Below are 57,671 nucleotides of genomic sequence, written 5' to 3'. Positions count from 1 at the left end.
TGCTGAGCAGGACAAGGCCGCAGACGGACAGAGCGATGCCCGCCAGCTTGATAGGGGTGAGTTCAGATTGGAAGATGAGCATCGCGGCGAATACGATGATCACCGTTTCGAAAGCGCGGATTCCCGTGACGTAGCCGGGATTGGGTGCTGAGCGGATGGCGCTGACGACACAGTAGTTCGCTACGACAGCGATCAAGGCGATGGCGACGAACAGGGGCACAGATTCAGGTCGGGGCAGCAGCCGAGTCTTGCGGACGGCTAAGAGGACGAGGAATCCCACTGTGGAAAACAGGAAGAAGTAAAAATTGATTACTTCCGTCTTTGGCTCCAACTGGGTAAGCCGCTTGAAAATGAGCTGCATGGCGGCAAAGCCCAGCATAGCCACAAACGAATAGGCGACCCAGTTCACACGCTCTTTCTTGTTCGCTGCTGGAGGAGGTTGGGCCACGTGGCCTTATCTCGCGCAATGAAGCTCGCAGACTATCACGGCAGTGACCCAGTGGCAAGCGACTGACTCCGTTTGTGAAATCGCAGGGGAGAGCCTTCGCATCGGGACGAGATCTACGCTAAGTGCAAGAAGGTACGGGCTAAACCGCTACCCCTGCCGAAGATTGGAGTCACGACCGATGCAGAATGCCAATGCAATCATCAGTGCCCGCAGCATCGCCGCACTGGGCGACGGCGCTTCGCTGAACCACCATCGATTCCGTTCTGAGCGAGGTATGGGCCAGTCGCGCGATAGTCCCCTCTACGACGAACTGAACGCGAGCGAGTTGACTGTTGCAGTAGAGGCAGACTCCCCGTTGATAGCTGTGGCGACTGCCTCTATTGCAATATGCACCCGCGCCCTGTTCAACACGTGCCGGATAAGCTCACCGATAGGCATCTAGCCGAGCCTGCTGGGCAGGATCCTTCAGCCGGTTCAGCCCCTGCACAAGCAGTTGCTGGACGCGTTGGTGGGAGATGCCGAGAGCCTCAGCGATCTCCGCCTGCGTCATCGCGGCGCACCCACCGAGCCCGTAGTACCGCCGCAGCACTAGCGCTTCCCGCTCACGCAGGGTCCCGAGCACCGCATCGATCCGCTCCGCGCGCTCGCGCAGGTATGTCTCCTCATCCGGCAACGGCTGGCTGGGGTGCGGCAGGCGCTCCAGCAGCAGGTCGTCGCCGGTGCCGGTCCTACGCGCGCCGGTCAGGTTCAGGGCGTGCGCGGCCTCTACGACCTCCACTCCGGCGGCACCGGCGAGCTCCGTCAGCGTCGGCTCACGGGCGTAGAGCTGCGCCAAGCGCGCGGCCTGCTTGCGGATGCGTCGGAGCTTCTCCTCGTTCGCGCCTTTCGGGCGCACGGTCACCGCGCGATCCAGCGCCCGGTGGATACTCTGGCGCACCCACCAAGAGGCGTACGAGACGAACCTCGCCCCGTTCTCCGGATCGAACTTGGTCGCCGCGTGGACCATCCCGACGTTGCCTTCGTTGATCAGGTCGGAGAGCGGAAGCCCGAGGTGCTGGTACTTCTTCGCGATCATCACGACGAAGCGCAGGTTGCAGGTCACCAGCGCCTCGGCTGCGGCGGCGTCTCCCGCGCGGGCGCGACGGCCGAGTGCCCGTTCCTGTGTCGCGGTGAGGGGTGGGTAATCGCCAATCTCCCGGAGGTACAGGTCGAGGGACGTCGGGCTCTCCGGGTCGTAAGCTCGCCGCATGCTCATGCGGCCGTGCCGAGGCGTGCGGCGCCGACCACATCCGGGCAGGGGATCTGGATCACCTCCCGATGGGAGGCCGGCATGAACGGAGGCCGCGTCTCCACGTAGGCGTCGGTCGCCCCGCCGCGGGCGCGGCTGTGCCCGGCATAGGCCTTCAGCACCCCGTCCGGCAGGTGGGGCGCGGCCCAGGAGAGATGCGTCGCCCGGAATCCGTGGGTTGCTTTCCGGTGCCGCTTGAGTGCGGCCTGGGCTTCGACTTTCCCCAAGCGGGCGCCGTACGTCTTCCGGCTGGGCCGCTTGAGCGGCTGCCCCCGGCGTACGTGCAGCACGTAGGCATTCGGCTCGGGGTATCCGCCATGCAGGGCGCGCAGCCGATCCAGCCAGGGCCGCAGGCTCCGCTGCATCGGGATCCAGCGCGGTGCGCCCGCGCTCTTGGTCCCCGGGATGAAGATTGCTTCCTCCTCGAAGAGGACGTGCTTCCAGCGCAGCAGCATGAGCTCGTCGATCCGCGCGGCCGTGCAGACCAGCAGGGCGATCGTCTCCGCCGTGTTCGGGAGCCAAGGGAGGAGGCGGAAAGCGGTTCTGTCGTATTGAACGGCCCGCGCCAGCAGCGAGGTGATCTCGGCCAGCGTGTACGACTTGCTCGTCGTCATCCCGGCGATCTCTCCGGCTTCGGCGGCTTCGCGCCGGCGCCGGCTGACGCCGCGCTCGGCCATGCTGAGCGTGCCGAAGGGCCAGGCCGTGTCGGGGTACGTGTGATTCCAGAGCGCCTGGAGGGTGGAGCGCACGTTCTCCTTGGTGCGGCGCATCGCCGGCATCTCCTGCAGGATCCCGTGCTCCCACTTTTTGACCTGCAGACCCTCCAGGAACTGGCGAAGCCGCTTGCGCGTGAGCGCGGCCAGCGGCACGTCGCCGAAGGCCGGCTTCAGGTGCACGCGGACGACGCTGCGCCGCACGCTGACGGTGTTGTGGTCGGCCCCGAGGAGCTTCGTCAGGTCTTCGAGGTACGTGTCGCAGGCCTCGGCGACGGTGAGGCCGGAGTCGGGTCCGTCCTCGTTGATCTGGAGCTTCCGTTCGATCCAGGCGGCGTAGTGGTCGCGGAGCCACTGCTCGGCCACGGCCTGGTCCAGGGTCGTCGCGCCTTTCGCCGGCCAGCCCTCGTCACTGGGATTCCGCAGCGTCAGGAACCCGGACCTGGCCGGGCGCGCGCCGGACCAGTCGCGCCCGCGCAGGTCCAGCACGAACACCGCACCGTGTGCGCTCGGTCGCGTCTTCAGCCGCGTGAGCAGCCGCTCCGCGAACGGGGTGGTGTCGCTTTTTTTCTTCTTTTGAGCCATGGGCGCGCGCACTCGTGGGGCCGTGACGGCCGTTCTCGTCCGGGGCGTTGCCCCTTCCCGTAAGGGCGGACGAAAACGCGGCACCGGCGGCGCGCCGGGTGGGCGGCCTGGGGGGAGCGCAATCCGGGGGTGGACAGGCACGGCTCACTCTCCCGGCGTTTCCGGCAGGACGTGCCCCGCGGCCGCGAGAAAGGCGAGCATCGCGTCCGGAGAGGCCATGCGGGCACCGTGGTCGCGGCCGTCCGGCTTCGGATGCCAATCCAGGCGGCCGTCGTCCGCGGCACGTAGAAGTTCCCGGTGGGAGACTCCGGGGAGCATGGCTGCCCACTCCTTGAGCTTGATTCCGGGCTCGCCGTGCTCGCTTCTCACCCATTCGACGATCTGCAGCGGGCCCCATGCATTCCGGACGACTGTGTCTTCCACCGGCTCTTCGGCGACCGGTGTGTGGACGGTGATGTGAACGAACTCCAGGCGTGTGCCTGGTGGAGCGCCTCGTACCAGTTGCTCCAGTTCTGCGATGTGCATCGTTTCCTTTCGAGTGTTCAGTTGTGGATCGTTCGCGTTCGGGAAGGAGAACCAAACCGTCGGTCCCGGGGGTGAAATCCGCTTACCGCAGGAAGGCGGCGTTCCCGCCTTTGGTCGAGCCTGCGTGGACGCGAAACGGCCCATCCACCTGGGGGTGGACGGGCCGCTTTCATTCCCGTACCGACTGGCTCAGCCGAGGTTGATCATGTCCGCCGGGAGCAGCCGGAGTCGTGACAGGTGCTCGAGCGCTTCCTCGATCGCGTCGTCATGGAACTCGCGAAACCCGAACTTGCTGTCCTGCCACGCGCTTTCCTCGAGGATTCCGATCTTCACTGAGGCCAGGTCGATGACACCGCCGCGTTCCGCGAGCCGCTTTCCGACCAGGTGGATTGTTTGCCAAGCCCCGAGCGTCCATCCGCTGAACCGTCCAATCAAGGTAAGGAACTCTTGGGCGAGGCCGGCGTCGGGCAGGTAGTCCCGGGCCTTCTCGGTGGCTTCAGCGGTCTTCGGTCCGGGCAAGAACAAGTCGGGCCGATCCCCTACCTTTGGATCGATTTCAATCCAGCCGGAGCGGATGCCTCTCTTCTCGGCATCGTCTTCGGCGTGTTTCAGGTCAGCATCGAACAGACCGTAAGTGGTCACCTCGAAGGATGTGAACACACCGGGGCCGACGGCCTCCTCGAGAAGGTAGAGCGATTTGTAGAGTTTGACCCGGTCCACCCATGGGTCCCGCTCGTACAGATGGTGGACCGTGAACGCCATGAGCAGGGCGCGGGCATAGTTCCGGGTGCTGCCTTCCGGAAGCGGCTCGCGCCGCGGGACGGCCGTGATACGGCGGCCAAGCTTCATCTCGGTGACGCGGAGCTTCGCTTCTCGACCCGCATCCGCGATCGCCCGCGCCGCCGCGGTTTCGTACGCCTCTTGCTCGCCCGGTGCCCAGTCGGGCACAGGGTCTTCCTCGATTCCGGCGAGCACAAAGTCCTGGATTTCGGACGCATATTCCGGAAATTCCCGCAGCCAGCGGCGCGAATCGAGAAACCCGCTCTCTTCGAGCTCTCGCTGCATCCGGCTCCGTACCTCTTCGAACGTCTCAGCCATGGTACTGATTCCTTTCGGCTATTCTCCTTCCGACCTTGTCCTGTACCCGATTTTTCTCAATTCCTCAAGTAATAGTGGATCGCGTCGAAGGAGCTCCCGCGCGTTTCTCCGGTAGTTGGGGATCGAACGCGGGTCGCAGTCAAGCTCCCTGGCCGCGTCCTTGTTGGGGATCAACCGGCCGACGTCGTCCACGGAGTACGCGAGGCGCCACGCAGGGTGTGGAAGCCGGGAGATGGCTCGTTTCAAAGCGGCTGCCGCTTCCCTAATGATCGTTGCCTCGTCTGCGGCTTCGAGCAGGTCGTGCGGTGTGTCGCGGGCTACCAGCACGGTTGGGTGTACCCGCTCGATGTCCACCCCCTCTCCTGGCGTTCCGCTGCGCGCGATCTCGCGCTTCGTAAGTTTGACGACGTTCCAGAGCCGGTCCCTGAACCTCATGCCGAACCGCTCCTGCCAGAGGAGTTCGCCGGCTTTTGTTGACTCCACGGCTGCAAAAATCATCGTGGACGCAACGTGGAAGAAATCTTCGAAATCTTTTCCCGTTCTCGGCAGCCCCGCTCGGCGGACGGCCTTCCGGACTATGGCACTGACGAGGACCCCCGCGCGCGGTCGTCTCGCGCCCCGTGCGGCGAGACCCATCAACGCCGAGCTGCAGGCCTCGTACAGTCCCTCGTCGTAGCAGAGATCATCCCGCAGTTGCTGCCGCAAGACGTAGACGAGTAGCTCCGCGCGCAGACGTCCACGGTGCCTGTACACGCAGTTCCGGTTCTCCGGACGGGTGAGATCACCGATCAGGGCTGTTTCCTTCTCGACGCGCCGCTTCGCTCTTGCTGTACGCTCAGCGTTTTGGGGCCGTGGCTTCCGTTTTCTCTTGTCGCTCATCAACTCCCCACGTTTGACGCCAATGGATGCGCGACAACCTGAGGCCTGCACCCGGTGCGGGGCAAGTTTTCACCCCTTCGTTTCTCCGGTTGGTTCTCCGCGGTGATCGGAAGCGCATGGTGTGCTGCCGGCAACCAGACACGGAGACGACACAGTGGGACGAGCAGAAGGATACGAAAAAGCGGCGCCGCGGCAGTGCGGCACGAGCAGGTTGTTCGAAAAGCGGCAGGGGTGCCGCGCTTTCGTCCGCCAAGAGGGGAGAACTGAGCATCGGTGCTCTGCCGCACCGGGAATGAACCCCTACTCCTTGGCGGCGACGTGCGGCGCCGGCGAGCCTGCGGAACAGTACATCTCACACGATGCCGTACGAATCTCGGCTACCGGACGGGAGCCCAGCCATACCCCTGTTGCAAGCCTTGGCGGCCGCGTGGCGCGAAGAGGGGGCTGGGCTACGCCGGCGGTATGGCATGAGCCAGCTGGCGAGCCTTTGCGAGGCGCACGCCGCGGAGCTGGAGGAAGCGCTGGCCCGGTCAGACGGGCGGCTGCTGACGCTACGGGAGGCGTCGGCCGAAAGCGGCTACAGCGTGGCGCACCTGAGGGTGCTGCTGGCTTCGGGTGCGCTCACGCAGGCGGGCCGGCGTGGCGCGCCGCGGGTGCTGTCGTCCGAACTGACGCGGAAGCGGGAGGCACGGGTAACCTTCGATCCGGCGGTAGCGGCACGACAGGCGGTGCGCGCGTCGAGCGCCGCTGCGCACGAGGAGGCCAGCGATGCCTGAGGCGACAGGAGGCGCTACCGAGTGCGCAGAGTGTGTTGCCGTGGTGGAGGCATTCGGGTTCGCAGTCAGCGTGGTGCGGTGGCCGGGCGAGAGGCGCCTCCACCTGGAGGCGGTCATGAAGGGGGCGATGGGCCCCGTGTTCCAGGCCGACGCCGGAACAACCGATGTGCCCGCGGCGGAGGCGAACGCAAGGGGTTTCGCTGCCGGGCTGGCGGTGGAGCTCGCTCCAGCCGAGGAACTCGGGCCGTCGCTCGTCCGGCCCACGTACCAGCAGCTTCAGAACGAGGTCCGTCGCCGCGGGAAGGACGTGAACGGGCTCCTCAGCAGGCTGCGGCTATTCATGCGTACGTTCGGCCTGGAGGAGCAGGGGCAGGTCGGACCGGAGCTCGGGGTTGAGCTTCCGAAGTACCAGGAGGAGTTCCGCGCGGAACTCATGCGGCAGGGGAAGTCGGCGGCGACGATCGGCCCATACCTGTCAAAGGTGAACAGGCTCGCCGAGATCGCCGGGTCCATCACCGTCTTCGAAGGGGATGGGCTGACGTTCGGCGAGACCATACGGCTAGCGGCGGAACGGCGAGGCCTTTCGGTGTCCGAGTTGGCGCGGCGGGCCGGCATGTTCGGGGCTACCCTCCAAGGCTGGGTAACGGGAAAGTGCATGCCAGACCGGCGGGGCCGCGGCGTTTTGCCGGTCATTGAGAGAGAGCTGGGGCTTCCGCAGGGCACCCTTACGGACCTCGCCTGCGCCCTTCGCCCGATGGCTCCGCTCCGCCAGCGCGAAGGGGCGGCGGCGTTCGCTGCGGCACTGCGGGAAGCGCTGCGAGCGGAGAGGATGAGCGCATCGCAGCTGGCCCGGGATCTTGGGTTACCGAAGCCCACGGTGCACCACTGGGTCGATGGCAGAGCCGTTCCGGGTAAGGAGAACATGGCCGCGAAGCTTCCGCTGGCGGAGGAGCTCCTGCGCCTGCCACCGGGCGCGCTGGTGCATCTCGTGCCGCGTACCAGCCGACGCGCCGAGCCCTACTCCTGGCGGATGACGGAGGAGCAGAACCGGGAGTGGGAGCGGCTCAAGGCACACAAGACCAATCGGACTCCGGCCAACCGGAGTACCCGGGCAGGATCGTTCTGGAAGGTGTACGAGGATGGGGAGTGCCCCTCCGCGGAGCGCGTGCATGGCGATATCCGGTATTTCTTTGGATTCCTTGCGTTGCCGGCGGATGCGGCCGACCCGTGCAGGCGCGGCCGCGGCAGGGACGGTACGACACTTTCGCTGCTCGACCTGGCCAACCCGGAGCTCATTGAGGCCTATGTCTTTTTCCGGGCCCGGAGGACTGGCTACAACTCGGGGATCCTTTCTTTCCTCTGGTGGCTCCGCGCGCTGCTGTACGAGAGGAACGGCTACTTCTGGCAAGGCTGGGGCGTTGAGTGGAGAGCGTTCCCGCCCGAGTTCCTCCTCCTCGGTGACGGGGTGGAGCCCGACGGAACACTCGAGCAGTGGCGCTCTCACTGTGTCCGGATGAGGGAGTGGATCGACGAGAAGCTGGAAGATCTGCAGGACTCAATAATCCAGACGCGCGACTACAGGCATATCCAGGCCATCCTCGATCTGGATCGTCCCGTTGATGCGCTCAAGCTCCTGCTCGAGCGCATGGAGGCGGACTACCGGGCCAGGCTGGTGTACTTGTCGCCGGGGTCCCGCGCGTTGCTCACCCGGGATCTCCTGTTCGTCTCCATGCTTGTGCGCAATCCGCTCCGGAGGAAGCACTGGCTGCGCATGACGTGGCGGCCGGACAACACTGGGCAGCTGCGTAGACGCAAGGATGGGAACTACGAGATCTTCCTCCCCAGGGTGCAGTTCAAGGCATTGGCCGGCTTCCGCGATGAGGACTATCTCGCGCGGGTGGACCCGGCGCTGACACCGCTCATCGAGGAGTATCTTCTCTGCTGCCGACCCCTGCTGCAGGACGCTGACAAATGCGACCTCGTCTTCAGACCGGGGACGGTTGGGCGGCGGCAACGGGTGATCGGCCCGGTGGAGAACAGCACGTGGCTATGCCGGATCGTCGCGCGCCACATCCCGGAGTATGCGCCGCGGGGCTTCTCGCCCCACGCGGTGCGACACATCATCGCGACTCACTTTGTGCGTAACTACGAGGATGGGATCGACCGCGCGGCTGACGCTCTTCACAACACCCGCTGGATGATCCTCAAGACGTATGGGCGTCTGCGAGGGCGGGACCTGACGGACAGAGCCCAGCGCATCATATGGACGGAGTTCGACCGGTAGCCGGCCCAGGGCAGGAGATCCTGGCGCGGAGCCCTCACCCCAGTGCGGTGGGGGCTCTTTGTTCATTTATGCCGCCGCGGTAGGGGGCGCGGAAGGATCTCGAAAAACCAGAGATTTTGGCCTTGATTAGCACTTCTGACAACGCGTGCTGTTAAACTACCTCTCCACAAATACTTACAGAACAGCCGTGCATGGGGGATCAGCTAACGGAACTCCTCCTCGAACATCGCTGTATGTTGCCAATTGCTAGTGAAAAATCATTAATTTGCTCGATGTGCCTGATAAGCCCAGCCCCTGCCTCACCCGTCCGTCCATCCTCATCTTCCCACAGTTGTCTCCCAGCCGTGTCTCGCCTCGCTCCTTCCCACCGCCGAGGCACGCGAATCTTCTGGCTCCCCCGTCACATCCGTCGGCGAAGCCGCGGCAGAGTTTCCTCCAATCGACACGCGAGCCCGCACCGGACGCCGGTGCGGGCTCGTCTTGCATGTGCGTGCCCTGCCTTCTCACCACGAAGGCACTCACGCAGGCATCACCACTTCGTGAATACGTACCCGGTCACCCCCTCGCTCACCCAACCCGAACTGATCGCGCTCTGCCGCTCGGTGTAGCTGATCGTGTAGAAGTGGTCACCGTTGGACCGGTTGTAGAGGCGATAGAGCGGTACGGTCCCGGCGACCTGCCACTTCGCGATCCGGCCGAGCATCGCTTCCTTCACCATTCCCTCGCACGTCGAGTGCGTGGACAGAAAGTGGTCGCCGGTGGCGGGGACCAGGCACCGGTACAGGTCCGCGTACTCCGTCCCGGTCCGAGGCGTCAGGTAGAAGTAGTTGCGCCCCTCCAGGACGTAGCCGAGCGAAAGCGCCTCGCGCGGATCGGGGCCATACATGTGGTCGCCGCTGCTCGCCCGGAAGAGCCGGTGGACCGCGATCCCGAGCGGCGTCCGAACCAGCGTGTTGAGCGAGGTGCCCAGGTTCGTGAGGCGCCCCACCGTCGAGTTCTTGAGCAGGACGTCGCGCACGATGCCCGGCGTAGCGCTCGGGTCCCGCTCCAGGTAGAGGGCCACCGTCCCGGTAACGTGGGGAGCGGCCATGGACGTACCGCTTTTCAGCACGCCCATCCCCCCGCTCAGCCCCGCGGACGCGATCCCCACCCCGGGGGCGAAGATATCGATGCAGCTCCCCTGGTTCGAGAAGTCCGCGCGGGCGTCGCCGGCCGTGGTGGCGCCGACGGTGATCGCGTCGGGCACCCGCGCCGGGGTGCGCTCGCAGGCGTCCGCGCCGTCGTTGTTGCCGGCGGCCACCACGTAGCTTACGCCCGCACGAATGGAGTTCTGCACCGCCTCGCCGACCGCGTCTCCGATCCACCACTGGTACGTGAACGAGAGCGACATGTTGACCACGGCCGGGCGCCTGTAGTTCAGCGTCACCCACTCCACCGCCTTCACCACCCCGGAGCGGGTCAAGTCGTCCTTGCAGCTGGAGACACGGACGGCCACCAGGTTGGCGGCCTTGGCCACACCGTAGACGCGGCCGCCAATCGTGCCGGCCACGTGCGTGCCATGCCCGTGGCAGTCCTGGCCGGTCCCCCCGTTCACGTCCATTCCGACCCGCGCCCGGCCGCCGAACTCCGCGTGGGCGGTCTCGATGCCGCTGTCGATCACGTAGACGTTCACGCCGCGGCCCGTGCTCTGGTAGCCGTACGTGCCGTTGAGGGGGCGGTCAAGCTGGTCCACCCGGTCCAGTCCCCAGGTCGCGCCGTACTGCGTGGCGAGATCGAAGGCGGCGATGCCGTCGGGCTCGATGTACTTTACGCGCGGGTTGCGCCGCAGCGCCTCCACGGCCTTCGGTGGGAGCGTGACGGCGAAGCCCTTGAGGACGTGCTCGTACGTGTAGTGAACAGCGGCGCCCGGCTCCGTCGTGACGCGCCGGGCGAAACCCGGAACGTCCTTCTCGTCGTCCTTCAGCACGACGATGTAACGGTCGGGGATGACCCGCCCTGCCTGCGGGGAAGGCGACGCCTGTGCGGCGGGCTCCGCCACCGGCATGGCGTCCGGCAGGGCCGGCTGGTCGGCGCAGGCCGCAGTGGACAGACCTGCGGCGGCGATGGCGAAGACCCTCTGAATCCAGAGGATCCGCTTCGATCGTTGGGTGTTCATGTCGATAGAGAGTTGCGAGGTTCCGAAGTGGGGCCGGCACGCAGGATTGCGCCCGCTCCCCAGGGAGTTCGGGTGACTTCCACACCATCCTCACATCCTCCCCTGCTGGAATGGCTTACGGCAGCAGGCGCTGACCGTACGCGGGCATTCACCCCAGCCCGCGTCCAGAAACACTTGATAGAAGAGCGGCTCACCTCCCGTGAAGCAGTGCAGTCAGGATAGCGCCTTGTCGGGCGGGCGCTGGTGGTCTGATCATGGCCCGCACGGATTCCCGTCCGCGCGGGCACAGCGCGTGCACTTATGATGTTACAATCATTGGAGTTAGAAAATGGGTGTTTTACCCATTGCGTTATCGGCGGAGGGACCGATGGATAGGCGACGGAGCGGGAAAGAGCTGGACAACATCAATGCGCTCAAGCAACTGCTCGCTTCACCGGGGATGTACAACCCGGATGGCGAGTGGCAGGATCTAGTCATCGATCGATTGCGCGCTTTCCTGCGAGCCGATTACGGGCTGTTCATCCTTGGCGACGGCGGCCCGCCGAGATTCTCCTCCGCCGGGATCCGTCCGGACGAGATCGAAAACCGCTCTGCGTTCCTCGAGAACAACGAGGGCAATCGACGGATGCAGAAACTCGGGCATACCGTCTGGACCAAGGATGCGATCGTAGCCGGAGAGTGGTCGCGGTACTTGGATTCACGCGAGTACCTCGAGCTCTTCCAGCCCAACCGGTTCATCGACGGGGCCGGGTGCAACTCCATAACTCCGCACGGTGACTTTGCAGTCCTGGCACTCTTCTCCGAACGGGAAGGAAGTCTCTCTCGTTCAGAACCGCTGCTGGAGGTTCTGAGCGATCTGGCGCCGGATTGGAAAGCGGGGCTGACAGCACTCAAGTTGTTCCGTGCCAGCGTCGATCTACTCCTGGCCGCGAGCGATGCGGAACGGCGTTCGGCGTTTCTGTTCGAGCCGAACGGAACTCTCGTGGCTCTTTCCGAGAATGCCGAAGACCTGATTGCGGACATTGAAGGAAGAACGCTGTTGGAGGAGGCACGCCAGCTCGCGCGCGATCTGGGCCGCAGTCCCGGTGAGTACCGCCCCTCCAAGGCCGCTCGTTGTCCGGAGCTCTCGGTTTGTCCCGAAAGATGGAAGCGGACTCCACACGGTCTCTATCGCCTGGTCGGGACGTTCATGGAAGTTCCCGGTACCTGGCGCCGCCGGATCCTTGTCTCGATCGATCCATGGACGCGAATTCCGCTCTCAGGTGAGGAGCTCCGCAGTCTCTGGGGGCTCAGTGCACCAGCGATCGAAACCGCTGAGCTTTTTGCCCGCGGAATGTCCGACGGTGAAATCGCTACCGTACGTGGCGTGTTGCAGAATAGCGTGACCAGAAGCCTGGAGAAGCTCCGGGACAAGCTCGGGGCGCCAAGCAAGCGTGAGATGCTCAAGATCCTGAGGGGCGAATACCGCGACCGATTGGAGGACCGCACCTCGTATCGTCGGCATAGCGTCCCGAGGCGACGGAACCGCAGGACACGCTGACGTTTCGCACCGCAGATGACCGCGGTGTCAACGCCGGGTGAAAGTCTGACACTTCTGGCGGTCGAAAATCTGACAGCCGGAGGCGGGTGACGAGCCCGTTGTACGTCGCAGTTCAGAGAGATTGATCTTCCGTTCTCACCCCGAGTGAGTCGGGGCGAAGGCCCCGAGGCCCTTCGGGCTCAGCGGAACGCGCGAACCCTGCATGGTGGCGCATTCGGTAGCTGTTGCCGCGGACGTTTACGATGTGGCAGTGGTGCAGGAGGCGGTCGATGAGCGCCGCCGCCATCACCTCGTCACCAAAGATCTCGCCCCACTCCTCGAAGCTCTTGTTGCTGGTCAGCACCGTCGAAGCGCGTTCGTACCGGCGGCTCATCAGCTGGAAGAAGAGCATGGCGCCCGTGCGGCTGATCGGCAGGTACCCGATCTCGTCGACGACCAGCAGCGACGGGTAGGTCAGTGTCTTCAGCCGCGGAACGAGCTTGCCCGCGGCCTGTGCATCTTCCAGCGAACGGATCAGCTCGCCCAGGCTCCCGTAGTAGACCCTGCGGCCGCTCTCGGCGGCGGCGATGGCCAGGCTGATGGCCAGGTGGCTCTTGCCCACGCCCGGTGGCCCCAGGAAGACCACGTTCTCCTTTCGCTCTACGAAACCGAGCTCGTGCAGGCTCTCGATCTGCTCGCGCTTCAGGCTGGGCTGGAATGCGAAGTCGAAGTCGGCGAGGGTCTTCACCGCGGGCAGTCGGCTGCTGCGCATGGCGGCCTCCAGCCGCCGCGCGTTGCGCAGCGCGATCTGCGCGCCGAGTACGCGCTCAATCGCCTCGGCCGCGGTCACGGCGCCTGCGTCGATCCCGCTAAGGATCTCGTCCAGCGACTCCAAGGCGCCGGGCATCTTCAGGTCCGCCAGCTGGGCCCGGATGCGGTCGCGGCGCGAAAGTGGTGCGCCCCTCATGCAGCACCTGCCGCCAGTGCCGCGTACGACGCCAACGAGCGGCGCTCCACCTGGACCTCAGCCTTCGAGGACGCCTCCGGCTGCGGAGCCTGCGCGGGCGCTGCCTTCTTCGGCAGGAGGATGAGCGAGCGGTACGGCCGCTCCGCCAGCGCCTGCAGCACGTGCCGCTCGTCGCGCTCGAAGCGCTCCCGGGGCCGCTCGCGCGTGGTTGCATGCACGCGCACGTTGGCCGTGCGCTCCTGCCAGCGCTCCCGCTCCGCGTCCAGGTGCTCGTCGCCCAGGAAATCCCTCGCGTAGACGAAGTTGTCGCGGATGTAGTAGATCGGCCGCTCCACCTTGCCCTTCGTCTGCGCCCGGTACGGCCGACAGGCGCGCGCCTTGAAGCCCCAGTGAGAGGCGAAGCGCAGGAACTCCTCGTTGATCACCAGCTGCCCGCCCAGCAGCCGCAGATCCTTCGTGATCACCGCCTTCATCTGGTCGAAGAGCAGCTCCCGCGGCACACCGCCGAAGAACGCGAACGCCTCCTCCAGCCCCTGGAACAGCGTGCGCATGTCCTGCCGCTTGAAGAACCGCAGCCACAGCAGCCGCGAGAACCCGAGCACCACCACCAGCGCGTAGCGCTTCCCCCACGGGAACTTGAACTCCCCGAAGTCCACCTGCGCCTGATGCCCCGCCGGCGTCTCGAACCGCACCACCGGCTCCGGCGTCTCGCGGGGGCGTACCGTCCGCACGAACTCCTTCACCTGGGTGTAGCCGCCCGTGTACCCGGCGGCCCGCACCTCCTCCAGCAGGCGTACCGCCGACAGCCGCGGGTACGCCTCCAGTCTCGCCAGGATCATCGCCCGGTATGGCCCCAGCTTCGTCTGTACCGCGGGACGCGGCGTGTAGCGCACCGGCTCCGCATCCAGATCACGATCCAGCTGGCCCGTACGGATCAGCCGGTGGATCGTGTCCCGGCTGACGTCCAGCCGGCGGGAGATCTCGCTCTTGCTGAGCCCCTCTTCCAGGTAGTGTCTGAGCAGCATCCGCTTCTCTCGTCCGATCACGGGCGTTTCCGCTTGAGGTGGAGACACCAAAGTGCATGGAGTGGCCTGCTCCCGCTTCGTCCGGGAGCCGACCCGAGTGCGATCTGCCGACTGTCAGATTTTCACCCGCCGGAAGTGTCAGATTTACATCCGCCGCTAACACGCGGTACGAGCCGGACGCGCCTTTCGCCGAGCCATGGATGCGGGGGCGCGGCAGGCACCCGCATGGCTGATGTCCCAGTAGCCTGATCCGCGTCGGACGAGGAAGTCCCTTGGATCGGTATGAAGCAAAGGGCCCGCCCCGCGTGGGGACGGGCCTTTTTTCGGAAGCTCCGAGTGGGGGTGAGTCGGCCGGGAGCACCCGTAAAACGCTACGTAGCGCGTTGCCAAAGGCCAGGTGTGGGTGTGAAGCTTGGAAGCGCAACCGGAGACGAGCGGCCAAATACGCCAACATCACTGGGCGTTTCGGGCTCAGCGCCGAAAATTCTGTCATTTCCGCGCGGCGTCTCTTAAACTGGAGATGCACACCCAAGGCCGGGTTCCTGCCTCCTTCTTCCCGGCTCTTCAATTCAAGGCTTTCAGCGCAGAGCAACGTTCATGGCAGACATCTATGAAACCATCTGGGGCCATCCTGGCTCGCACGTGACCGTCACGCGCCGCCGAGACGACGGTGAATGGGAAAACCCAGACGCGGACGTGCGGCTCGACGAACAGGGAAAGTTCCGGGGATGTGATGATCCGCAGGCAGAACGACCGCTGTTCGCCCATGTGAACGAGGCACTCTTCGACGAGCCGAGCTTCCGGACGTTCATCGCCCTGCTCGACAACTACACCGCGCGCGAGGGGGAGCCGGAGCGCCCCTTGGACGACCTCGAACATGCGCGCGAGGTCGACACCTTTCTGGATGCGGTCATTGCCACCGGGCCCATGCAGGTGGCCGCGGACTACCTCCGCACGGAGGTGGAGCCGGGGCTCAGCGACGAGGAGCTTCGCCGGCGCATGCGGCAGATGTGGTTCGAGCCGTACACGAACTACTATAGCGGCGCGGATAAGTACTGCGTGGGATTCGAGCACGTCTTCGTCGGCGAAGATTCGAAAGGGCCCGCCGCGGGTGGAAAGTGCCAGGATGCGGTGGGTGGCTACCATTCGTGGGTGAAGTACTACCGCGATCAGCAGGCAGGCCATGCAGCCTACCTCGGGCACGACTACGAGGGGAATCTCTCCGGCGCGGGCGTGGCTGATCCGCACGAAGCGTCCGTGGTGATGACGTGGACGCCGCCGGCAGGAAACGGTGACGAGGAGTACGTGCTGCTCAAGAAGCCCGGTGGCTTCTTCGTGGGCACCCGCCCGGAGTGCGAGATCGCCTTGGGGACGGTGGCGTTGCTGGAAGTGCTGGCCGGCCGCTTCGAGTCGCAGGGAGCGGCCGACGATCACCGGCGGGTCAAATTTGGCGAATCGTACATCGATCTCGTCATGCACCCGGAGACCCGGGAGGATCGCACCAACGGCCCGCGCATCCGCACGTTCTATCCCAAGTTCCGGGGAAGCAAGCCGACTCCGGGAGGAGGCGGCGGTGGAGGAGGTGGAGGAGGTGGAGGAGGTGGTGGTGGTGTTGTTTCCCTTCCAACCCACCCGCACAACGACGCGCCGATCCGGATCGTACGGGCTTTACCGAACCCCGCGGGGGGAGAGGACCGGGGCGAATGGGTAGAGCTGCGGAACATGACTGCCCAGCCGTTGGACCTTTCTGCATGGAGGCTGACGGACCAGCAGGGTAGGCCTCAGCCGCTGGAGGGGTCGTTGGCCGCCGGCGAAACCAAACAGTGCGAGATCACCAGAGCGGATCCGAACGGGATGCAGCTTCGAAATGCAGGGGGCTGGATCCTGCTCTTCGAGCGCGACCAGCGTCGAGCCGCAGTCCAGTACGAGCGCGCCTCTGAAGGAGAGATCTGCGAGTTCTGATGGGATTGGCGCAGGTACCCCTTTGATTCTCGTGCATCGCTGTCGTCCGCCATCTTTCCAGGAGATCCACACATGCGCCGTCGTCAGGAATCTGGAGGACTCACTGTCAATGCCATCGCGGGAACGCACGTAGTTTTCTTCGGGATGGATCTGGCCGAGGGCGAGCGAAGCGGTTTCCGGGGTTTCGGGATCCGGCGGACAGACCATGAGGAGGGGGAGATCTACTGGATGCGGGGGATGAAGACGTTCGAGGAAACCGAGCCGCACCCGGCGGCCGGCGAGACGTTTTCCACCCGTTACCAGCCGCTGCAGTCGTTTCAGTGGGCTGACTACAGCGTCAAGCCGGGGCGCGACTACACGTACACCGTCGTTGCCCTTCACGGGAATCCCAAGGACCTGCAGGTGCGCGTGGAACTCGACGTTTCCGTGACCACCGAGGTGGAGACCGGGCCCGTGCACTCCGCGTTCTTCAATCGTGGTTCGGTCGCCACGCAGGAGTACGCCCGCCGCTTCCAGAACGAGCCTCCCGGCAAAGCCGGACAGGGTGCATACGATTGGCTTTCCCGCGGCTTGCTTGAGGCCTTGCTCGCATTCCTGGGGCGAGCGCGTAAGGGCTGGGAAATCCATGGCGCCGTGTACGAATTGCAGTGGCCAGCGGTCCTGGACGCGCTGAAAGCGGCACAGGACCGCGGGGCGGTAGTGCATATGCTCTACGACGACATCGAAGACTACGAGGACGGAAAGCCGACCGGCCCGTGGCACAAGAACCGGGCGGCGGTTGCGGCTGCCGGGCTCGCCGCGGTCTGCAAGGGCCGGGCAAACGGCAAGCTCATGCACAACAAGTTCTTTGTGCTTAGTAAAAACGAGAAGCCGGTTGCGGTGTGGACGGGATCTACGAACTTGACCGAAAACGGGATCTTTGGCCACTCAAACGTGGGCCAGATCGTCGAAGACAAGCAGATCGCTGGAGGTTACCTGAAGTATTGGCACCGTCTGGAAGGCGATCCGCCAGTCGGCGAGGAGTACAGGACGAGCAACGTGTCCGCCAGTCCGACACCGCCGGTGCCATGGGAGGCGACGACGACTGCGGTGTTCTCGCCACGCGGCACCGGACTCGATGCGCTGAGGTGGTACGCGGACATTGCAGGGCAAGCCCAGGACGCACTGTTCATGACCTTCGCCTTCGGAATGCACAAGTTTTTCAAAGAAGTCTACCGCGAGGACGACGATGTGCTGCGCATGGCGCTCATGGAGAAGGAGGGGAATAACTACCGGACTCTCGAGCAGGACAAGATAGACATCCAGGAGATCCGGAACCGGCCCAATGTGGTCGTGGCGCTCGGAAATCGAATCGTCACCAACAGCTTCGATCGGTGGCTCAAGGAGATGTCGAGGATCAACCCCCACGTACATGTCTACTGGGTCCATACCAAGTACATGCTCGTGGACCCATTGAGCGATTCGCCTATCGTAGTGGCAGGGAGCGCAAACTTCAGCAAGGCGAGCAGTGATAGCAACGACGAGAACATGCTGGTGATCCGCGGCGACAAGCGCATCGCAGATATCTTCTTTGGCGAATACATGCGGCTCTACACACACTATGCATTTCGTGAATCGGTCAAGCGGTATATGGAGAGAAAGAAGGCAGGACTCGTAACGGAGGAGTGGAAGCCCCAGTTCCTTGTAAACCACGATTCCTGGATGGACCCGTACTTCGATCCGGACGACACGACCGCCCGGAATGCGCGGCGCGCGTATTTTGCGGGGCCGATGGCGACGTAGCTGGCGATCCGGCGGGAGCGCAGCGCCTCGTGGGTCAGACGTGGTGCGCCTGTTCCACGAAGTGCAGGCGCACCACGTTGGAACGACCGCATGCCGCGCATCTACCGCTCGCTGATCAGGCGGTCCTGAAATGGCGTCGGCGAGAGGGGCGGGTACGCCCGGGCGCTGGCTCCTGAGGGGGTTCCGGGCTCATCGTTCCCCACCCGGGGGGAGACTCATCAGGTAAACGCGGTCGACCAAGCCCAGCTAGGCTGACGCGCGGCTGGGACGGGTGGAAAGCACCTGCGGATGGGATCGAGTCCCCCGCTGGAAGCTGCCGACCAGCTGCGGCGCGCGCCCTACCATGAGGCACAGGGACATCCCCGTTTCCTCCGGGTGCGAGACCGTCTCCACTGCTACCTCCTCTTTCCGTTCAGCGTCCGCAATCCGCCGTTTCTGGCGCGGTCGTCTTTAAGCGCTTATCATCTACTCCGTCGGCCGCCCGCCCGCATGTCCGCACCTTAATCCACTCCCCGGCAACACCCTCCGCGGACGCCCCGGCGTTCCGGCCGAATCCGTCCGTCTTCCGGATCATCCCCCGCCCGTTCACCCGCAGGAGATTTCGATCATGTCGCAGTCCGAGACCCCCGTCTGTCCCCACGCCAGTGCCGCCATGGCCGCCGCCGCCGCCCGCACGGAGGCCGACCTTTCCACGCACCGCGGCAACGACACCAGCCACGAGATCTGGCGCCAGGTGCAGCGCGGGCTGGTGTACCCCGCGCCGCACGCCGTCTTCGCCACCTTCTGGCGCGCCGAGAACGGCAAGCCGCTCACCCGCGAGGTGCTGCGCCGCGTGGTGAAGGACGTGCGCGCCGAGATCCACCGCGCCTACGGCAGCCAGAACACCACGGCCATCGCCGGCGTGGGCTTCGGCCTGTGGCGGGCGTGGTGCAGGGAGGAGGGGCTCCCCGTCCCCGCGGGGATGGAACTGCGCTTTCCCGTTGAGGGCGGCGAGGGCTCGGCCGTGTTCGGGCGCTCCAACGGCACCTTCGCCGATTCGCGCGGCGACCTGTTCTTCCACGTCAAGTCGCTGAACGAGGCGCACTGCGCGGCCGTGACGGACTTCATCCGCCTGCGGCTGGAGGCGGAAGGGTGCATCGACCCGTCGCGCACCGTCTTCCAGGCCGCCGCCACGAAGAGCAACGAGCCGGACCACATGGGCGGCAAGGTGCTGGGGTGCCGCTTCAGCGAGAACCTGAACAACCCCACGGACCCCGTCAGCATCCAGGCTAACGCCCTGGTGGGATACGAGGATGCGGCGCACATCGGCGCCAGCTACGTGCTCACGCAGCGCTTCACGATCAACTGGGATCTCATCCTCAACATGAGCCCAGAGCAGATCGAGGATCTGGTGGGGCGCACGACGGACGACATCCTCATCCCTTCGCGCGACACGCGCAGCCACATCCGCTCGTCGCGCGTGCAGGACGCGCACGGCGACACCATGCAGCTGCTGCGCTTGTCGCTCCCCTTCGGCCGCTCGCCGGCGCTGGGGGACGACGACCTGGTGACCAAGGGCGCCAGCCGCCGCGACGAGGCGGGGATCGCGTTCGCCGCGTACGCCCGCAGCGCGCGGGTGCTGGAGGAGATCATGGACAGCCAGATCGGCGCGACGGATGGCTTCATGCGCGACCGGCTGCTTTCCAACGTGCGCTCAGACGTGGGCGGGCTGTTCTACATCCCCTCCGTGGCGGACTTGGGGCTGGAGCCTGGCGACCTGGGGCTGGACGCACTGCCGGACGCGGAAGAGACGCACTGGGCCCGCTTTCCCGGCGTGGACTGGAACCGGCTGGACCGGCACTTCAAGGTGCGCTCGGACAACGGGCTCATGTTCTACAACCACAAGGACTACCTCTTCAGCGTCAGCACCATGGCGGGGGATCGGCGCGAGGCGTACGGCCCCCCGTCGAACCGCGTCACGCGGCTGCTGGCGAACGCCTTTTCGCGCTGGCAAGACAACTGGTACTTCGACCGGCGCCAGCAGGAGCTCAAGCACCTGTCCGCCTACGTGGCCGAGGGCTACGGCGAGGAAAAGGCCCGCGAGGTGATGGGGCTTTCTATTGCGGAGCGGATGGGGTGGGCCCACAAGGTGAGCCTGGGGCAGGTGTTCGCCAGCCACGCGTACGGCTTCCGCGGTCGCAAGCGCGTGGGGGCCAACTGGATCAACGGCGCCGACACCTACCGCGTGCACCCCGTGGAGCTGATCGTGGGCGCCACGCCCAACCTGGGGCTGGGGCAGGGGCGCTATGTCATCGACTACACGCGGGCGGACGAGCAGGAAAGCCACTTCTTTCAGAACCTGAGCTACGCGTCGGGCGTGGGCCACGTGGTCCCGGGATTCCAGCGCGTGCTGGACGCCGGCTTGGGTGCGTTGCTGGACGAGGTCGCCGCCAGGCGTGACGGCGCAGGGGACGAGAAGAAGCGGCAGTTCTACGCGGGCGTGCACCTGGCTCTGGAGGGCGTGCGCGACGCATGCCTGGCCTACGCCCGCTTGGCCGGGGAGATGGCCGCGGGGATGGCGGAGACGCAGGCCGCCGAGCGCGAGAACCTGCTGGGCATCCAGGCGCGGATGACGCACCTGTCCTCCGGGAAGCCGCGCACGATGCTGGAGGCGGCGCAGCTCATCTTCACGCTGCACGCGTCGCTGCACCTGATCGGCGAGCCCACGGCCATCGGGCGGCTGGACCAGATGCTGGAGCCGTTCTACCGCGCGGACGTGGAGGCGGAGCGGCTGACGGACGATGAGGCGCAGGAGATCATCGACTGCTTCTGGATCAAGGTGGGTGAGAAGGTGCAGCTCAACCGCCAGTTCGTGGAGGACCACCAGCCCTTCGGCAACCTGGCCATGGGCGGCTCGGCGGGCGCGTATCCGCAGGGCGCCGCCAACAACCAGTGGATCCAGCAGGTCACCGTCGGCGGGACGAAGCCGGACGGGAGCCCGGCCTACAACGCCGTGACGATGTTCTGCCTGCGGGCTGCGCGGCGCCTGCCGCTGAACGCGCCGTGCCTGAGCCTGCGCGTGCGGAGCGACATCCCCCGCGAGGTGCTGCGCGAGGCGGCGCTGGCCCTGCTCGCAGGCGGCGCGCACCCCATTCTGCTCAACGACGACAAGATCATCCCGGGCCTGCAGCTGAGCGGCGAGAACATCGGCGCGGGGGCGGACGTGGCGGCGCGGGCGGAGGGGTGCTGGCGCAGCGACGTGTCGCTGGAGGCGGCGCGCGACTACGCCTGCGACGGGTGCTACGAGCCGCAGATCGCGGGGCAGAACTGGTTCACTCTGGGCGGGATGGCCACGCTGCTCCCCCTGGAGTGCGCGCTGAACCAGGGGAAGACGTGGGCGAGCGCCGGGCCCATGTGGTTCCGCGGCACGCGCACGTCGTTCTCCTCGCCGGCGCCGGCGGAGATCCGCCGCTTCGACGACTTGGTGGACCTGTTCATGGAGCACCTGCGGCTGATGTATGCCAAGCAGGTGGACGGGCAGCTGGCCGCGTTCGGCAACGCCAGCAGCGTGTGCCCCTCGCCCCTGCTGTCGGCGCTGATGGACGACTGCCTGGACAAGGGGCTGGACATCTACGAGGGCGGCACGCGCTACAACTTCATCGCGCCCTGCTTCACGGCCCTGGCCAATACCATCGACTCGCTGTGGGCCATTCGGGTCATGGTGTTCGACGAGCGGACGGCCTGCACTTCGCTCCCGGAGCTGGTGGAGGCCATGCTCTGCGACTGGGGGCGCAACATGGTGGAGCCGTTCGTGAGCACGCTGGCGGGGCCGGCGCGCATCGCGGGGCGGGCGGAGCGCTTCCGCGAGCTGCGCCAGGTGGCCCTTTCCCTCCCCCGCTACGGCCGCGGGCAGGGGGAGATCGACGCGTTCGGTAACGAGATCGTGCAGCGTGTGGCGGAGACGGCCGTGCGCGTGTTCACCCACCCCGCGCCCTCCACGGCGCAGCGGATGGTGGACATCGCGAAGCGGCTGGGGACGCCGGAGAAGCCGTTCGGGGGGTTCCAGGTGCAGCCGGGGGTGGGCACCTTCGAGAACTACGTGGAGTTCGGCGCGCAGTTCGGCGCCTCGGCGGACGGTCGGCACCGCGGCGACCCCATGGCGTCGGACCTGAGCCCCATCCCCAGCCCCGCGGACCTGCCCGTGCAGCACCAGGAGGCGGTGTTCCTGGACGCGCTCAAGGGGTACACGGGCAGCGGCACGGACGCCCTGTGGGACGGCGCACCCACGGACATGAACATCCGCGAGGACTTTCCCGTGGATGCGCTGGAGCGGGTGCTGGCTGCGTTCGCGGCCGGCCAGGGGAGCAACATCCTCACCGTCACCTGCGCGAATCCCGAGACGTTCGCGGGCGCGGCGCGTGACCCGGAGAAGTACGACCTGGTGCGGGTGCGGATGGGTGGATGGTCCGAGTTCTTCGTGGCGATGTTCCCCGCGCACCAGGAGCAGCACCAGCGCCGGCCCCTGAGCACGCCGGAGAAGGCGTCTGCCTCCATTCATGTGGGCAACCTGCCCGTGGTCGGCGACTCCGCCCCGGTGTAGTGATGGCCGCGCGCTGATCGCGACTCATCGAAAGCCCCCGCATCCCTCCTGGATGCGGGGGTTTTCGCTTCTCATGCTGCCGCTCCTCATCAGGGTTTGTGACCATGGATTGCGGTGCTCTTCTCCGGAGACACCATAATTTTCTGGTCGTACATCATCACGCGCGCGCCTGGGACGTGTGAACGGGACGTCGCGCTGGTGTTCTCAGCGGCGAATTGAGAACCGGATCGGGACAACCGTCCTGGCACGCACCGCCCGCCCGTCCCGCTGGGCTGGGCGGAAGCGCATCTGCCCCACGACTTGGATCGCAGCGGTTCGAAACTCCTCCAGTGCGACATTCAGGACTTCAACGGTGGCAAGGTCCGGCACGCCGGTCGTATCCACTTCGACCGCTATAGTCACGTCTCCTGTCACCCCTGCGTCGCGGTAGAGGCGGGGATACAGCCGGACGAGCGCCGCCTGGATTTCCGTGCTGTTGAGGAGCCGCGGCATCGAGTCCGGGGGTGGTGGCTGCCGCGCCTCCAGGCCGCCGCGCTCTGCCAGAATCAGGCGGACCCGGACCCGCATGGGTTGGCCTCGCAGGGTGGCGGGCGAGAATCGCAGCCTCGGGATCAGGGGCTCCACCTCGAATTTCTGAGTCCCGCCTCCCAACACGTATGTGCCCGCAGGCTCGGGGATACCCGTTTCGCCTACCACGGCTTCCAACAGGATGGGCTCCGTCAGGTATTGCCCACCAAGTGCTGCAGCGATCATTTCGCGGGCTTCCGGCGTGAGGGCCGGCGCGGTGTCAGCCGAGTCCGCCGGTAGCGCGGGGAGAACCCCACGCATGTGATCACCCGCCCGTGCAGCCTCCGTCACAGCGTCCAGGAACTCCGACAGACGGGCAGAGGTCATCGGCACCAGGACCGAGTTCAGCAGCTGGTGGTCGTGCATGTCGAGGCGGTAGCGGCTCGGCCTGTCTGCCTCCTCGGTGCGGTGTACCCGCAGCACGTACTGGAGCGTGCCCGTCGAGGTCTCCAGCCCCAGTTCCTCTCCCGGCTCCGGCCGCAGCGGCCGTCGCATCATCGAGCGGACGCTATCCACCCATAGTCGTGCCTCGCCGGGACTGGCCACGACGGCCACGGCCTCCACGACGCTCCTGGCGTCCACGCGCACGTTACCGTCGACGGTTGCGACGCGGACCGTCTGCCGGCCCGAGTCGAACTCGGCGATCCGGCGCGTTCTCGTCTGTGCGTCAAGAGGAAGACTTGCAGCACAGAGCAGAATGAGCGTGGGGACGAAACGTATCGTCAGACGCATATGGAATGGTCGTTGGATATGGCGTTGGCCTACAGGGAATCCCCGATGGACGCTGGTGTGGTTCCTCCTCAGCTGGAGCTCGTTTCTAAGGACCAGGCTCATCTACCGCTTCCGTGCAACCTCTCTCTCTGGATTGCCCGACGCGATTGCGCGCAGGTGAATTCCGAATACATTCCGAATGTTCGGTGTCACCCGATTCATGCGAGGTAATGTGGAACTGAATGATGCGCAGACGGGCTGGTTCGTGGATCAGAGACTCAAGCTGCCCCAAGGGAAGCGCCTGGAGTATCTTGGCCAGGTTGACCGGCTGATCGAGAACTTTGCCGCAGAGGTCCGCAAGGCGCCGGATCTCGGGATCTACAAGTTCCGCAAGACCGGGTCCCTCCGTAAGGGTACGGTGCTGCGCCCCAGAGGCGACGTAGGCGTAGATGCCGACGTGGCCGTCTACATGAAGCTGGAGAATCCCGACGAGTTCCCACTGGAAACGCTTCATGAGCGGCTGCGCGCGATGCTGGTCGCCGCATACCCCGGGAAGCCCTCGTCGGACTTTGTGGTTCAGCCGCGTACCCTTGGCATCACCTTCAGGACGTCCGGGCTCGAGATGGACCTGGTCCCGGTGATTCCGAACGACGAGGCGTGCGACTACGGATGGCAACCTTCTTCGCGAGGTGCGCCACCCCTGCTTACGAGCATCCCTCGGCAGCTGGAGTTCATCCAGGCGCGCAAGCAGGGCTATGCGCGTTTCACCTCCGTCGTGCGCCTGCTGAAGCACTGGCGCAACCAGCACGAGCTGGACGGACTGCGCTCGTTCCTGATCGAACTGATCGCCAGCCATCTCCAGGATAAGCATGGCGCGCCTCGTACGATGGAAGACGGGCTGCTGCGCTTCTTCCTCTACGTCGCGCAGACCGAGCTTCGCCAGCCGATCTACTTTCCCGAATCCGGAGCCGTCACCGCGCTTCCCGCGGATCGCGTCGTGGTTCTGGATCCCGTGAACCTGGAAAACAACGTTGCCAGCCGGCTGACGGAGCCGAATTGCCAGGAGATCGTGGCGAAAGCGACCGAGGCGTGGGAGCTCCTGACGGCAGCCCGCAACAACGGTTACAAGGGGGAGACGCTGGAATACTGGAAGGATGTGTTCGGGCGTTCCTTCGCGATCGAGGAGTAGGTCCGATGTCCTTTAGCGATACGTATACGCAGAGCTACACCACCGCCGACGTTGGGAAGGTGCTGGACTGCTTCGCCGCCGACTTCGACGGGATCTCGCAGAGCACCGGGCTACGCACGCGTGAGGACGTGAAGGCGCTGTCGGCCGACGTTAAGCTGATGGCCCAGCTGGGACACCTCCGCGAGTTGGACCTGTGTCTTTACGACGCCGCTGGCCGGCTGATCCGGGCCGCGAAGTACGAGGTTCAGACGGAGGCGGGCAGCCTCGTCGCTCAGCGGCCGGGAGGGAACATGTGGCCGCAGACCCCGGGTGGGCTCCTGCGGGTCTACATGAAGCCTACCCAAGGGTGGCAGAAGCTGGGGGCAGCGGAGAAGCAGGTGCTCGACAAGCGCCTTTCGCGCCCATGGTCACACGAGAGCCTGGACTCCTCGTTCCCCACCTTGGGCCGCGCGGACGACGGGCGGTCATACGTGAGCAATGGATTTGGCCTCCAGCGGAGCACCTATCGATGAGGCGGGCCGGTGACCGAGGCTAAGGACCTCTTCGAGTTGGAGCTGCCCCTCCCTGACGAGACGCTGCAGGCAAGGGCGGCGCGCCTGGTAGGCTTTGAGCAACGCTACGAGAGGCTGAGGCGGGACCTGCGGCTCCTGGCCAGCCCCGACGAGGTGCGGGATTGGAGCCAGCGCTTCTACGGGCGCGAGCTGCCCATCGTCTCAGCCGTGGGAGACCGCTACCCGCTGGTGATCTTCGGCGGAGACGTCGGGACGGGTAAGACCGTGACCGCGGAGGCGGCATGCGACCGGCTGGCGCGTGAAACGGGAAAGGACGCCGTGCTGTTCAAGCTGAGCACGCGCGTGCGCGGCACGGGGAAGGTCGGTCAGATGAGCACGCTGATCAACCAGGCATTCGAGACGGTCATGCGCGAGGCGGGAAAGACCCGGACCACCTACCTCATCATCGACGAGGCCGATTCTCTCACCGCCACGCGCGATGATGCGCACAGCCATCATGAAGACCGCGTGGCGGTCAACACCGTGATCCAACGCGTGGACGACCTTCGGCGTCTGGGTGGCAGGGTGCTGGTGTTCCTTTGCACCAACCGGGCTTCAGCGCTCGACGCGGCGGTCACTCGTCGTGCGGCGCGCACGGAGGTCTTCAACCGCCCGGATGCCGCCGAGCGTGAGGCGCTGTTCCGGATGGACCTGGAGGGGCTGGACATCCCGGATGAGGTGGTGGAGCAGCTCGTGGACCTTACAGGGCCACGAAAGAACCCTCCACGTCCCGGCTTTACCTTTTCTGACCTGCGCTCGCGCCTGCTTCCTGAAGCGTTGGCGCACGCGTTCCCGGCGCGTGTACTCTCACCGGACGACCTGCTCCGTGCCGCTGAGGAGCTCATCCCATCGCCGGAAGTCGGTGCACGATGAACAACCTGAGGGGTCGACGCGTGCAGATCGCCGGCAGCGCGAGCCCGGAAACCGCCGTCGAGCGCCTGGGCTATGCTCACGAGCTTGTTGCAGCGGTGGTTCGCGGCATTCTTCGCCAGGGCGGCGGGATCGTTGTGGGCACAGGGAAAGAGCCGCGCGCGGTGGGTGCGGCGGCCGGTGCGCCGGCGCTCACTTTCGACTGGACCGCGCTGGAAACCGCAGCCGAGTGTCTTCGCGCTGATGAGTCGCTTTACCCCGAGGCCGCCGGCGCGCCAGTCGTGGTCATATCCTCCGAAAAAGCGGAGCACGAGATCCCCGAGGCACGGCGTCCGTTGTGGGAGGAACTGCTCGCCTCCGGGCGCATGCGGGTTGAGTCGATCCGTGCAGGATCCCGGTCGGCGGCTTTGATCCGCCAGCGCCAGGCGGAGTTCAGCGATGTGCTGCTGGTGCTCGGCGGAGGAACTGGTGTGGAGCATTCCGCAGAGCTGTTCCTGGAGCGCCAGCGTTCCGTCCTGCCGCTCGACCTGCCGCTCGGCTCGAGCCGTGGCGACGGGACTGGAGGTGCCGAACGCCTCGCGAAGGAGGTACGCGCGGACGCGGCCCGCTTTCTCCGGCTGGACTCCACGGTCGCGGACCTCGCGACCACCCGCTTCTCCGGGCTGGGAACGCGCCTGGGAACAGCGTCCAGCTCCGTGATCGCTGAGCGGGTGGTGAGCCTACTCTGTGAGCTGGAGCTACCCCGGGCCTTTTACGTCCGGCTCCTTAACCCGGATCATCCGCAGTTTCCTCAGGTCGAGGCGTTCTTCCGGAACGTTGTCGACCCGGTGATTCGCGCGGCCGGGTACCAGCGTATCGAGATCGGCACCGATCGCGCTGAGCACCCATTCATGAACGTGGACATCTTCCACAATCTGCACCATGCTCCCCTCGCGATCGTGGATGTGACGGGCTCTCGCCCGAACTGCTTCATTGAACTGGGATACGCCCTCGGTCGTGCCGCTCGCGTGCTGGTTACCGCTGAGAACGGCACCAGCCTTCCTTTCGACCAGCAGGCAATCCCTTGCCTGTTCTGGTCGGCAACCGAGGTTGACGAGCGACGGCGCGAGCAGCTGGTGGAATTCTGGCGTAAGTACGTCGACAGGCCTCCCCTGGTCCGTTGATCTTCTCGCAACCCGCGTCTCCCATGACCGAGGTCTATATCTCCGTTGACGTCGAGGCCTCGGGACCTGTCCCGCCCGCCTACAGCATGCTCTCCATCGGAGCATGCGTGGTGGGGGCGCCTGAGCGGAGCTTCTACGCTGAACTGCGTCCCATTGGCGAGGGAGCCGTGCCTGCAGCGATCGAGGTGGTGGGTTTGCCGCTGGATCACTTCCAGCGTAATGGCCGCGAACCACGTGACACCATGCTCGACTTCAGGCGGTGGATAGGCGAGGTGAGCGGGGGTGGTGAACCAGTCTTCGTGGGCTTCAACGCCACTTTTGACTGGGCGTTCGTAAACTGGTACTTCGTTACGTTTGTTGGCGAGAATCCCTTCGGGATCGGAGGCGTGGACATCAAGTCGTACTACATGGGTATGGCCAACGTTTCGTGGGCGGAGACGCGCTCGAGCCGGCTTCCTGCCGAGCTAAAGAGCTCGGAACCGGAGACTCACAATGCCCTTGATGACGCACGTCGTCAGGCTGCACTCTTCGAACGAATGCGCACAGCGCAGTAGTTCGGGAAACATGAGGCCGTTTCCGCCTTGAAGAGTCCGATTGCAGCGTCGTCACCATTCACTGGCTCAGGGGCTACTACCGCCGGATCCCGCTCCCACGCTTCCGCAGGTCCGTCGCTCTGCAGGCGCTAAAGCAGGCGGGCGACCCGTTTGAGTACGGGTTGGAGCGGCTGCTGGTGCACGCCGAGGACACGGGCTCGGCCGCAGTACCGGTGGCGCATGTCGCGCCCGACCGATTCGCGCTTGGCCGTTGGACGGCCTCCGTCCGGGCCGCATACCGGCAGGGACGTTTGACGGACGAGCGCATCGGTCGCTTCGAGGCGCTCCCGGGATGGTACTGGGGGCGAGACGACGCGGAGTGGAGGTGGGGCCATCGTGCACTGCTCCGGCACGTCCGGAGGAACGGCCACGTGCAGGTTGTGGACGGCTGGTGGAGCCGGCGCGACGGGTGGCTGGGCGCGTGGGTCGCCCAGCGGCGTGGTGAGCCGGGCAACCAGTTCTCCGGCGCGCTCGGTGATGCCGGACGGCACGACGGGCGAGGACCGCGATGAACGCTTCGCCTTCAATGTCGCTGCTGCGCGAGCTTACCACGCGGCGCATGGACACCTCCGCCCCGGCAAGAAGGACCGGCCGAACGGCGTGAACCTTTACCAGTGGCTCAAGAACCAGGAACTGCAGATCCGCCAGGGGACGATTCCGCCCGAGCGCCTGGAAACCGTGACGTCACTGCCCGGATGGGAGGAGCGGCAGGAGATGACGGCTACCACCTCGTAGCCTACGTGCATGTGCGCTGCTTTTGCTGCACATTAGCTTGTGCCGCGGCACCTGTGATGATGGTCCTCTTTTCGTCTTCTCATTCGATGATCGATCCTTTATCCACCAGTCTGCTGACCAAAGCTGGAAGCGCTTTCGCCGGTGTGCTGGGAAAGAGCGCGGCCACCCGACTCCTGCGCGTGGAACCCGTGAAGCGGTCGATCAAAGAGGTCGATCGGCAGTTCGAGGGCAGGGTCGAAGACGTGGCAAGGGCGCTAGGGCGCTGGCTGGAACACCCGGAGGTGCAACGCCAGCTGACCGATTTCCACGAGCAGCCGGCGAACCGCAACCATGTGGTCCCGGTGGTCCTCCAGCGGTTCGTCGAGGGTGATTTCTTTGCCGGCGCGGAAACGGAGGAAACCGCGCGAGAGGTTCTCGATGTCTTTTTCACGAGGCTGAACGAGAACCTCCTGCGTGATGAGCGCGTTGGTTCCGTCGTCGCCGACACGCGGAGTGACGCCAGGCACAACGAGATGTTGTCGGAAATCCAGGCGCTCCGGCGCGCGGCGGAAGAAGGATCTGCGGAAGGGAAGGACAGGCGTTCGTGGGAAGTAGTAGTGAGGGCGAGAAGTGACGCCGCCAGAGGCTTGCTGAACCCGCACTCCCTGCCCCGCATCCCACGCCGCGAGGTGGGTGGGAAGGTATATGCCGCGATCAAGAGAGGCCTCTCGGAAGAGTTCCAGCGCATCATCCCGATACTCGGGCCGGCCGGCTACGGCAAGAGCACGCTCCTGGGGGAGATCTACGACAAAGTCGTTGAAGATGCGGAAGTTGGCTGGGTCGCTCTGCTCCTTGTGACCGAGTTGCCGTACGAGGCCGAATACGCCCATACGGCCGACCGGCTCGCCATTGACGTGGGGAAACTCTCCAGCGGCGACGAGACATCTCTCGAGGACATCGTAAGCGAGCTCAGCGCCGAACGGGGCCCGGGAGTCGTGCTGATCGACACGGTCGATCTGATTCTGAATCGAACGTTCGTCCCCGCGTTCCGCACATTGCTCCGCGGGCTCCTGGATTCAGGCGCCGCCGTGGTGTTCACATGCCGTGACCACGAGTACCACGCGTTCTTCGAGCCCAAATCGAGCGTGTTCGGATCGCCGCTGGAGACCGCGATCGATCGTTACAGTGTCCCGGAGTTCGATGACGCTGAGGTGGTCGAGGCCGCGGATGCCTTCATCAAACATCATCCCGAGATCTCGATCTCCAGCGGGCAGGAATCCTTCGGAGCCGCCCTCCTTGCGTTGACGGCTGGCAACCTCTCGCTGAGGGACATCGTCCGGAACCCATTGCGGCTCGCGATGCTTTGCGAGCTGTTCGGCCGCGACCGCAATGTCCCGGCTGACCTGACCACCAGCCGGCTGTACGCGACGTACTGGGAGCGGAAGATCTCGCGGAACCGTAAGTACAGCCCTGGTTCAGCCGTTCCGGCCCGGATGGAGAAGCTCTGCCTGGACCTGGCACGGCTGGCCTTCCAGGAATCCCAGGACGTCGTCCGCGAGTCTGTTTACCTGACCGATGTGCGCGAGGCGGATGCTGCGGGCAGTACGGCAGCATCGGAGTTGATCAGCGAGGACGTCCTCCAGCCGGTCGGTGACGGCAGGATCCGGTTCTTCCACCAGACGTTCCTGGAATATGCGATCGCGCGTCTGCTTGCCACGCATTCTGGCCGGAAGGACAGGGAGCGTCTCGTCAGCGAGCTGAGGGAAGCCGACGCGGAGGTGGCGCGGCTCCACTGGTGGCCGGTATTCAGGCAGCTTCTTGCGATCGTCGATCGGGAACAGTTCGGCTTCCTCACCGGCGAGGTTGGACTCGACCGGCTACCCGCATTCAGGGCGGCCGCGTTCGCCGCGGCTGCCAGGCAGGAGCCCGATGCCCTGCTGAGTCTCCTGCCGCTTGCTCGTGACCGGAGCGAGGAATTTCAGCAAGACTTGCTCGAGGCCGCGTTGACCGCTCCGCTCCACCTTGCGGAGGCGGCATGGCTGATCGCACTGGCTCTTGCGCGGAGTGCGTCGCGGAAGCCTGCCGTGAACGCGGTGAAGCGGTGCGGGTGGATGCTCTCCCGTGTTCCCGGTTCCATGGCTGACCGGGTTGCCGAGATCCTGTCCGCGCTGGCCGAGAACCCGAACCTGACTCATCAGGACCGGAGCAGCGCAGCGGGGTTCTTCCTCACCGCCGGCCGTCACGCGCTGGAGGCCGCTACCGACGTCGCGGCGCTCGACGCCTTCTGGACCCGGTCCGCGCTGCTCGGAGTCGATTCAAAGGCCGTGGTCCTGCAACTGTATGCACGACCGGGAATTCCTGCACCGGCCAAGGAAGCGGTGCTGCAGGACCTGGTCAGCGTCGCTGCGCACCAGAAGATGCGGGAAGCGCTGACAGAGCTGCTGCAGGACGTGGCGCCGCTCTGGCTCCAGCCCGGGCCGGGTGCGAAGTGGGGATCATGGTTGGAGATGCTCCAGGCGGAGTTGCCGGACGGGTGGGATGTCGTCCAGGCGCGTGTCGTTGGTCGGAGGGCATCCGCGGATCGGGTCCTGCTGGACGATCTGGTTCGCGGGCTGCTGCAGGGGCCGATGCGTCATCTGCAGCGATACATGATCGCGATCAGCGAAGCGGCCCAGGCTGGAGCCGGCCCCGCCATCGTTGTCGTCCTCGAGAACGCGCCTGGTCGAGTTTCGGCCGACAGGTACCGGACGGTGTCACGACTCGTCGGTGAGATGGCCCCGGGCCTGGACGCGGAGCATCGAAGACGCCTTGCTGCCGCGGTGCTGGACACCTCCTCGCCTGAGATAGAGCCCACGGTCGCGGTCCTTGCTTCCATTGCGGACCTTTCCGACGAGGCGCGGGACCAGATCCTCGAGCTCATCGCCGCCCAGCCCGCCGAGCGCTGGGAGGTGCTCGCGTCACTGGTCTTCCGTCTGGTCCACAGCAGCGTCAGGGCCGAGCTCGCAAAGCCTCTGCTACGCCTGGGCTCCGAAGGGGGGAGCGCTGCTTCGCCAGCCCTCCTGAAATTGCTGGCGGAACTCGTGAAAGACGATTCCGGCGCCCTGGACATTCTGTTCCAGATGGCCACCGGCGGGTCGAAAAAGAATGCTCTCGCGGCCGCGGCCTTGATCCTGGACCTTGTGGGCTTGCGCGAGCGGCCTACTCCCGAGGAACTGCTCCGCCTGCTCGTTTCCCGGGTCGTTGGGGTCCAGGTGAAGGGGGTCGAAGGATTGAGAGGCGTCATGGACGTCGCGGGGGACCTTCCCGAGGACGTGATGAGTGGGGCGGCCGCGGCGCTGCAGTCCACCACCAGTGTGGCGGTCCTACAGCCTTTCTGTGACCTCGTGGCGGAATGGATACGCCGCTCGGGCCGCGTGCCCGTCACCGCCGTCCGGTTCATTGCCGGCCTGCCGGCACGCTTGCCCGAGCAGCCGGTGAATGCCGGGCTGGCGAGGTCGGCCCTCGTTTCACTCAAACTGGCTGCCCAATCCGAGGATCCCGCTATCGCGAGGGATCTAGGCGCGTGGGCATTGGAATTTTTCCGGTGGATCGATGTGCAGCGGATCGGGGATGGCGAGGGTCAGATGAAGGAGCTCCTGGCCGCGACCGCCAGGATCGACGGCGGGTTTCTGGGTCAGCTCGTTGTTGCTGCGGAGGGTCTGCCTGTCCGGAACATACGCGCGGCGGCGCTCGCGATGCGACGCGTCGAGGGCCTGCACTCCGTGCATCTCACCGACCTCATGCGGATGGAGTGGTGCCCCGACGAGGTTAGGCGGCTAGTTCTCACATTCAGGGGAGCGTAAGGCTCCAAGAGACAAGCAAGCGCCCCGCGTTAGTGGAACGCGGGGTGCTTATCTTGAGCGAAGTTCGTCACGGGGCGAGCAGAGATCGGATAGGTCGAGGTCCTGGGCGGCTTAACTTACCAGGAGCTGTGCCCTGTTTTTCTGACATCTTCAGATAACGGCATACTTCGTCACTAGCTTACTAGTTAACATGCTAATGACGAAGCTTCAATCACCCGGGTGAGCCAGCCTGTATCTCGCATTTGGGTCCCGAGCAGTGCGAGTAGTAAGGTTTACGATCTTCTCGGCCCGGAGCTTGGCAAGCCACCGTCCGACCGTTTCGTCAGAGAGGCCGAGTCGCACAGCTATGTCCGCACGTGACAACTCGCCGGCTGCCCCGAGCAGTGTGACGATTTCCCCGCGGCGATCTGCTCTGCGTCGGCGAGACCGGCTCTGTGCTATAGCAGGCGGGGTAAGCGCGAGGTGGTAGGAGGTCCACCTGCCAGTACCATCCTGATCGACAAGCCCTCTCTGGACGAGATCGCCTAGCTCGCGGGTGACAACCCGGCTGTCCAATCCGCTAATCTGCCGATAGGACGCGTTTGTGACTTGTTCTCCACGCCTGAGAAGTGCCAGAGCCATCCGTTGATTATCAGTCAGATCGTAGCCGTCTACGGTTTCGAGCCAAGCCAGAGTTTCCGAATCGAGCAGGGTGTGGTTGGGGAACGTAACCTGGAAGGTCGCAATCCGGTCTGCGAAGTGCGGCGGGCTCATGCCGGCTTGGCGGAGCACGGCCAGCATGGCTCCAATCCCAGATCCCCGGTTTTCGCAGACCACTTCGTTGCGTCCAGGCACGGGGACGTCCTCTAGCAGCTTCATCAGGAGCTGGTTCCTTGAAGAAGATATCCCTTCTTCACCCAATCGGTCGACCGTGACGGGACCGAAGAGTCCGCCAGGATTTACTATCTCGAGCCGATCCGGAAACATGCGGACTTGGACTGGTGTGCCGCGAGCCAGCGCACTTAGATCCCGGTGGACTACTGCATTGACCAGCGCTTCCCGGAGCGCTGTTTCCGGGTACTCCCACAAGTCCTCACGGAACAAGCCTCGAACGATGGCTCGCCGCTTCATATTCCGCTGCAAAGCCTTTAGTACGGGTTCCAGGAGCCGTGGAATCGGTCCATCGAATCGTCCCTGGTCGAGAAAGCGTTCACCCCGCGGCCCAGGCTCACCCAGGTTTGGGGTTGGGTAGACCACGAAGGTAACCCCTAGTTCGGAAAAGAACTGCTGAGGGAAGGCTCCGAGTGCGAGCAATCCCCCGATCGAAGGAACCCACCTGTCTTGATGCTTGACCAGCACCTTCAGGACGCGTAGCGCCTCTTCGTCTGTGCGATCACGAAAGATGCTTCGATCTGTCCGTCGCAGCCGGTCAAGGAGACCGCGGACGAGTTCAGGATCGAGATCGGTACTGGTCGCTTCAACAACAGGGGCCTCGTCGTCGCGCGGTTGACCGCGCGAAGCGATCATCACCTGGACTTCGTATTGGCTGAGCTTACGATCACCGTCTGCAACGCGGATGAAGGCACCGTTGGTCAGGCCCGCTCCTCGATAGTAGACCGGTTTCTGCCCGAGTTCTGCTTCGGGAATCTCAGCAAGTACCAGCGTGGCACCTTCAATCTTATGCAACTCGATCAGCGCCCGTACGGGTGGTTGCATCTCATCGCACAGGCTCGCAAGATCTTGCATGACCTTCTTGGCGTTATCCACTCCTGACGTCGCGAAGCCATTGCTTTCGTCCAAGCCGAGGATCAGCACGCCCCCGCCCGGAGTGTTCGAGAACGCCGAGATCGTTTCCCATAAGCGGCTTGGCAAAGCTCGTTGAGAGCGCTTCGCTTCAACGTGGACCAAATCAGTTCGGAACTCCTGAAGTCGTGTAATCAGTTCTGACAGTTCGGCCGTGGTCATCGCCGGATTCCTCAAAGAGCTTCTTCATTAGCTTACTAGTTACCAAGCTAATGAAGAAGCTCACGTCTCGCTACAGGTGATCAGCAGCCGCGAAGGTAGTTGTAGATGGGTAGTTACGGGATGGTCCGCGCACACGCGTTAGGGCAGGTTAACGCGTTAGCTCAGGAGGGAAATCATCACTTCCGATGAGGAGGCCCGGTTACTCCTGAGCCTGAGAAGGACGCACGTTGAGCAAGTGCAGGCTCTGCGATCATCTCTTGCTTGGTTCAGTTGGGATCCTGGCGAAGGCGGCGCATCGCTTCACGCGCGGCTGCCTCGGCCGCGGCGCGCTCTACGGGCGTGGCGGGGCTGGTGTCCACGGGTGCGTCCAGGTCGGGCGGCGGCGGGAGCTCGGGCCTGTCTGGCCGGCCGCGCATGCGCAGGTAGGCGCGGATCAGCCGGTCGAGCAGTCTGGGGGGAAGATCGTCGCCGTCGCGCATGGAGGCTCGCGGTTCGTCTGTTTGCACGCTTGCGTGGTTACTAGCAAGCGTGTGCGGATGCACCCGCGCCGGGGGTCAGGGCGGGCCGACGTGGGTAGATACCCCGATGGACGCGAGCCAGTGCAGCACGGCGGCGGACTGTTCGGGCGGGAGCTCAGCGATCCGGCGGAGTACCGTCGCGCGCAACCGCTCCTGCAGCCGCTGGTACCGCCGCTTTGCCGCGGTATGGGGCAAATTGAGGGCGGCACCGGTTTCGGCCCACTCATCTCCCTGCACCAGCCGGTGCCAGAATAGCGCCTGAGCTTCTTCCCCCGCACCTTCCAGCGCTTCGCCGAGGAGGCGGAGCATTATCTGCTTTCCCTGCGACCCCGCAGCGTCATCCCCGTTCCAACTCGTCGGATCCTCGACCTCCAGCTCGTCCAGCTCCTCGTCGAAAACCACCACGTCCCACTCGTCCCGCGTCTGGCGCGCGCGATCGCTGGCGAGGTTGACCGCGATCGCCCGCGCCCATGTGACCAGCTGCCCGTTGGTCTGCCCGTGGAAGGAATGCAGCCCGTGCGCCACGCGCACCAGTGCTTCCTGGGCGATCTCGGCGGCGTGCTCGTCGCCCTCTCGCCAGTGGCTGAGCCACCTGCGCAGGTATCGGTTCAGCTCGACGTGCAGCTCTTCGAGCAGCTGTCCCATCGCGCCGTCGTCTCCTGCCAGCGCGGCTTGCGCCAAGTATACCAGCAGTGTCTCGGGTTCCGAGCCGTGCATCGCTCCTCCCGGTGTCCGCGTACCTTCGTCCCTCCCTATTGGCAGACGAAAGCGCGGCACCGGTGCCGCGCTTTCGTCCGCCCTGGTGGAAGCGGCAGAGTCGCGGGAGCCGGGGCTCCCGGGGCGCGGCCGCCCTGCCGGGAGCGGGACGATGCCCGAAACGAAGAAGCCGGCCGACTACCGGGCGATGGCCGCCCGGCGGAATGCCGTGTGGCTCGGTCCGGAGGTGAGGAACGCGAACACACGCACCTGGTGGCAGTGCCTGGCCTGCGGTCGCAGGTGGAAGGCGATCTACAACACGCTGCAACGTGGGAGCGGATGTCCCGACTGCGGGGTTCGGCGGCGCAGCGCCCGCAGGGTGCTCGGGCCGGAGGCGTATCACGCCCTTGGGGAAAGACGTGGGTTCCGGTGGACGGGTGAGCATCCGGGATCGGGTACGCGGAAGACGGAGTGGCGGTGCGGACGGGGCCACGCCTGGCGTACGACGTACCAGCGCCTCGCGGCCGGGCGGGGGTGCCCGGCATGCGCGAAGGCTGGTCATGAGGCCCGCTGTGCGCGCGATCGCCACCGGGACGAGGATTACCGGGCGGCGGGGGAGAAGGCTGGGCTGGAGTGGCTCGGACCCATGCCGCGGAGCGCGCACGGGAAGACGAAGTGGCGCTGCCGCGGCTGCGGCCGGGAATGGTCGGCGTCGTTCCACAAGCTTTGGCAAGGGCGCGCGTGTCCGCGCTGCAGGCTCGACCGGCGGAACGCGGCATTGCGGACCCCGCCGGAGCGCTACCACGCCCTGGCGGCCGGGCGAGGATTCGAGTGGTTGGGTCCACATCCGCGGCAGTATGCCCACCATACGCGCTGGCGGTGCCCGAAGGGGCATGAGTGGGCGGCGAGCTACCTGTGCGTGGCCGGCGGAGCCGGATGCCACGAGTGCCAGGACCGCGTCAACGGGATGCCGGTCTCCGGGATCCAGCGGCGGCTGGCGGAGCTTCTTCAAGGAGAGCTCAACCACCGGATCGGGCGGCGCTGCGTCGACGTGGCGCTGGAGCGCGCCGGCGTCCGGATCGCCGTCGAGTATGACGCCTGGTACTTCCACGGCGGGCAGCAGGAAAAGGACGAGGAGCGGGACCGGGACCTGATCGCCCGCGGCTGGCGCGTGCTGCGGATTCGCTCGGCGTACACGCTTCCCTCCCCCGAAGACCTGGAGGGGGCCGTCGCGCGGCTGGTCGCGGGCGAGGAGCGGGTGGTGCTGACGCTTCCGGACTGGGGCGTCGGGCTCGCGCGGGGTTTGGTATGGGAGCCATCGCGTCCGCCGCGCCCGTACCGCCGACGGCATGGAGGCACCCATGCCTGACACGGTGCTGAGGGACGCCGCGCTGGAGCAGATGGCCCGGGTGCTGGAGGAGACGGGCCACTACCGGGTGGCCCGCCGGTTCGAGCCGCGGTCGACCTACGCGGAGCCGGACGGCACGCGGACATATCGGGGCCTGTACGCCGATGCTGAGACGACGGGGCTGGACACGGAGCGGGACGAAATCATCCAGCTGGCGCTTCTGCCTTTCGAGTATGCGCCCGCCACCGGGCGGATCTACACGGTGGGTGAGCCCGTCGTGCACCTGGAGGATCCCGGCAGGCCGCTCCCGCCGGAGATCACGGCGCTGACGGGGATCTCGGACGCGGATGTGGCCGGCAGGCGGATCGACGAGGAGGCAGTCGCTGCGCTCATGGCGTCTGCGAGCTTGGTGGTGGCGCACAACGCGGGCTTCGACCGGCCGATCCTCGAGCGCAGGATGCCGGCGTTCCGAGAGCTGCCATGGGCGTGCTCGCAGGTGGAGGTGCCCTGGGCGGAGCACGGCGTTGCGGCGGCCAAGCTGGAGTTCGTGCTGTTCAAGCACTGCGGGATGTTCTTCGAGGGGCATAGGGCGGATGAGGACTGCCAGGCGGCGCTGCACGCGCTCGCGACCCCATTCGCGGATGGCGAGCTGCCCCTGGGCCTGCTGCTCCGGTCCAGCCGCCGGCGCACGGTTCGGATCTGGGCACTGGATGCGCCCTACGACGCCCGCCATGCGCTGAAGGCCCGGGGCTACCGCTGGAGCCCCGGAGAGGCTGGGCGTCCAAAGGCGTGGTACGTCGACCGCCGCGAGGAGGAGGTCGAGGATGAGTACACGTGGCTCCGGATGTCGATCTACCCGGGGCGCCGCGGTGCGCCCTGGCGCGTCCATTCGTTCGGGGCGGTGGATCGCTACTCGGTGAGGGTCTGACCGGTGTTCGGCCACGAGGACAGGCGGGTCGAGCGCCTCACGGACGCGGCGATCGCGGAGGAGATGGCGGCGGGACGGTTTCCGGATGGCGATGCGCTGAAGGAGATCCGGATCCAGGTGGAGGTCGCCGCCAGCCTCGCGGACCTGGCGGACAACGATCCTGAGAACGTGTACGTGGTCGGCTGCTCCCGCGAGCTCACCGCATGGGGTGAGCACGGGCTGGGGGGATACCTGGTGCTGGGGCGCGTGGCGAGGACGATCGCGCGCCCTGACCAGCGGGTGGCGCTCATCGTATGCACGGGCGTGCTGCGGGAGGAGGCGCTGGTGCGCCTCGCGCACATCCGGGCGCATCTGATGGCACTGCCGGCCGGGAGCGTTCTCGCGCCGGAAGATGATGGATATACGGCGGAAGCGGACCGGGCCGCGCGGCTGGAGGCGGCTCGGCGGATCGTCGTGCAGGAAAACAAGGCGGCACGGGAGGGGCCCTGATGCCGAGGGGCGCCAGGGACAGGGTGCCCCCGTCCCTTACGGCGAGGCAGGTGACCGGTGACGGTCTCCGGCACGTGCCCTGAGCCAGCGGAGCGCCTCTTCAGCGCCGGGATCATCCGGGCGGCGTCGAGTCAACGCGGCAAGGACGGTTCTTCGGAGTCGAGCCGTCGTGCGCTGGAACCGGCGTTTTGCCCCCGCGGGCGTGAGGTCCAGTGCACCGGCCGCTTCCTCCCAACCGTCGTGCTGGACGAGGCGGTGCCAGAGCAGCGAATGCACAAATTCGGGCTCGGCATCGAGGGCTTTGTCGAGGGCCTGGAGGAGGACGGAGATTCCGGTGGTGTTCTCCGGGTCCGGGATCTCGCACTCGATGTCGTCAAGCTCTTCCGCGAAGACCCGTACGTCCCACTCCCGCTGGTCGGAGCGAAGCCGGTCGAAGGCCGCGTGCCGTGCAACGGTACGGCACCACGTGAGCAGGTCCTCGTCGTTCTCTGCACGGCAGGAGGCAAGGCTGCCCGCGATCCGGATCAGCGCCTCCTGGGCGACCTCCTGAACCGCACCTTGTCCGATCCTGGATAGCCAGGTGCGGCAGCACCGGGCCACATGCACGTGCACCTCAGCGAGCAGGTGCTCCAATGCCTGTCCGCAGCCGCTTCTTGCGGCCGCGGACAGGCGGACGAGCGCATGGTCGTCCGGTGAAGAAGGTGGCATTCGCCGCGGGGCCCGGGAGAGGCGGCGGAAAGGACGCCGTGCCCGAGCACGGTGTACCTGCCCTGCCTCAGAATAGACAGAGTAAACACGGATTCCGGGCATAGTAACGCCGCGGCGCGTTCCGCGCGCACTCCTTTCCAGCCGTGTAGGGGATCGAATCAATCATCCGGCCCGCACGAAGCGGGTCAGGTTCCGGAAGTGCCGGCGGCGATTACGTCCGGCGGGCACTCTACGCCCGCGGCCCTATGGACGTCTTGGAGGGAGGAGAGCAGGGTGCTGGCCGCGGCAGGGCGATGCTCCGGGGGGATGGCGCGCATGAGCACAAGCAACGCGTCCGAGGCGCTGATGGGCGGGCCTTCGGAGCGCTGGACGTGCTCATGGTACCAGGCGAGGAGCTTCTCGAGCGTCTTCGGCTGGGGGCGTGCACCCTCCAGGAAGAGCATGAGGCCGCGGTGGGAGATATCCACTTCGCGGGCCACGGCGCGCCCGGAGGTGGCGTCGGCGCGCGCCTGGGCGGCCTCGCGAAGGCGGGGAATAGAGACATAGCGGTCAGGGAGCATTGCCACCCCGGCCGCTTCTGGATATGATTTGGAAACAATTCGTCTGGTTACACTGGAGAGGATAGGGCGGCCCGTCTGCATGTGCAAGCGTGGGTGAGCCCGGCCCGCGGTGTGCCCGGCCCTGCAAACTCCCACCAGGTTCTCCATCCCATGTGGTTTCGAACGCTCTCTCTTCTCCTCGTGGCTGCGTTGCCGCTTACCGGCTGTAGCGACATGACCGGCTCCGGTTCCGTGGCGGACGTCGAGGTCGTCTTCGTCAACCGGACCCTCTACGTGGATGCCTATCCCGCTTTCGTGTTCACGGTGGAGAATCGTGGCCGGGTGGCGGTCGAGAGCGTCCGGATTGACGTGGACGCCATCCGCGGCGGCAGCACGGTGGCGAGCACCGTCACGACCGTGAACGACCTCGCGCCTGGCGAGCAGGCCGAATCCGAACCCGCCGTGCTGGCCCAGCTCGATTCTCACACGGACTACCAGTGCTACCGCTACCGGGTGAGGGCGTACGACGAACGGGGTGAGACGCTGTCCGACACCTCGTCCGGCCAGGTGTGCTCGTGAGGTCCCGTCGTGCTGCCTTCCTGGTTGCCATCACCGGCTTCCTGTTGGCGGGGTGCGGATCGCGGGGGCCGGACGAGGGCGAGCTACGAGCGGCGATCGACGCACGCCTGGCGACGACTCCGAAGTGCATCGGCGATGTCGCGTGGCGCTTCCCCGCGGAGCTCAGGAGCGAGTACAACCCGAGGCTCGAGTCGCACCATGCGGCGATGATGACGCGCATCGAGGCGCTCGAGCGTGCGGGGCTGGTCCGCTCCGCCGGCGCGGACGAGGCGCGCTGGGGAAAGCCCGTCCGCTATGAGCTGACGGAGGCGGGCCGGCAGGCCTACCGGGAGTTCCCAGCCGGCCGACTCGATCCGAGGAAGCCGGCCGGAGGGTTCTGTTATGGGACGCCGGAGGTGGATTCCATCATCCGCTATACCGAGCCGGCCGAGGGAGCAGGGCAGGTGCAGACGGAGGTGACGTACAGCTATCGGCTCCGGGACGTGGGGGCCTGGGCGCGGGATGCCGGGTTCCTCCGGCTGTACCCGGAGATCGCGCGGGAGCTCGGTCCGGGTGCTCCGCGGCAGGCGCAGGCGATCCTGGTGCGCGCGAGCGATGGCTGGAGGGTGGTTGCGCTGCCCTGAGAGTCGTCGTGGTTGATGATGATTCGGAAGTCGTGTGGCATGGCTCACCAACCTACTCCGTGCATGACACCGGATAGCCGGATAGCCCTAAGTAGGCGAATGACAACACATTCACCTGAGTCGGAAGTAGAGGCTGCTCCCCACGGCGCGCGGCGGTGCAGTAGCTCCACCTGCCGTGAATGCAACCCACCCATCAGGGCGTGGCTGCGGATACCGCTGGATGTTGAGCCGCTGGAAACCGAGGCTGCAGAGCTGACAGCGCCCGCGCCCCGCGAATCCGAGCAGCCTTCTCGCCGCCGACCGCGGGCTCAGCCGCGCGAAGTTCTCGACGTCTATGCTGCCTACGCGAAGGTGCAGCAACAACTCGCCAGGGCTGAGGCGCGCGTCGCTCGCCTCCAGGGTAATATGTCACCAGGGCGCCTGAATGGACGCAGAGCAGCTGCACTTGACCGGATGATTGATTCGGCGGTGGAACTGCCTCGGGCGCAGGCGCGGGTGGAGAAACTCCGGATACGCATGGAGCAGCTCGCGCGCGCGGTGGCAGAACTTGATGAAGGATGCCAGAAAGGTTGAGTCAAACTGGAAGTGCGCGCGGCTGAAGCTTGTCCCGCGGTCCTGGTGCGCAGGAGCAACGGCTGGAGGGTGGTCGCGCGACCCTGATCCGGTGGAGGAGGCGGGGGTGGACGGCGTGCTTTCGCCTGGCGGGCCCCCGACTGGGGGCCTGTTTTTTTGGCGCCTGCCTCCGTGTTGGCGGGAGCCGGTTGCATGGCCTCAGTAAACACGATGCACACTTGCTCGGCATTGTGACCACATGCATTCTTTGTGTCCGATGATGTGCGCTTGAATGGAACCGCCCTCACCCTGCGCGAGCGATAGTGGCCTATATCGGTAAACAGGAGCCGGAGGGCAGGGAGCGGAACCGCGGGCCGAAGCGAAGGTGGACCATCCCCGCGCCGCCCGGCCTGAGCCCCTGCGGCCTGGAGGCCCGGCAGATCCTGGAGGAGGTGTCCGGGCCACTGGGCGTCGAGCTCTGGCAGCGGTTCCGTGATGCGGTGGTATGGAACGCCGTCTCGCCGGGAGACCGGCACCACCTCTTCCTGAAAACCACGTACCTGCGCGACCCCGCGTTTGCGGACGCCGCGGCCGAAGCCGTGGAGATCCACCCGGCGCTGGCTGCCTTCGCCGAGCTGATCGGCAGCGCTCGCGCCGTCGATGCGCGTGCGCTCGCGAAAGCAAGCGTCAGCATCTCGGAATGGGCCACGTTGCACGGGTATGAGGAGACCGCGGCGCTATATGCAGGCTTGGCGGCACGGCTCCGGCCGCGCGACCCTGACCTGGCCTTTTCCGCCGGACGAGCCGAGCGGCGCTGTGGACGCTACGAGCGCGCGGAAGAGTGGTTCCTGCGCGCGATCGGACTCTCGCGCCGCGCGGGGGACGATGCGGCGTACGCGTCTGCATTCCTCGGCTGGGGCCTGATGGAGGAGCAGCGGGGCCGCCGCGCGTCCGCCCGGCAGAAATACGTGCGGGCGTGGCGTGCCGCCATGCGCGGGAGCTTCCACCAACTTGGCGCCGCCGCCCGGCACAACCTGATCGCGTTGTCGGTGCCCGACGAGCCGTTCGACGTCGGCTTGGCGCACGTCATCGCGGCCTACAAGCTCTACGACGACAGCAGCCCGGAGCGGCTGGCGCTGCTCGCGCTGGATGCAGGTGTGTTCTTCGCGGAACACGGCTTCTACGCGCACGCGCTCCGGCTGTACGATGCCCTGGCGCGTCACATCGCGCGTCCGGCGGTGCAGGTCGCCTTGCTGGCCAACGTGGCCCGCGCGGCTGCGGCGGTCGGAGACCGGGACCGCTTCCGGATGGCGTACGAGACCGTCAAGCGCGAGGATGCGCAGAAGGGGGAGTTCGCGCCGGCGGCGCTGGCGGAGATCGCCCGCGCGGCGCATACGCTCGGGCTTGACGGCAAAGCCATCGCAACGGCGAACGAGGCCTTGAAGATCGCCCGCTCCCGAGGCATGGCCGGCGCCGAACGGGCAGCACTGGACGTCATTGAAGCCGTCCGCGAAAAACGCGCGGGTGACGTGCCCCGCGAGCCGCCACCGCGCGTCGTACGCTTCGTCAACCGGTTCGTGAGGCGGCTGGAGCCGCTGTCGTCGATGGAAAGCTGACGCCGCCCCACCGTCGTCAGTGTCCTGAGCCCACGAACACCCCGCCCCTCCCCGTCGTATCTCCCGCCACAGTTGCTTCACCCGGCGCTGCTGTCACGCCGCTCCCGCTGGTGCTGCTTCCACCTGGGAGCTGGTCCGAGCTGCCATTCGAACGGGCGGCCGCTTCGCCGGCATTGGCGCGGCTCGCCGTTGGCTGCGCGTTGCACGCAGCCATGATGAGGACGGTGCAGATAGCCGCACCGAGCCGAAGGTTCCGTGTTCCATTCCGCATTGGGTTCTCCTCTGGCGCATGTGATGTGGGAGCACCGCCGTGTCATGGGGGCGGGCGGGCTGAATCATAAGCCCGTTCCCTTCGCGCCACCACACCCATTTGTTTACGCGCTGCTTCCCGATCAACTCACCGAGGCGAAGGAGGCCGGGTTACCGCGGTTTCATACGTTTTATACACAGGAGGGCAGGGCACGCGGTAGCGCTCCGAAGATGACAAGCCAGATGGCTTGGAATCTTTCACCGGTGTACTTGTCGCGCTTGCATTTCCCGGCAGAACTTCGTCCGCGAGGCGTTCATTCCCGAGGACGAAAACGGAGGATTTCTGCATGGGAAGCCAGACGATCAAGCCCGCGGCGCCTGTAGCGCGGGCAGCCACGCCCGCGGTCATCCCTTCGAACCCACCCCCGCCAGCCGCTGCTGCTGTCCCGCTAACGCGAGCGCAGCGCCTACCCCAGCCGGCCGAGCTGCCGGACTATCGGCACTACAGGTACGGCTATCCCCCGGTCTCCGGGCGGATGTTCGGGAGCGGGAACTGATGGGCGGCGGGGAGTGCGCGCGTCCCGGCAAGGGAGGCGCGCGCCGCCCGAGCAGGGGGTGGAGCGCGTGCGGGGCCGGCGGCGGTGCCGCGCTTTCGTCCGCCAGTAGGGAGGGACGAAGCAGAGATCACACGCACCGCAGCTGAAAGGACCCCGCATGGAGCCGCCTCGCCGTCCTGACGCTCGCATCGAGCGGCCGGATTTCGTGCTGCCGATCTCGATTGAGGGAGCGGAGCTGCAGGAGTCGGTGATCGCCTCGGAGGTCCCGGCGGAGCATGCGCTGACCGTGCTGCGGGTCTACCGGGTCGTGCTCATATGGGCCCAGGGCGAGGAGGCGGCCGTGCGCCCCGCGGACGTCGAGGAGCCGGCGCGCTGGGAGGAGGAGGCGCTTGACCGGATGGACGAGGCTCCGGGTCTCTGGGCGCCGGTTGCGGTGATTGCGGGCGAGCTGGCCAACCTGTCCGGCGCGGATCCGAAGCACCTGGCGCGGGCGTGTCTGGCGATCAGTGAGTGGGCACTCGGCAGCGAGGCCCCCGCAAGCGCGTTGCTGTTCATAGAAGCGGCCGCGCTCGTGCGGCCGGAGGATGCAAGGTGCGCCTACATGGCGGGCCGGATGCTCCAGCAGCGGGGCCGCGCGCGTGAAGCGGAGCGGTGGCTCCGGCGCGCGGTGCGGGTGGCGGCCGCGAGCGGTGACAAGGAGGCGGGCGACCTCGCCGCGGGTGCCCTGGAGGGTTCCTCCGGCCCGGTGGAGGGGTGATGGGGACCAGCAACGGGAGCCGCGGCGACGGGGGGCAGGTCTCCGGGAACGGACGACGGCCGGCGGCCCGGGAAGAGGATGCGCCGGCGGTCCGGCTGGCGGTGTACCGCGTGCGGCTGGAGCGGGAGCGGTACCTCGCGTTCCCCTGGCGCGCGTTCGGCGGGCCCGAGGACGCGGTGGCGCTCTTCCGAGGATACGCCGGCGTGCCTGATCGCGAGCACATGGTTGCGATCCACCTGGACGGCCGGAGCCGGGTGAGCGGGCTCCACACGGTCTCCGTGGGCTCCCTGCAGCGGAGCGAGGCGGGGGCGAGGGAGGTGTTCAAGGCGGCAATCCTCGGAAACGCCGCCGCGGTCGTGTTGGTTCACAACCACCCGTCGGGCGATCCCGCGCCGAGCCCCGAGGATGTCGCGGTCGCCCAGGGGCTGGAGCTGGTGGGCCAACTGGTCGGCATCCCCGTCGTCGACCACGTGATCGTGGGTGAGCCCGGCTACGCGTCGCTACGCGACCTTGGGCTCCTGGAGTTCGACGCCCATAACCCCGATCCGCTCCGGCCGCAGAACACAGATGAGGGATGGGCCGCCGGGCTGGACACCCTGAAGTTCGGAGCCGCGTTCCTTGCCGGTGGGATGACGGCTGTCCGGCGGACAGCGCGGCGTGAGCTGAAGTCGGGGGGCGGACGAGCCTTCGTTCCTGTTCCGGCGCGTGCCGCCACGCTCAACCCGATCATCACGATCGAGCCCGATCCATTGCTGCGGCCGGAGGAGGTGGAGCCGCTCTTAGAGGAGCTCCAGCGGCGGGTGGGCGCGGCTTTGGAGCGTGCGGTGGAAGGTGTCGCGGCCACGGTCCGGGTCGACGATGTCGGCCTGTCCTTCGTGCGCGAGGTGCCGGTCTTTCCCGTGGCCGCCGGGCCGCGCGTCTTCCGGGACTCGTCTGAGATCGCGGAGGAGGTGGAGACGGTTGGCGCTGGCAAAGGCATCGGCGGAGTAGTTCACGATGCCGTGGGCCGAGCATTCCGCTGCAACATCTGGGCGGGCTTCGCGAGGCTGCCCGGGGATGACCGACCGGTCGAAGACGTGTTTACGCTGGACGACGGCTGAGCATTCTCAGAGTCGAAGTGAGTGCGGGGCGGACGCGGGGATCGGCGTCCGCCCCGCGCTCGTCTTAACCGGCTGACCAGCATCCGGGTGTAGGGCCGGTAGAGATCAGTGACGAACCGGGTGTTCGGTGGGCAGGCGGCGGCGGGGTGCACCCGCACCTCCCAAGGGATCTCGGCCCGCCACGAGTCTGGCGCGGGACGCCGGCCGGGCGCGATGTTGGATGCGGCTGGGGCGTCGGTCTCCGCGGGTGAGATAGACAACGATCGAGGGCCGGAGGAGATGAAGGAGAGGGCGCCTGCGACGGGCGGGCTGGTGACGGAGGAGAGGCACGTGCCGCGGCCCAGGAGGTGTTGATCGACCAGGGGCGTCTCGGCGATCCGGCCTCTCGCCACGGCGGCGCGTACGTGTTCGCGTACCACCCGTTCCCCGGCGGTGAGCGGGAACGCGAACTCGAGGATGCTCTTGTGACCGTCACCCCCTCGACGGCGACCACGTGCGCGTCCAGCTGGCGGGCGTGACGATCCACGCCCGGGCGCGGTACGCAGAGCTAAGGAGGTCGGGTGATCCACAGGCGGGACCGCGTGGAGGACTTGCGGAACTTCTGGTGATGGATGACACCCAACCCGTAAGTGCCATGTCTGCCAACGCCGTCACGCCTGGCAACGGGATTCAGACGTTATGGATGAAGATGTTGTTTACCGCATGATCGAGGCGGTGCCGGCTGGCGAGCACTCCGACCTCGTCGTGGAGGCCGAAGGTGTGAGCTTCTCTGCGGAAGTCTCCGAAGAGTCTCGGCCGATGATGGTGACTGCTCTCCTGATGCGTACGTATCCGGCGATCCCCCGCCGCGCAATATCCTATGCGCTGGAATGGTGCGGGGGATTCCTGCTGGGCGAGCTGAGGCGCTACGCCGGGCTTCCCGGCGTGGTCGCTGAGGGCTGGGTGGACCGCTTCATCGCGCTGAAGGAGCGCAGCATCGATTTTGCCCTGCTGGCCAACCCGGCGCTCGAGGCCGAGGACGTCTGGCGGCTCTACGCGCGGCGCATCCGCTTCGAGCGCAATTCGTGGAACGGCCGGCTGGACCTGGCAGCCGCGGCCTGGGACCATAGCAGCTTCGGGAGCGCGTGTACCGGCCGGAGCGACGTCGTCTTCGACTTCGTCCGGCTGCGGCTGCGCGACGTGCTGCAAGGGCTGGTAGGAGCGTGGAAGACGAATGGCCAGGCGCCTCCCGCCGGGTTTGCGGAGGCCCTGCTCGCGGCGATCGCCGAGTATCCGGAGGAATTGGGCGGGCCGCACACGACGCTCGTGCCTTTTCTTTTCGATGAGCTGGGTGACCGCGCAGGGCGCGTTCTGGCCAGGATCAACGTCAACTATCGGGGCGACCTCGATACGCAGTATATCGTCGAGGCGGTCGCACGTGAGTGGAAGGAGCGGAGCACGGATCAGGAGACGCTGGAGATGCTCCTGCAGCACCCGAGTGTCGGGGCACGCCGGGTCCTCCTCGTAGAGCCAGAGGAACTCGCGCGCATGGATGAAGCTCGGCGCAGGCTTTACACGGAAATCATCCTGCCGCGCCTGAGTCGCGACCGGTCACGAACTATTCGCGCGGAGGCTGCGGCACTGTTGGCCGAGCCGCAGTGAGGTGATGTCAACCCGGGCGCCGCCCTGATCCTCGCGAAAGGCCACTGTGAACATCACCCCGACAGCAGCGAGATGAGCTCGACCGCACACAACCTTTACTCCTCTTATCGCGAAGCCCTCCTGGAGCACCTCTTCGCGGGCGAGCTGATGCGGCACCTTTGGCGCGAGGGGCTGGTGCGGATCGAGATGCTCAAACCGCAGGTGGACGATGGCGGGTACGACCTCGTGCTCGAAGCCAACGGTTATACGCGTCACATCCAGCTTAAGGCGTCCCACCATGGGGCCGGGACCGACGAGGTAGGCATCAACCTCCGCCTCGCGGAGCGACCGAGCGGCTGCGTCGTCTGGATCTGGTTCGATCCGGATACGCTCGCGCTGGGGCCGTTCTACTGGTTGGGGGGAGCCCCGGGCGAGCCGCTGCCGGACATCGCCGGGTTCAAAGCCCAACGGCACACGCGGGCGAACGCGAGAGGCGAAAAGAAGGAGCGGCAGGCCATCCGGGTCGTTCGGCGGACGAAGTTCGAGCGGATCGACGACGTTCCCGATCTCGCTCTGCGCCTGTTCGGTCCGCTCGAGGCGAAGCGGAAGCCCGCACGTGTCTAACGGCAACACCAGCAGCCGCGGGAGCGCTGCACCTCTTGGTGATTGCGCCCGCGGCGGATCGGATGGCCGCAGACGCCCCGGGCTGCTCAGGAAGAAGTCCGTTCCCGCGCCTGCGTCCGCATGGGCCGTGATCCCTACGAATCCTGCAGTTCCGTGCGATCGTGCTCCTGTTGTTGCTTCCCCCCTGAACGCTATCTCCAATAAGCAGAGATGTATATTAGTGGCTTTCTACGGGGCTGATCCCCAGCTCAGGGCTTCCTCTGGAGACCGTACATCTCGACCTGCTCTACTCCAAGTTCGTCAGTCTTCCCAGTCTGAACTCTATGCGCAAACTGAAACCTCATCAGCAGGATCTGCTCGATCAACTCGTGGCTGGCAGAGGTCTTCCCGTCGAAGAGGTCGACGGAAGGATACTTCGCTCGCTCCGCACCCTTGGACTTGCAGAGATCTCCGGAACCCGGGTTCAGGCGACGGCGGCCGGACAACGTCAGAGTGGCGGGAGACCCGAACGTCCACCGGCCAAATCCAGGCTGAATGAAAAGCAGGAGGAACTCCTGCGATGGCTTCTTCGTCGGGAGCAAGCGCCTGCTGAGGACTTGGACGGCCGCGTCATACGGCCTCTCATCGGCCGTGGTCTGGTCACGCTTCAGGACCACATCGTGAGTCCGACCAGTGCAGGCCGAGATTACTTTGACGAAAAGCGTTCGGCGGGCCCGAAAAGGGGAAGAAAGCGAACGGAGAACGCGCGCGCGATCGTCATCCGTCGCGCAGCCCGGCAGCTCGAATCCGCGATTCCGCCCGATGCGGAGGTGCTCGTCGGAAACATCATGGCGGCCGCTGATGATCTAGTGGAAGCTTTCCGTCGGCACGCTAGCAAGGTTGAGCGCAGCCAGAGCGCGTGATCTCACCTGCCGTGCACGAATCCGGAGAAGTGCCAGTTGGACCAGTACATTCTCACCGGATTGTGCTCCGGGTGGATCAATCGGAAGGTCACGGACCGGCGTCCCAGCCGCGCCTCGGCCTTTACACACCCGCTGACGTTGCGTTATTCCTGGATCGCGACGTATGCGTGCGATGCAACATTTGCACGTTTGGAGAGGCCGGTGGCGCTAGCTGCCCCTTTGCGGCCTCTCCCGGCAGTGGCCCCCAGTTTATAATAGAATGGCTGCATATTACACCGACCGAGAGTACGGAGTGCGTCCTCGCACTGATTACGTCATCGGTGACCGGCTCTGGGCAGGTCTCGATGCACTCATCAGGACGTACATCGCCGATGGCTCGTTCGGGTATCGCTTTCCTGAACCGTGCCCCGACCCGCACAGTGCTCCCTGCGGCTGCGATGAGCAGGCGTTCGGGCGTCTACTTGTGGCTGAGGTGCCTTGGGCAGAGTGGCCGTTGCCACGGGAGTCTGTCCCGGCTACACCCACGATCTTAGACGTCCTTGAATTCTGCGCGGCTGCGGTCGGTAGCCCGATCAAAGGGTCGTTCCACCAATACTACCAGCACCACCATCTGACCTGGGACCGTGAAGCCGGCCTCCAGCGTTTCGTGTCAGACGTAAATCTCCTGTTTGCTCGGAACGGTGTTGCGTACGAACTCACACCGGAGGGTCAGGCGCGACGCCTGCTGCCGCAGCCTCTGGCGGAGACGCTCGCCTGGGCGCTGTTCACCACCGGAGATGCCGAAACCGATCGCTTACTCGAGGCGGCCCGCCTCCGGATCGTCTCGCCAAAGCCGGAAGACCGCCAGGACGCGCTTGAGAAACTCTGGGATGCATTCGAGCGCCTGAAGACGCTGGAGCCCGGTCGCGACAAGAAGGAGCAGGCAAACGTGCTCCTCGACCGGACTGCACCTCCTGGTTCGAAGCTCCGAGAGGTGCTCGGTGAGGAGGCGATGGTGCTCACTGGCATCGGGAATTCGTTCCGCATCCGCCACTCCGAAGTCGGGAAGGAACTGCTGAGCTCAGTCGAGCAGATTGACTACCTGTTTGCCAGGATGTTCGCGTTCGTCCGACTTGTGCTGAAAGCCACAGGGCGCGGCGGGTGACTGGATTGCAGGAGACTTTAGTTCCCAACCGCCACAAAAGCCGCCCAGTGGAACGGGTTTTCGAAGGGACGATCTTCGTCACTCCACGCACGGTCCGTCAATTCGATCAGCATTGTTTCTCGCGCAGGAGCATCCAGGCGCGGTAGCCGCTCGAGCACCCAAGTCCGTAGTTCCCTGCCGCGGACATCACGGAGCCAGCGTTGCGCCGTGCCCAGAGTCGACGAGATGGAATGCTTGCCGGCGGGGAGGCTGGCTGGTGGAGCTGGGTACCCTGCATTGTGTTCGCTCAGCATCTCGTAGAAGCGCATCATCAGCAGTGCGGTCGAAAGGTCGTCCACGCTCCAGAGGCTGCTGACGACACACTGTGCGCCGGCAAAAAGAAACGCGCCGGGCAGACCGACGAACTCATCCGTGCTGCTTCCCAGATCCGTCAGGCCCGTTTCGCAGGCCGAGAGCGTAGCCAGGCGGCAGTTCTCCAAGGGCAGTTCAAAGACATTGCCAAGGCTGATCTCCCCGTCGGCCAATTGCAGCGCAGACCTGAGCGGCTGACTTAGATCGAACCGGGCATGGCAGGCGAAATGCGCGCAATGCGCCACCCTCAATGAGGCATTCTCTCGTACGGCGCCTACTGTCGCTCCCGCGTGTGAAAGCACGTCGCCAGCAGGGAAAGACTTGCGGAGATCTGCTACTTCGACGTCGGCAAACGGCAGATCCAGCGTGGGATTCTCGACGGCGAACAGGTGGCGGAAATTGGGGCGATGGCGTCGGTCTGCAAGCTGCGCGAGCAGCGTGCTGGGCGCATAGCGCACACCGCGTTGGAAGCGATCGAGGAGGGTCAGCGGCGAAGCCGCATCCGGCCTAATCGAATGAAGGGGCAGTATGTGCAGGAGGCGGTGCGGGATGAGAATGAGGGCGTCTACCTGCGGCGAAACGCTCGCGAGCACCTCGGACATCTTCAGCACGCCAGCGAGCTCTTCCAAGCGTTCATGAAGTCGGGCTTCCCATGCGTCCGCGCCGGTATAGTATCCGGCCTCACCGATCAGGTACGTTTCCAGCCATGCGAGGAACCGATCCAACTCAGGTTTGGAGTAGGATATGACGCTTGGGCGCTCGGCGCCCGGATTCAGCACGAACGCGTACAGCGCATCCACCGCAAAATACCACTCGACAACAGCCGCCTCGTGCTGATTACCAAGATCCTGAATATCCCGGAAACTTACGGGAGGGATGGACTGGGTGAGCCGAAAGGCCGGATCGTAACGGCCTATGTCAGTGAGCACCTCATCCAGGCGCGACTGTGACTGATTGAGTTTATGGGTGAATTGAGCACGCCAGTTCTGAAGTGCGAGAACTTCCCTGTCCTCACCTGCATTACCAGCCGGCACATCAGAGGTTACAACGAACGCGTCCTCTACATGAATCGCACTTAGAGTAAGACTGCTCAGCTGCCGGCGCAGCGCCGGAACACGTCGCTGCAGCGTACGCAGCTCCCGTAACAACTCCTCAGGCACGTCACCAGAAGGTTCTAGTGTGGATCCGACCAGAAGCTCGGCGAGCCCTCGAGCTTTGCTTCGCTCGGCATATGCGAGAGCCTGGTCGGGAACGTCGGTCCGGATGCAACACTCAACCATTCGGGCGTACACGCCGATCGCGTCCGTGACGATCTCATTCCGGCGCTCCTCGTCCAGCACCTCCTCACGGTTCCGTTCGACTGCCTCTACAGCCGCACGGAACGCTTCACGAGCGGTTTCCAAAAGCCCGTGCTCCATGGCGGTTTGTCCGAGGCGCGATGCTACACGCAGGCACTCTACCGGATCCGCGGTGGGTGTGTAGATCTCCAACGCAGCGTGGAAAGCTGCGAGTCCACGTGCCAAGTCTTCACCGGAATTCTCTCGGCTTCGGGAGATATAGGCGACGCCGAGGTTGTATTGAGTGCTGGCCCATGCGAGTGGGAGCGATTCCCGGGTGAAAACCTCCAGTGCTGCCTCAGATGCCGCGACGGCGTGTGCCAGGTTTTTAGCGCGGTCACCTCCGACACGGAGGCTATAGGCGCCGCCGAGATTGTTCTGTGTTCTTGCCCATTCCAGAGGAAAGGCCTCGCGCGTTAATACTTCGAGTGCCGCCCGATGTGCCTCAATCGCCCGCTCCAGGTTCTCGGCGCGGTCGCCAACTACACGGTTGATCAAAACCGCTCCGAGATTGTTCTGCATCCCCGCCCAACTCTCGGGCAAGGCCCCGCGCGTACGAACTTCCATCGCAGCCTCATACGCTGCTATTGCGAGCTCCATATTCTCTGCGCGGTCACCCCGGACGCGGCTTTTATACGCATTCCCGAGGTTGTTCTGCGTAGCGGCCCACTCCACGGGCATCGTGTCGCGAGTGCGTACCTCGAGGGCTGCTTCTTCGGCCGCAATTGCCAACTCCATGTTTTCAGCAACGTCACCCCGGATCCGGTTCAAGTAAGCGACCCCGAGGTTGTTCTGCACCATAGCCCAATCGACTGGCAGTTTCTCGCGAGTATAGACGGTCAGCGCAGCTCTGTAATATGAGATCGCTCGCTCCACATTCTCCGCGCGATCACCTCGGATCCGATTACTGTAGGCGCTCCCCAAATTGTGCTGCATCTTAGCCCAATCAACTGCGAACGTTTCTCGCTGATAAACTTCCAAGGCCGCTTCACATGATGCGATTGCGTGTTCCAGGTTTTCGGCGCGCTCGCCGCGAATGCGACTGGAATATGCCTGAGCCAGATTATTCTGCGCTTGTGCCCATGAAATTGGGAATGAGTCGCGCGTCAGGACTTCCAGAGCGGCTTGTAAGCAAGCAATCGCCAGTTCCAGGTTCTCCGCGCGTTCGCCCTTCACCCGCATCAGGTAGCCGACGCCGATGTTCGCCTGAGTCTCTGCCCATTCTTCGGGAAATCCCGAGCGTGTGTAGACCGCTAGTGCGGCTGAGAATTCCGCAATGCCCCGTTCCAGATTCTCCGCGTGGTCACCGAGAGTACGCTTGGCGTACGCGGCGCCGAGATTAAGCTTGGTGGCAGCCCAGTCCGATGGGAGCGACTCGCGTGTTTGGATGTCCAAAGCCGCCTCGTATGCCGCGATCGCTATCTCGACTCCCATCCTGTGCTCACGCGGGTACTCATACAAGATCGCACCAAATTCTGCGAACATAGCTGCCGTTGCCGCCCTCCTCTTCGGCGTGTCGTCTAACACTTCGGGCGCCCAGGCACGGAAGCTCGCAAGCATCTCTTCGTCGAGAGCACCGGGGTTGGCATCCAACAGCCCGTATATCAGTTCCGCGGCCGAATCGGGTCTCTCAATAGTCCCAATCATCTGCCTGAGCAGATAGCGCCGGTTATCCCCCGCCTCCGCGTTGACGGCCTGAATTTGGGATTCCATCTGCTCAGCGATGCCACCAAGAAACTCCGCGGTCCATTCTTCATCGCGCTGGCCAAAATCGGTGGAGATACGGCGCAGGTATGCGAGAAACCCAGCGTCAACTAGATGGCCGTTCGCGGTGAGCACCTGCCCCTCTTCGCCAGCCGGGCAGTCCATGATTGCCAGTACGAGGCTGTGATAATCCCGTATCCTCTCCGGGTTGGGCAGGCGCGCAGCCGTCTGGCGCAGGAGAGGGATGATGTCGCGAAGGAATTGGGCTGCATCACTGCCGCCGATACTATCAAGCTGTGCCGCCATTGACTCCGTCGTTCGCAAAAGACCGGTGTCCAATAGGTCGGCATGTGCTTGCAGTAGTTGCGACTCTTGCCCCGGGGGGCATGCCAAGAGTTGCTGGATCAGATTGGAGTATGCCTCTGCGCGGAATTTGTTCATAATCGATGAGCTAGGTCTATGGTCATACAGTCAATAGACTGGGCACGATAAAGCGTATTTTACGAACGGGCAAGATTTGCTGACTCCAACCAGTGCGAACCGGCGCGCCGCGCACGGTCTCGGCGGCGCTCACTGGCATCTGCTCCACCGCCAGCCTGCGGCTTCGTTTGGACATTCAAGCTGCCTAGCCTTCTCGGTGGTCTACTAGCTTCGGTAGCGGCCCAACCGAAAGTCGGTGACTCCGTCCGGCGCCGCGGAGTTGGCTCTTCCGGTTACATCGAGGAGGAGTTTGTGGTGTGAATTGAGCTGCCTGCTACGGACCTTTGATTTTCTTGCCGGCTGACTGTTCTGGTTTGGTGTGTACGCGTGACTCAGGTGTCACCGGCTTTCCGGTCTGAACAGGGGTTTCTGCCGGAGGGTTCACAAGGGAGAGATTCCCGACTTTTTCTCTGAGTTCCTGAATCGAACGAAACCGGAACATCCGGCACCGCCCCTCAGTGTCGAAGTATACAAAGATTCCATTCGCTTTGATCGCCTCAACTGGGCTTGCGCTGCCACCCTTCTTGTCGTCATCCAGCGCAGCGTCCTGCACGCACGTCAGGTATTCCGACAGAATGCGGAGTTCTACTCCGCGGCCCCCCCCGACGAGGGACGAGAGGAACGGAGCCAAGAGTTCGGTTTCCTTCCGAATGCCGGCGGGGCCAAGCGGTAGGGTTACGTACGGCGCGAAACATAGCTCTGCCGACAGCAAACCGTTTTTGGCTGCCCGACGCGTCTTCCCGTATGCGAACCAGTGCGCATCGCGGGAAATATTGTACATCTCCATGTCAGCATCTTCATTTTCGATCCACTTCCCCTCTTCATTCGGGCGATGTTTGCTCACCCGTTGTAGGACGCGCACCTTGTGAGGTTTCACATTCGGGTCGATCTCTTTTTTCCAGCCACCCAACCTGCGTTTGAATTCAACGATGAACCCCCGGCCACCGACAGCGACGAGGGCGTCGCCGAACACGTAGTCGCGCTGTGAGCCAGCGTAGCTGCTGAACGTCGCGTGGGTTCGTTCGGGAATCTCTAGCGGCTTTAGCGGCTTGGGCGCCTGAGGATCCCCGAACAAAGCCAGTAGCCTGGCCTTCGCGTTCTTCTGCGATTCTGCCCAGCGTGATTCCCACGCCCGTAGAACGTCGTCCTGGCCAATGGCCATTCCGAGTGCGAGGCCGAAGCTGGACAGGTAGGAGCTTTCGTACGGGGAATCTTTCTGGTCACTCATTGATCGGCCTTCAGGAGGTTGGACTATTCCCTGGGTGCGCCCGGATGAGCGCACCCTCGTCTCAGACGCTTTGAGATGGGATCCGTTTGAGACGACGTGTGCCCGGGGCGCACATCTCATACCTACACCGTTACGGCCGCGGCAAGCTCTTGATTGCTCTGGCACTGGAATCGAGTGAGGCCGCATGCCTTGGCGCGTTCCGCAACGCGCTCAACACCTGATTATCCCGGCGCTCAAGGATGAGCGCCTCCGCGGGCTCGCTGGTTTGGGGCATTTCGTATGATCCAAGGCCGCGCGGGAGTACGTGCTGCGCGTCGTCTGCACAGCCTACTTGCGGAGCGTTTCATAAACCCTTAGGGTGTACACTCGCTGCCCGCGGAACCCGCGGCGTCCACGGTGACGACGCATTAAGATGTAACCCCAAGGGTGAAACTTTTCTTGCGGTAGCAGGTATATGGAGATACATTTCAAGACGCGGAAGCTGAAAGCGACGTGCGAATCCGCGAAAGAGTCCGACCGCGCGTGGGGGAAGCAACGTGCGGCGGTGGTCCGCCGAAGGCTCGTGCAGCTCGCATCGGCCGACGACCTCGGGGTGATCGAGACCGTACCGCCTGCACTCCTGCACCCCTTGAAGGGCGACCGGAAGGGGCAGTGGGCGGTGGACGCCGTTCCTCCTTTCCGCCTGATCTTCGAGATAGCCGACGACCCGGTCCCGCTGTTGGACGACGGCGGAGTAGACAAATCCCGTGTGACTGAGATCCGCATCTTAGAGGTCAAGGACTATCATGGACGCTAAGCCGACGACCGGCTTCCGCCCGGATTACGCTGTTCCACCTGGGGAGACTCTTGTGGAAGTGCTCGAGGCGAAAGGAATATCGCAGAGCGAGCTTTCCGAGCGCACCGGCCGGCCAAAGAAGACGATCAACGAGATCGTCAATGGAAAGGCGGCTATCACACCGGAAACCGCCCGCCAACTCGAGTTCGTGCTCGGCATTCCTGCGTCTTTTTGGAATTCGCTAGAGCAGAATTATCGTGCGGCCCTCGCTCGCATTGCGGATCGCGAGCGACTCGCACGGGATGTGGACTGGCTGAAAGATGTTCCGGGTAGAGCTCTGGCGAAGAGGGGATTCGTTGATTTGAAACCCTCCAAGATAGATCAAGTGGAGGCGCTTCTCTCGTTCTTCGGAGTCGCGTCAGTCGATGCTTGGCGGAATCTGTGGAGTGGCTTTGAAACGCAGGCAGCATTCAGGAAATCGGCTGCTTATGAAACAAAACTTGGTGCTGTAGCGGCTTGGTTGCGGATAGGCGAGATCAAGGCGAGCACGATCAATTGTCCTCCATACGATCAGAACCTGTTTAAGAGCGCGCTACGAGAGGCGCGTGCTTTGACACGGGAAGATCCCGAGGTCTTTTGTGAAGCGCTCATGCGAAGTTGTGCTTCTGCAGGTGTGGTGGTCCTGTTTACCAGGGAACTACCAGGCCTTAGAGTGAGCGGTGCTACACGTTGGCTGAGTTCCACAAAAGCATTGATTCAGCTCACGCTGCGCTACCGAACTAATGACCAGCTTTGGTTCACATTTTTCCATGAAGCAGGACACATCCTGCTGCATGGGAAACGTTCTGTCTTCATAGATGAGATGGGAACCGAAGCTGATGCACAGGATGATTTGGGAGTAGCGACCGGAAAACCGGAGGAGGAAGCGGAGGCAGACCGATTCGCAGCAGATTTCCTCATCCCGTCGGATCTCTATGCCAAGTTCCTAGAAAAACAGGACTTGAGTGGACGTGCAATCACAGCGTTCGCAAACGAGATTGGTATTGATCCAGGGATTATCGTTGGTCGCCTCCAGAAAGAGAAACGGTTCCCGGGAGGCTACCGGACTGCGCTCGTAAGTCTGAAGAAAACCTATCGGTGGGCCGACGAGTAGTCTACGATACATTGCCGTTTGTGAGCGGCCCGCCCCGCGCTGTCGCGGAGCGGGCCGCTCACACAATTTGCAGCAGCCGATCAGATCAACGCTGGCGAAGCTCTCCTTCCACATCGCCGATCCGGACTACACCTGCAGGCTGGCAGAATTGCTCGGCGTACCGTTTGATTAGAAGCGATTCATTCAGGATATCCGAATCGTTCGATAGGTGCTCTACCAACGAGCGAGTGACAAAGACTACCAGCTTGGCCCGTGCCCGCGAAGCCATCACGTTGAAGCGCCGCAGGTCGTAAAGGAACTCCTCTTCCGCTGCAATCACATCTGGATCTCCGAGGCCGAAGGACGCGAGAATGACATCACGTTCC

The 57,671-nt window shown here is 65.0% G+C and carries 47 protein-coding genes and 1 pseudogene (2 of these 48 cut by a window edge); 29 read left to right on the top strand and 19 right to left on the bottom strand.

Translation table 11 applies throughout. The features are described 5' to 3' along the window. The 6 genes from VGC13_RS31400 to VGC13_RS31375 form a co-directional block, all read right to left on the bottom strand. Positions 1-409, bottom strand: partial view of an EamA family transporter gene (locus VGC13_RS31400; RefSeq protein WP_331129305.1) — the 5' portion only. The gene continues 5 nt to the left of window position 1, outside the view; only the first 409 of its 414 coding nucleotides appear in the window; it begins with the start codon at positions 407-409; its stop codon lies beyond the left edge, outside the window. Between the two features lie 463 nt (positions 410-872). After that, complete coding sequence (locus VGC13_RS31395; RefSeq protein ID WP_331129304.1) at positions 873-1,703, bottom strand: sigma-70 family RNA polymerase sigma factor; 831 nt, start codon at positions 1,701-1,703, stop codon at positions 873-875. Beyond that, the gene (locus tag VGC13_RS31390; protein ID WP_331129303.1) at positions 1,700-3,034 is read right to left on the bottom strand and encodes a site-specific integrase; all 1,335 of its coding nucleotides are present in this window, start codon (positions 3,032-3,034) and stop codon (positions 1,700-1,702) included. Before VGC13_RS31390 ends, VGC13_RS31395 begins: the two co-directional genes overlap by 4 nt. A 144-nt stretch (positions 3,035-3,178) precedes the next feature. Beyond that, a complete protein-coding gene (locus VGC13_RS31385) occupies positions 3,179-3,559 on the bottom strand; it encodes a hypothetical protein (protein ID WP_331129302.1) in 381 nt (126 codons plus the stop codon). Between the two features lie 189 nt (positions 3,560-3,748). Continuing rightward, complete coding sequence (locus tag VGC13_RS31380) at positions 3,749-4,657, bottom strand: hypothetical protein (protein WP_331129301.1); 909 nt, start codon at positions 4,655-4,657, stop codon at positions 3,749-3,751. A gap of 18 nt (positions 4,658-4,675) precedes the next feature. Next, positions 4,676-5,536 (bottom strand): hypothetical protein, encoded by an 861-nt coding sequence (locus VGC13_RS31375; RefSeq protein ID WP_331129300.1) that lies wholly within the window; start codon positions 5,534-5,536, stop codon positions 4,676-4,678. Positions 5,537-6,003: 467 nt separating this feature from the next. Between VGC13_RS31375 and VGC13_RS31370 the strand changes: the two genes are divergently transcribed. Together VGC13_RS31370 and VGC13_RS31365 are read left to right on the top strand one after the other, a co-directional pair. Next, complete coding sequence (locus tag VGC13_RS31370; RefSeq protein ID WP_331129299.1) at positions 6,004-6,312, top strand: hypothetical protein; 309 nt, start codon at positions 6,004-6,006, stop codon at positions 6,310-6,312. After that, positions 6,305-8,596 (top strand): hypothetical protein, encoded by a 2,292-nt coding sequence (locus VGC13_RS31365; RefSeq protein ID WP_331129298.1) that lies wholly within the window; start codon positions 6,305-6,307, stop codon positions 8,594-8,596. The genes VGC13_RS31370 and VGC13_RS31365 overlap by 8 nt, the downstream gene beginning before the upstream one ends. A 529-nt stretch (positions 8,597-9,125) precedes the next feature. On the opposite strand, the gene VGC13_RS31360 is transcribed toward VGC13_RS31365, so the two are convergent. Beyond that, positions 9,126-10,751 (bottom strand): S8 family serine peptidase, encoded by a 1,626-nt coding sequence (locus tag VGC13_RS31360; protein ID WP_331129297.1) that lies wholly within the window; start codon positions 10,749-10,751, stop codon positions 9,126-9,128. A gap of 367 nt (positions 10,752-11,118) precedes the next feature. Between VGC13_RS31360 and VGC13_RS31355 the strand changes: the two genes are divergently transcribed. Then, entirely contained in the window at positions 11,119-12,291 is a 1,173-nt protein-coding gene (locus VGC13_RS31355; protein WP_331129296.1) for a hypothetical protein, read from the top strand. A 112-nt stretch (positions 12,292-12,403) separates the two neighbouring features. Here the strand turns inward: VGC13_RS31355 and istB are convergent, their stop codons facing one another. Further along, positions 12,404-13,237, bottom strand: coding sequence for an IS21-like element helper ATPase IstB (gene istB, locus VGC13_RS31350; RefSeq protein ID WP_331129295.1), 834 nt, complete (start codon positions 13,235-13,237; stop codon positions 12,404-12,406). Beyond that, positions 13,234-14,262 (bottom strand): IS21 family transposase, encoded by a 1,029-nt coding sequence (gene istA / locus VGC13_RS31345; protein WP_331129294.1) that lies wholly within the window; start codon positions 14,260-14,262, stop codon positions 13,234-13,236. The genes istB and istA overlap by 4 nt, the downstream gene beginning before the upstream one ends. 597 nt (positions 14,263-14,859) lie before the next feature. Here istA and VGC13_RS31340 point away from each other — a divergent pair. The 3 genes from VGC13_RS31340 to VGC13_RS31330 all read left to right on the top strand — a co-directional run bounded on the left by VGC13_RS31340 (position 14,860) and on the right by VGC13_RS31330 (position 22,585). Continuing rightward, complete coding sequence (locus VGC13_RS31340) at positions 14,860-16,224, top strand: hypothetical protein (RefSeq protein WP_331129293.1); 1,365 nt, start codon at positions 14,860-14,862, stop codon at positions 16,222-16,224. Positions 16,225-16,296: 72 nt separating this feature from the next. Next, positions 16,297-18,006 carry a phospholipase D-like domain-containing protein gene (locus VGC13_RS31335; protein ID WP_331129292.1) on the top strand — a complete coding sequence of 570 codons (1,710 nt, stop codon included), beginning with the start codon at positions 16,297-16,299 and terminating at the stop codon, positions 18,004-18,006. A gap of 607 nt (positions 18,007-18,613) precedes the next feature. Beyond that, positions 18,614-22,585: a Dyp-type peroxidase gene (locus tag VGC13_RS31330; RefSeq protein WP_331129291.1), complete on the top strand. Its 3,972-nt coding sequence runs from the start codon at positions 18,614-18,616 to the stop codon at positions 22,583-22,585. 204 nt (positions 22,586-22,789) lie between these two features. Here the strand turns inward: VGC13_RS31330 and VGC13_RS31325 are convergent, their stop codons facing one another. Next, complete coding sequence (locus VGC13_RS31325) at positions 22,790-23,884, bottom strand: TonB family protein (protein ID WP_331129290.1); 1,095 nt, start codon at positions 23,882-23,884, stop codon at positions 22,790-22,792. A 178-nt stretch (positions 23,885-24,062) separates the two neighbouring features. Between VGC13_RS31325 and VGC13_RS31320 the strand changes: the two genes are divergently transcribed. The 8 genes from VGC13_RS31320 (at position 24,063) to VGC13_RS31290 (ending at position 32,785) form a co-directional block, all read left to right on the top strand. Beyond that, entirely contained in the window at positions 24,063-25,052 is a 990-nt protein-coding gene (locus tag VGC13_RS31320) for a CBASS oligonucleotide cyclase (protein WP_331129289.1), read from the top strand. A 5-nt stretch (positions 25,053-25,057) separates the two neighbouring features. After that, entirely contained in the window at positions 25,058-25,564 is a 507-nt protein-coding gene (locus VGC13_RS31315; RefSeq protein WP_331129288.1) for a hypothetical protein, read from the top strand. A gap of 9 nt (positions 25,565-25,573) precedes the next feature. Then, complete coding sequence (locus VGC13_RS31310) at positions 25,574-26,476, top strand: ATP-binding protein (RefSeq protein ID WP_331129287.1); 903 nt, start codon at positions 25,574-25,576, stop codon at positions 26,474-26,476. Beyond that, entirely contained in the window at positions 26,473-27,636 is a 1,164-nt protein-coding gene (locus VGC13_RS31305) for a hypothetical protein (RefSeq protein ID WP_331129286.1), read from the top strand. The genes VGC13_RS31310 and VGC13_RS31305 overlap by 4 nt, the downstream gene beginning before the upstream one ends. Positions 27,637-27,659: 23 nt before the next feature. Continuing rightward, complete coding sequence (locus VGC13_RS31300; protein WP_331129285.1) at positions 27,660-28,190, top strand: 3'-5' exonuclease; 531 nt, start codon at positions 27,660-27,662, stop codon at positions 28,188-28,190. A gap of 56 nt (positions 28,191-28,246) precedes the next feature. Continuing rightward, complete coding sequence (locus VGC13_RS33760; protein ID WP_414683026.1) at positions 28,247-28,741, top strand: helicase associated domain-containing protein; 495 nt, start codon at positions 28,247-28,249, stop codon at positions 28,739-28,741. Beyond that, positions 28,707-28,964: a Helicase associated domain protein gene (locus tag VGC13_RS31295; protein ID WP_331129284.1), complete on the top strand. Its 258-nt coding sequence runs from the start codon at positions 28,707-28,709 to the stop codon at positions 28,962-28,964. Before VGC13_RS33760 ends, VGC13_RS31295 begins: the two co-directional genes overlap by 35 nt. Positions 28,965-29,152: 188 nt before the next feature. Next, on the top strand, positions 29,153-32,785 hold the full coding sequence (locus VGC13_RS31290; RefSeq protein ID WP_331129283.1) for a hypothetical protein: 3,633 nt from the start codon (positions 29,153-29,155) through the stop codon (positions 32,783-32,785). 207 nt (positions 32,786-32,992) lie between these two features. On the opposite strand, the gene VGC13_RS31285 is transcribed toward VGC13_RS31290, so the two are convergent. The 3 genes from VGC13_RS31285 to VGC13_RS31275 all read right to left on the bottom strand — a co-directional run bounded on the left by VGC13_RS31285 (position 32,993) and on the right by VGC13_RS31275 (position 35,964). Beyond that, positions 32,993-34,729 carry an ATP-binding protein gene (locus tag VGC13_RS31285; protein WP_331129282.1) on the bottom strand — a complete coding sequence of 579 codons (1,737 nt, stop codon included), beginning with the start codon at positions 34,727-34,729 and terminating at the stop codon, positions 32,993-32,995. 266 nt (positions 34,730-34,995) lie between these two features. Further along, complete coding sequence (locus VGC13_RS31280) at positions 34,996-35,208, bottom strand: hypothetical protein (protein WP_331129281.1); 213 nt, start codon at positions 35,206-35,208, stop codon at positions 34,996-34,998. 75 nt (positions 35,209-35,283) lie between these two features. After that, positions 35,284-35,964, bottom strand: a complete 681-nt coding sequence (locus VGC13_RS31275; RefSeq protein WP_331129280.1) for an RNA polymerase sigma factor — start codon at positions 35,962-35,964, stop codon at positions 35,284-35,286. Positions 35,965-36,115: 151 nt separating this feature from the next. On the opposite strand from VGC13_RS31275, the pseudogene VGC13_RS33765 reads away from it, so the two are divergent. The 4 genes and pseudogenes from VGC13_RS33765 to VGC13_RS31260 form a co-directional block, all read left to right on the top strand. Then, a pseudogene (locus VGC13_RS33765) lies at positions 36,116-36,286 on the top strand (hypothetical protein); the annotation flags it as partial. Positions 36,287-36,910: 624 nt separating this feature from the next. Further along, positions 36,911-37,312: a DUF559 domain-containing protein gene (locus tag VGC13_RS31270; RefSeq protein ID WP_331129279.1), complete on the top strand. Its 402-nt coding sequence runs from the start codon at positions 36,911-36,913 to the stop codon at positions 37,310-37,312. Next, positions 37,305-38,219 carry a 3'-5' exonuclease gene (locus tag VGC13_RS31265; protein WP_331129278.1) on the top strand — a complete coding sequence of 305 codons (915 nt, stop codon included), beginning with the start codon at positions 37,305-37,307 and terminating at the stop codon, positions 38,217-38,219. Before VGC13_RS31270 ends, VGC13_RS31265 begins: the two co-directional genes overlap by 8 nt. Before the next feature lie 3 nt (positions 38,220-38,222). Continuing rightward, on the top strand, positions 38,223-38,708 hold the full coding sequence (locus VGC13_RS31260; RefSeq protein WP_331129277.1) for a hypothetical protein: 486 nt from the start codon (positions 38,223-38,225) through the stop codon (positions 38,706-38,708). A gap of 36 nt (positions 38,709-38,744) precedes the next feature. Here the strand turns inward: VGC13_RS31260 and VGC13_RS31255 are convergent, their stop codons facing one another. Next, on the bottom strand, positions 38,745-39,341 hold the full coding sequence (locus VGC13_RS31255; protein WP_331129276.1) for a sigma-70 family RNA polymerase sigma factor: 597 nt from the start codon (positions 39,339-39,341) through the stop codon (positions 38,745-38,747). A gap of 260 nt (positions 39,342-39,601) precedes the next feature. After that, positions 39,602-40,057: a hypothetical protein gene (locus tag VGC13_RS31250; protein ID WP_331129275.1), complete on the bottom strand. Its 456-nt coding sequence runs from the start codon at positions 40,055-40,057 to the stop codon at positions 39,602-39,604. 132 nt (positions 40,058-40,189) lie between these two features. On the opposite strand from VGC13_RS31250, the gene VGC13_RS31245 reads away from it, so the two are divergent. The 7 genes from VGC13_RS31245 to VGC13_RS31215 all read left to right on the top strand — a co-directional run bounded on the left by VGC13_RS31245 (position 40,190) and on the right by VGC13_RS31215 (position 48,232). Continuing rightward, on the top strand, positions 40,190-40,534 hold the full coding sequence (locus VGC13_RS31245; protein WP_331129274.1) for a hypothetical protein: 345 nt from the start codon (positions 40,190-40,192) through the stop codon (positions 40,532-40,534). After that, complete coding sequence (locus VGC13_RS31240; RefSeq protein ID WP_331129273.1) at positions 40,531-41,157, top strand: hypothetical protein; 627 nt, start codon at positions 40,531-40,533, stop codon at positions 41,155-41,157. The genes VGC13_RS31245 and VGC13_RS31240 overlap by 4 nt, the downstream gene beginning before the upstream one ends. An 875-nt stretch (positions 41,158-42,032) precedes the next feature. Beyond that, positions 42,033-43,325, top strand: coding sequence for a tetratricopeptide repeat protein (locus VGC13_RS31235; RefSeq protein ID WP_331129272.1), 1,293 nt, complete (start codon positions 42,033-42,035; stop codon positions 43,323-43,325). A 963-nt stretch (positions 43,326-44,288) separates the two neighbouring features. Then, positions 44,289-44,888, top strand: a complete 600-nt coding sequence (locus VGC13_RS31230; RefSeq protein WP_331129271.1) for a hypothetical protein — start codon at positions 44,289-44,291, stop codon at positions 44,886-44,888. Beyond that, positions 44,888-45,988, top strand: coding sequence for a JAB domain-containing protein (locus tag VGC13_RS31225; protein WP_331129270.1), 1,101 nt, complete (start codon positions 44,888-44,890; stop codon positions 45,986-45,988). The genes VGC13_RS31230 and VGC13_RS31225 overlap by 1 nt, the downstream gene beginning before the upstream one ends. A 678-nt stretch (positions 45,989-46,666) precedes the next feature. Beyond that, positions 46,667-47,629, top strand: coding sequence for a hypothetical protein (locus VGC13_RS31220; protein WP_331129269.1), 963 nt, complete (start codon positions 46,667-46,669; stop codon positions 47,627-47,629). A gap of 72 nt (positions 47,630-47,701) precedes the next feature. Then, positions 47,702-48,232 carry a hypothetical protein gene (locus VGC13_RS31215; protein ID WP_331129268.1) on the top strand — a complete coding sequence of 177 codons (531 nt, stop codon included), beginning with the start codon at positions 47,702-47,704 and terminating at the stop codon, positions 48,230-48,232. Positions 48,233-48,480: 248 nt separating this feature from the next. Here VGC13_RS31215 and VGC13_RS31210 read toward each other — a convergent pair whose 3' ends face one another. After that, positions 48,481-48,888 (bottom strand): hypothetical protein, encoded by a 408-nt coding sequence (locus tag VGC13_RS31210; RefSeq protein ID WP_331129267.1) that lies wholly within the window; start codon positions 48,886-48,888, stop codon positions 48,481-48,483. A 3-nt stretch (positions 48,889-48,891) separates the two neighbouring features. Here VGC13_RS31210 and VGC13_RS31205 point away from each other — a divergent pair, with 3 nt between their 5' ends. Both VGC13_RS31205 and VGC13_RS31200 read left to right on the top strand, forming a co-directional pair. Continuing rightward, complete coding sequence (locus VGC13_RS31205) at positions 48,892-49,134, top strand: hypothetical protein (protein ID WP_331129266.1); 243 nt, start codon at positions 48,892-48,894, stop codon at positions 49,132-49,134. Between the two features lie 259 nt (positions 49,135-49,393). After that, positions 49,394-50,278 carry a hypothetical protein gene (locus tag VGC13_RS31200; RefSeq protein ID WP_331129265.1) on the top strand — a complete coding sequence of 295 codons (885 nt, stop codon included), beginning with the start codon at positions 49,394-49,396 and terminating at the stop codon, positions 50,276-50,278. A gap of 17 nt (positions 50,279-50,295) precedes the next feature. Here VGC13_RS31200 and VGC13_RS31195 read toward each other — a convergent pair whose 3' ends face one another. Together VGC13_RS31195 and VGC13_RS31190 are read right to left on the bottom strand one after the other, a co-directional pair. Continuing rightward, positions 50,296-53,976: a CHAT domain-containing protein gene (locus VGC13_RS31195; protein WP_331129264.1), complete on the bottom strand. Its 3,681-nt coding sequence runs from the start codon at positions 53,974-53,976 to the stop codon at positions 50,296-50,298. A gap of 448 nt (positions 53,977-54,424) precedes the next feature. Next, complete coding sequence (locus VGC13_RS31190; protein ID WP_331129263.1) at positions 54,425-55,378, bottom strand: hypothetical protein; 954 nt, start codon at positions 55,376-55,378, stop codon at positions 54,425-54,427. Between the two features lie 454 nt (positions 55,379-55,832). Here VGC13_RS31190 and VGC13_RS31185 point away from each other — a divergent pair, with 454 nt between their 5' ends. Both VGC13_RS31185 and VGC13_RS31180 read left to right on the top strand, forming a co-directional pair. Beyond that, entirely contained in the window at positions 55,833-56,174 is a 342-nt protein-coding gene (locus VGC13_RS31185; RefSeq protein ID WP_331129262.1) for a hypothetical protein, read from the top strand. A gap of 52 nt (positions 56,175-56,226) precedes the next feature. Beyond that, positions 56,227-57,306: a helix-turn-helix domain-containing protein gene (locus VGC13_RS31180; protein ID WP_331129261.1), complete on the top strand. Its 1,080-nt coding sequence runs from the start codon at positions 56,227-56,229 to the stop codon at positions 57,304-57,306. 85 nt (positions 57,307-57,391) lie between these two features. On the opposite strand, the gene VGC13_RS31175 is transcribed toward VGC13_RS31180, so the two are convergent. Then, positions 57,392-57,671 carry the end of a DEAD/DEAH box helicase gene (locus VGC13_RS31175; protein WP_331129260.1) on the bottom strand. 4,181 nt of this gene lie beyond the right edge of the window, so only the last 280 of its 4,461 coding nucleotides appear in the window; its start codon lies beyond the right edge, outside the window; its stop codon occupies positions 57,392-57,394.

Source organism: Longimicrobium sp. (genome assembly GCF_036399255.1).
GTDB lineage: Bacteria > Gemmatimonadota > Gemmatimonadetes > Longimicrobiales > Longimicrobiaceae > Longimicrobium.
The sequence above is the reverse complement of the archived record's forward strand: the minus strand, read 5'-3'. Positions and strand labels throughout refer to the sequence as shown.

Bases quoted from the DNA above. Each gene is read 5' to 3' on its own strand.
- VGC13_RS31395 (WP_331129304.1), bottom strand. From the start codon at position 1,703: ATGAGCATGCGGCGAGCTTACGACCCGGAGAGCCCGACGTCCCTCGAC.
- VGC13_RS31390 (WP_331129303.1), bottom strand. From the start codon at position 3,034: ATGGCTCAAAAGAAGAAAAAAAGCGACACCACCCCGTTCGCGGAGCGG.
- VGC13_RS31385 (WP_331129302.1), bottom strand. From the start codon at position 3,559: ATGCACATCGCAGAACTGGAGCAACTGGTACGAGGCGCTCCACCAGGC.
- VGC13_RS31380 (WP_331129301.1), bottom strand. From the start codon at position 4,657: ATGGCTGAGACGTTCGAAGAGGTACGGAGCCGGATGCAGCGAGAGCTC.
- VGC13_RS31375 (WP_331129300.1), bottom strand. From the start codon at position 5,536: ATGAGCGACAAGAGAAAACGGAAGCCACGGCCCCAAAACGCTGAGCGT.
- VGC13_RS31370 (WP_331129299.1), top strand. From the start codon at position 6,004: ATGAGCCAGCTGGCGAGCCTTTGCGAGGCGCACGCCGCGGAGCTGGAG.
- VGC13_RS31365 (WP_331129298.1), top strand. From the start codon at position 6,305: ATGCCTGAGGCGACAGGAGGCGCTACCGAGTGCGCAGAGTGTGTTGCC.
- VGC13_RS31360 (WP_331129297.1), bottom strand. From the start codon at position 10,751: ATGAACACCCAACGATCGAAGCGGATCCTCTGGATTCAGAGGGTCTTC.
- VGC13_RS31355 (WP_331129296.1), top strand. From the start codon at position 11,119: ATGGATAGGCGACGGAGCGGGAAAGAGCTGGACAACATCAATGCGCTC.
- istB (WP_331129295.1), bottom strand. From the start codon at position 13,237: ATGAGGGGCGCACCACTTTCGCGCCGCGACCGCATCCGGGCCCAGCTG.
- istA (WP_331129294.1), bottom strand. From the start codon at position 14,262: ATGCTGCTCAGACACTACCTGGAAGAGGGGCTCAGCAAGAGCGAGATC.
- VGC13_RS31340 (WP_331129293.1), top strand. From the start codon at position 14,860: ATGGCAGACATCTATGAAACCATCTGGGGCCATCCTGGCTCGCACGTG.
- VGC13_RS31335 (WP_331129292.1), top strand. From the start codon at position 16,297: ATGCGCCGTCGTCAGGAATCTGGAGGACTCACTGTCAATGCCATCGCG.
- VGC13_RS31330 (WP_331129291.1), top strand. From the start codon at position 18,614: ATGTCGCAGTCCGAGACCCCCGTCTGTCCCCACGCCAGTGCCGCCATG.
- VGC13_RS31325 (WP_331129290.1), bottom strand. From the start codon at position 23,884: ATGCGTCTGACGATACGTTTCGTCCCCACGCTCATTCTGCTCTGTGCT.
- VGC13_RS31320 (WP_331129289.1), top strand. From the start codon at position 24,063: ATGTTCGGTGTCACCCGATTCATGCGAGGTAATGTGGAACTGAATGAT.
- VGC13_RS31315 (WP_331129288.1), top strand. From the start codon at position 25,058: ATGTCCTTTAGCGATACGTATACGCAGAGCTACACCACCGCCGACGTT.
- VGC13_RS31305 (WP_331129286.1), top strand. From the start codon at position 26,473: ATGAACAACCTGAGGGGTCGACGCGTGCAGATCGCCGGCAGCGCGAGC.
- VGC13_RS31300 (WP_331129285.1), top strand. From the start codon at position 27,660: ATGACCGAGGTCTATATCTCCGTTGACGTCGAGGCCTCGGGACCTGTC.
- VGC13_RS31295 (WP_331129284.1), top strand. From the start codon at position 28,707: ATGCCGGACGGCACGACGGGCGAGGACCGCGATGAACGCTTCGCCTTC.
- VGC13_RS31285 (WP_331129282.1), bottom strand. From the start codon at position 34,729: ATGACCACGGCCGAACTGTCAGAACTGATTACACGACTTCAGGAGTTC.
- VGC13_RS31280 (WP_331129281.1), bottom strand. From the start codon at position 35,208: ATGCGCGACGGCGACGATCTTCCCCCCAGACTGCTCGACCGGCTGATC.
- VGC13_RS31275 (WP_331129280.1), bottom strand. From the start codon at position 35,964: ATGCACGGCTCGGAACCCGAGACACTGCTGGTATACTTGGCGCAAGCC.
- VGC13_RS31270 (WP_331129279.1), top strand. From the start codon at position 36,911: ATGCCGGTCTCCGGGATCCAGCGGCGGCTGGCGGAGCTTCTTCAAGGA.
- VGC13_RS31265 (WP_331129278.1), top strand. From the start codon at position 37,305: ATGCCTGACACGGTGCTGAGGGACGCCGCGCTGGAGCAGATGGCCCGG.
- VGC13_RS31250 (WP_331129275.1), bottom strand. From the start codon at position 40,057: ATGCAGACGGGCCGCCCTATCCTCTCCAGTGTAACCAGACGAATTGTT.
- VGC13_RS31245 (WP_331129274.1), top strand. From the start codon at position 40,190: ATGACCGGCTCCGGTTCCGTGGCGGACGTCGAGGTCGTCTTCGTCAAC.
- VGC13_RS31230 (WP_331129271.1), top strand. From the start codon at position 44,289: ATGGAGCCGCCTCGCCGTCCTGACGCTCGCATCGAGCGGCCGGATTTC.
- VGC13_RS31225 (WP_331129270.1), top strand. From the start codon at position 44,888: ATGGGGACCAGCAACGGGAGCCGCGGCGACGGGGGGCAGGTCTCCGGG.
- VGC13_RS31220 (WP_331129269.1), top strand. From the start codon at position 46,667: ATGGATGAAGATGTTGTTTACCGCATGATCGAGGCGGTGCCGGCTGGC.
- VGC13_RS31215 (WP_331129268.1), top strand. From the start codon at position 47,702: ATGAGCTCGACCGCACACAACCTTTACTCCTCTTATCGCGAAGCCCTC.
- VGC13_RS31200 (WP_331129265.1), top strand. From the start codon at position 49,394: ATGGCTGCATATTACACCGACCGAGAGTACGGAGTGCGTCCTCGCACT.
- VGC13_RS31195 (WP_331129264.1), bottom strand. From the start codon at position 53,976: ATGGCGGCACAGCTTGATAGTATCGGCGGCAGTGATGCAGCCCAATTC.
- VGC13_RS31190 (WP_331129263.1), bottom strand. From the start codon at position 55,378: ATGAGTGACCAGAAAGATTCCCCGTACGAAAGCTCCTACCTGTCCAGC.
- VGC13_RS31185 (WP_331129262.1), top strand. From the start codon at position 55,833: ATGGAGATACATTTCAAGACGCGGAAGCTGAAAGCGACGTGCGAATCC.